General features: G+C 71.8%; 57 protein-coding genes and 2 pseudogenes (1 of these 59 cut by a window edge). 30 read left to right on the forward strand and 29 right to left on the reverse strand.

Annotated elements, in window-relative coordinates; translation table 11 throughout:
• The first annotated feature begins 484 nt into the window (after positions 1-484).
• The 3 genes from AB0412_RS24980 to AB0412_RS24990 all read left to right on the forward strand — a co-directional run bounded on the left by AB0412_RS24980 (position 485) and on the right by AB0412_RS24990 (position 1,444).
• A complete protein-coding gene (locus AB0412_RS24980; protein WP_366404797.1) occupies positions 485-637 on the forward strand; it encodes a hypothetical protein in 153 nt (50 codons plus the stop codon).
• Positions 638-805: 168 nt separating this feature from the next.
• On the forward strand, positions 806-1,228 hold the full coding sequence (locus tag AB0412_RS24985; RefSeq protein WP_366404798.1) for an Hsp20/alpha crystallin family protein: 423 nt from the start codon (positions 806-808) through the stop codon (positions 1,226-1,228).
• A 36-nt stretch (positions 1,229-1,264) separates the two neighbouring features.
• Positions 1,265-1,444, forward strand: coding sequence for a hypothetical protein (locus AB0412_RS24990; RefSeq protein WP_366404799.1), 180 nt, complete (start codon positions 1,265-1,267; stop codon positions 1,442-1,444).
• Between the two features lie 37 nt (positions 1,445-1,481).
• Here AB0412_RS24990 and AB0412_RS24995 read toward each other — a convergent pair whose 3' ends face one another.
• The 9 genes from AB0412_RS24995 to AB0412_RS25035 all read right to left on the reverse strand — a co-directional run bounded on the left by AB0412_RS24995 (position 1,482) and on the right by AB0412_RS25035 (position 12,730).
• Complete coding sequence (locus AB0412_RS24995; RefSeq protein ID WP_366404800.1) at positions 1,482-2,111, reverse strand: maleylpyruvate isomerase family mycothiol-dependent enzyme; 630 nt, start codon at positions 2,109-2,111, stop codon at positions 1,482-1,484.
• A 246-nt stretch (positions 2,112-2,357) separates the two neighbouring features.
• Entirely contained in the window at positions 2,358-3,581 is a 1,224-nt protein-coding gene (locus AB0412_RS25000) for a GAF domain-containing SpoIIE family protein phosphatase (RefSeq protein WP_366404932.1), read from the reverse strand.
• A gap of 357 nt (positions 3,582-3,938) precedes the next feature.
• Positions 3,939-4,247 carry a hypothetical protein gene (locus AB0412_RS25005; protein WP_366404801.1) on the reverse strand — a complete coding sequence of 103 codons (309 nt, stop codon included), beginning with the start codon at positions 4,245-4,247 and terminating at the stop codon, positions 3,939-3,941.
• A gap of 188 nt (positions 4,248-4,435) precedes the next feature.
• The gene (locus AB0412_RS25010) at positions 4,436-6,664 is read right to left on the reverse strand and encodes a prolyl oligopeptidase family serine peptidase (RefSeq protein ID WP_366404802.1); all 2,229 of its coding nucleotides are present in this window, start codon (positions 6,662-6,664) and stop codon (positions 4,436-4,438) included.
• Entirely contained in the window at positions 6,637-8,421 is a 1,785-nt protein-coding gene (locus AB0412_RS25015) for an N-acetylglutaminylglutamine amidotransferase (protein WP_366404803.1), read from the reverse strand. Before AB0412_RS25015 ends, AB0412_RS25010 begins: the two co-directional genes overlap by 28 nt.
• Before the next feature lie 266 nt (positions 8,422-8,687).
• Complete coding sequence (locus tag AB0412_RS25020) at positions 8,688-9,872, reverse strand: glutamate--cysteine ligase (protein ID WP_366404804.1); 1,185 nt, start codon at positions 9,870-9,872, stop codon at positions 8,688-8,690.
• Positions 9,873-10,331: 459 nt separating this feature from the next.
• The gene (locus tag AB0412_RS25025; RefSeq protein WP_366404805.1) at positions 10,332-11,105 is read right to left on the reverse strand and encodes a hypothetical protein; all 774 of its coding nucleotides are present in this window, start codon (positions 11,103-11,105) and stop codon (positions 10,332-10,334) included.
• 146 nt (positions 11,106-11,251) lie between these two features.
• Positions 11,252-11,689 (reverse strand): hypothetical protein, encoded by a 438-nt coding sequence (locus AB0412_RS25030; RefSeq protein ID WP_366404806.1) that lies wholly within the window; start codon positions 11,687-11,689, stop codon positions 11,252-11,254.
• Between the two features lie 96 nt (positions 11,690-11,785).
• Positions 11,786-12,730: a DMT family transporter gene (locus AB0412_RS25035; protein WP_366404807.1), complete on the reverse strand. Its 945-nt coding sequence runs from the start codon at positions 12,728-12,730 to the stop codon at positions 11,786-11,788.
• A gap of 66 nt (positions 12,731-12,796) precedes the next feature.
• Here AB0412_RS25035 and AB0412_RS25040 point away from each other — a divergent pair, with 66 nt between their 5' ends.
• The gene (locus AB0412_RS25040; RefSeq protein ID WP_366404808.1) at positions 12,797-13,399 is read left to right on the forward strand and encodes a helix-turn-helix domain-containing protein; all 603 of its coding nucleotides are present in this window, start codon (positions 12,797-12,799) and stop codon (positions 13,397-13,399) included.
• A gap of 168 nt (positions 13,400-13,567) precedes the next feature.
• Here AB0412_RS25040 and AB0412_RS25045 read toward each other — a convergent pair whose 3' ends face one another.
• From AB0412_RS25045 to AB0412_RS25065, 5 genes are all read right to left on the reverse strand, one after another.
• Positions 13,568-14,677: a hypothetical protein gene (locus tag AB0412_RS25045; RefSeq protein WP_366404809.1), complete on the reverse strand. Its 1,110-nt coding sequence runs from the start codon at positions 14,675-14,677 to the stop codon at positions 13,568-13,570.
• Positions 14,678-14,679: 2 nt separating this feature from the next.
• Entirely contained in the window at positions 14,680-15,729 is a 1,050-nt protein-coding gene (locus AB0412_RS25050) for a hypothetical protein (protein WP_366404810.1), read from the reverse strand.
• Positions 15,730-15,895: 166 nt separating this feature from the next.
• Positions 15,896-16,282 (reverse strand): gas vesicle protein GvpJ, encoded by a 387-nt coding sequence (gvpJ, locus tag AB0412_RS25055; RefSeq protein WP_366404811.1) that lies wholly within the window; start codon positions 16,280-16,282, stop codon positions 15,896-15,898.
• Between the two features lie 76 nt (positions 16,283-16,358).
• Positions 16,359-16,928: a hypothetical protein gene (locus AB0412_RS25060; RefSeq protein WP_366404812.1), complete on the reverse strand. Its 570-nt coding sequence runs from the start codon at positions 16,926-16,928 to the stop codon at positions 16,359-16,361.
• Between the two features lie 9 nt (positions 16,929-16,937).
• On the reverse strand, positions 16,938-17,204 hold the full coding sequence (locus AB0412_RS25065) for a hypothetical protein (protein ID WP_366404813.1): 267 nt from the start codon (positions 17,202-17,204) through the stop codon (positions 16,938-16,940).
• Positions 17,205-17,545: 341 nt separating this feature from the next.
• On the opposite strand from AB0412_RS25065, the gene AB0412_RS25070 reads away from it, so the two are divergent.
• Positions 17,546-18,961, forward strand: coding sequence for an FAD-binding oxidoreductase (locus AB0412_RS25070; protein ID WP_366404814.1), 1,416 nt, complete (start codon positions 17,546-17,548; stop codon positions 18,959-18,961).
• Between the two features lie 72 nt (positions 18,962-19,033).
• Here the strand turns inward: AB0412_RS25070 and AB0412_RS25075 are convergent, their stop codons facing one another.
• The 3 genes from AB0412_RS25075 to AB0412_RS25085 all read right to left on the reverse strand — a co-directional run bounded on the left by AB0412_RS25075 (position 19,034) and on the right by AB0412_RS25085 (position 20,745).
• Entirely contained in the window at positions 19,034-19,999 is a 966-nt protein-coding gene (locus AB0412_RS25075; protein WP_366404815.1) for a YihY/virulence factor BrkB family protein, read from the reverse strand.
• Between the two features lie 40 nt (positions 20,000-20,039).
• Complete coding sequence (locus tag AB0412_RS25080; RefSeq protein ID WP_366404816.1) at positions 20,040-20,288, reverse strand: hypothetical protein; 249 nt, start codon at positions 20,286-20,288, stop codon at positions 20,040-20,042.
• 106 nt (positions 20,289-20,394) lie between these two features.
• Positions 20,395-20,745, reverse strand: a complete 351-nt coding sequence (locus AB0412_RS25085; RefSeq protein WP_366404933.1) for a hypothetical protein — start codon at positions 20,743-20,745, stop codon at positions 20,395-20,397.
• A gap of 149 nt (positions 20,746-20,894) precedes the next feature.
• Here AB0412_RS25085 and AB0412_RS25090 point away from each other — a divergent pair, with 149 nt between their 5' ends.
• From AB0412_RS25090 to AB0412_RS25105, 4 genes are all read left to right on the forward strand, one after another.
• Complete coding sequence (locus AB0412_RS25090; RefSeq protein ID WP_366404817.1) at positions 20,895-21,269, forward strand: hypothetical protein; 375 nt, start codon at positions 20,895-20,897, stop codon at positions 21,267-21,269.
• Positions 21,270-21,358: 89 nt separating this feature from the next.
• The gene (locus AB0412_RS25095) at positions 21,359-21,547 is read left to right on the forward strand and encodes a hypothetical protein (protein ID WP_366404818.1); all 189 of its coding nucleotides are present in this window, start codon (positions 21,359-21,361) and stop codon (positions 21,545-21,547) included.
• A 319-nt stretch (positions 21,548-21,866) separates the two neighbouring features.
• A complete protein-coding gene (ctaD, locus tag AB0412_RS25100) occupies positions 21,867-23,579 on the forward strand; it encodes a cytochrome c oxidase subunit I (protein ID WP_366404819.1) in 1,713 nt (570 codons plus the stop codon).
• A gap of 29 nt (positions 23,580-23,608) precedes the next feature.
• Entirely contained in the window at positions 23,609-23,950 is a 342-nt protein-coding gene (locus AB0412_RS25105; protein ID WP_366404820.1) for a hypothetical protein, read from the forward strand.
• A gap of 177 nt (positions 23,951-24,127) precedes the next feature.
• Here the strand turns inward: AB0412_RS25105 and AB0412_RS25110 are convergent, their stop codons facing one another.
• Both AB0412_RS25110 and AB0412_RS25115 read right to left on the reverse strand, forming a co-directional pair.
• On the reverse strand, positions 24,128-24,661 hold the full coding sequence (locus tag AB0412_RS25110) for a hypothetical protein (RefSeq protein ID WP_366404821.1): 534 nt from the start codon (positions 24,659-24,661) through the stop codon (positions 24,128-24,130).
• 63 nt (positions 24,662-24,724) lie between these two features.
• The gene (locus tag AB0412_RS25115; RefSeq protein WP_366404822.1) at positions 24,725-25,270 is read right to left on the reverse strand and encodes a DUF1360 domain-containing protein; all 546 of its coding nucleotides are present in this window, start codon (positions 25,268-25,270) and stop codon (positions 24,725-24,727) included.
• 449 nt (positions 25,271-25,719) lie between these two features.
• Here AB0412_RS25115 and AB0412_RS25120 point away from each other — a divergent pair, with 449 nt between their 5' ends.
• Entirely contained in the window at positions 25,720-26,415 is a 696-nt protein-coding gene (locus AB0412_RS25120; RefSeq protein ID WP_366404823.1) for a hemerythrin domain-containing protein, read from the forward strand.
• A 59-nt stretch (positions 26,416-26,474) separates the two neighbouring features.
• Positions 26,475-26,759 carry a hypothetical protein gene (locus tag AB0412_RS25125; protein WP_366404824.1) on the forward strand — a complete coding sequence of 95 codons (285 nt, stop codon included), beginning with the start codon at positions 26,475-26,477 and terminating at the stop codon, positions 26,757-26,759.
• A 173-nt stretch (positions 26,760-26,932) separates the two neighbouring features.
• On the opposite strand, the gene AB0412_RS25130 is transcribed toward AB0412_RS25125, so the two are convergent.
• Together AB0412_RS25130 and AB0412_RS25135 are read right to left on the reverse strand one after the other, a co-directional pair.
• Positions 26,933-27,481, reverse strand: coding sequence for a phosphatase PAP2 family protein (locus AB0412_RS25130; protein WP_366404825.1), 549 nt, complete (start codon positions 27,479-27,481; stop codon positions 26,933-26,935).
• A 58-nt stretch (positions 27,482-27,539) separates the two neighbouring features.
• Positions 27,540-27,908 (reverse strand): RidA family protein, encoded by a 369-nt coding sequence (locus AB0412_RS25135; RefSeq protein WP_366404934.1) that lies wholly within the window; start codon positions 27,906-27,908, stop codon positions 27,540-27,542.
• On the opposite strand from AB0412_RS25135, the gene AB0412_RS25140 reads away from it, so the two are divergent.
• The 5 genes from AB0412_RS25140 (at position 27,891) to AB0412_RS25160 (ending at position 32,615) form a co-directional block, all read left to right on the forward strand.
• Positions 27,891-28,541 carry a TetR/AcrR family transcriptional regulator gene (locus tag AB0412_RS25140; protein ID WP_366404826.1) on the forward strand — a complete coding sequence of 217 codons (651 nt, stop codon included), beginning with the start codon at positions 27,891-27,893 and terminating at the stop codon, positions 28,539-28,541. The genes AB0412_RS25135 and AB0412_RS25140 overlap by 18 nt on opposite strands.
• A gap of 260 nt (positions 28,542-28,801) precedes the next feature.
• On the forward strand, positions 28,802-30,019 hold the full coding sequence (locus AB0412_RS25145; protein WP_366404827.1) for a S8 family peptidase: 1,218 nt from the start codon (positions 28,802-28,804) through the stop codon (positions 30,017-30,019).
• Between the two features lie 243 nt (positions 30,020-30,262).
• A complete protein-coding gene (locus AB0412_RS25150) occupies positions 30,263-30,715 on the forward strand; it encodes an SRPBCC family protein (RefSeq protein WP_366404828.1) in 453 nt (150 codons plus the stop codon).
• Positions 30,716-31,456: 741 nt separating this feature from the next.
• Positions 31,457-32,005, forward strand: a complete 549-nt coding sequence (locus tag AB0412_RS25155; RefSeq protein ID WP_366404829.1) for a GNAT family N-acetyltransferase — start codon at positions 31,457-31,459, stop codon at positions 32,003-32,005.
• 202 nt (positions 32,006-32,207) lie between these two features.
• Positions 32,208-32,615 (forward strand): RidA family protein, encoded by a 408-nt coding sequence (locus tag AB0412_RS25160; RefSeq protein ID WP_366404830.1) that lies wholly within the window; start codon positions 32,208-32,210, stop codon positions 32,613-32,615.
• Positions 32,616-32,640: 25 nt separating this feature from the next.
• Here the strand turns inward: AB0412_RS25160 and AB0412_RS25165 are convergent, their stop codons facing one another.
• Positions 32,641-35,892, reverse strand: coding sequence for a carboxyl transferase domain-containing protein (locus AB0412_RS25165; RefSeq protein WP_366404935.1), 3,252 nt, complete (start codon positions 35,890-35,892; stop codon positions 32,641-32,643).
• 152 nt (positions 35,893-36,044) lie between these two features.
• Complete coding sequence (locus AB0412_RS25170; protein ID WP_366404831.1) at positions 36,045-37,601, reverse strand: GMC family oxidoreductase N-terminal domain-containing protein; 1,557 nt, start codon at positions 37,599-37,601, stop codon at positions 36,045-36,047.
• 839 nt (positions 37,602-38,440) lie between these two features.
• Here AB0412_RS25170 and AB0412_RS25175 point away from each other — a divergent pair.
• The 14 genes and pseudogenes from AB0412_RS25175 (at position 38,441) to AB0412_RS25240 (ending at position 50,221) form a co-directional block, all read left to right on the forward strand.
• Positions 38,441-39,826, forward strand: coding sequence for an ATP-binding protein (locus AB0412_RS25175; protein WP_366404832.1), 1,386 nt, complete (start codon positions 38,441-38,443; stop codon positions 39,824-39,826).
• A gap of 2 nt (positions 39,827-39,828) precedes the next feature.
• Positions 39,829-40,251, forward strand: a complete 423-nt coding sequence (locus AB0412_RS25180) for a roadblock/LC7 domain-containing protein (protein WP_366404833.1) — start codon at positions 39,829-39,831, stop codon at positions 40,249-40,251.
• Complete coding sequence (locus AB0412_RS25185; RefSeq protein WP_366404834.1) at positions 40,248-40,601, forward strand: DUF742 domain-containing protein; 354 nt, start codon at positions 40,248-40,250, stop codon at positions 40,599-40,601. The genes AB0412_RS25180 and AB0412_RS25185 overlap by 4 nt, the downstream gene beginning before the upstream one ends.
• A complete protein-coding gene (locus AB0412_RS25190; protein WP_366404835.1) occupies positions 40,579-41,199 on the forward strand; it encodes an ATP/GTP-binding protein in 621 nt (206 codons plus the stop codon). Before AB0412_RS25185 ends, AB0412_RS25190 begins: the two co-directional genes overlap by 23 nt.
• Positions 41,196-42,431: a cytochrome P450 gene (locus AB0412_RS25195; protein WP_366404836.1), complete on the forward strand. Its 1,236-nt coding sequence runs from the start codon at positions 41,196-41,198 to the stop codon at positions 42,429-42,431. Before AB0412_RS25190 ends, AB0412_RS25195 begins: the two co-directional genes overlap by 4 nt.
• Complete coding sequence (locus AB0412_RS25200; RefSeq protein ID WP_366404837.1) at positions 42,428-43,651, forward strand: cytochrome P450; 1,224 nt, start codon at positions 42,428-42,430, stop codon at positions 43,649-43,651. The genes AB0412_RS25195 and AB0412_RS25200 overlap by 4 nt, the downstream gene beginning before the upstream one ends.
• A gap of 149 nt (positions 43,652-43,800) precedes the next feature.
• Positions 43,801-44,298 carry an ATPase gene (locus AB0412_RS25205; RefSeq protein ID WP_366404838.1) on the forward strand — a complete coding sequence of 166 codons (498 nt, stop codon included), beginning with the start codon at positions 43,801-43,803 and terminating at the stop codon, positions 44,296-44,298.
• Entirely contained in the window at positions 44,295-44,630 is a 336-nt protein-coding gene (locus tag AB0412_RS25210; RefSeq protein ID WP_366404839.1) for a metalloregulator ArsR/SmtB family transcription factor, read from the forward strand. Before AB0412_RS25205 ends, AB0412_RS25210 begins: the two co-directional genes overlap by 4 nt.
• 366 nt (positions 44,631-44,996) lie before the next feature.
• Complete coding sequence (locus AB0412_RS25215) at positions 44,997-46,661, forward strand: RecQ family ATP-dependent DNA helicase (protein WP_366404840.1); 1,665 nt, start codon at positions 44,997-44,999, stop codon at positions 46,659-46,661.
• A gap of 420 nt (positions 46,662-47,081) precedes the next feature.
• Positions 47,082-47,531, forward strand: coding sequence for a hypothetical protein (locus AB0412_RS25220; protein ID WP_366404841.1), 450 nt, complete (start codon positions 47,082-47,084; stop codon positions 47,529-47,531).
• A gap of 73 nt (positions 47,532-47,604) precedes the next feature.
• Positions 47,605-48,672, forward strand: a complete 1,068-nt coding sequence (locus AB0412_RS25225) for an acyl-CoA desaturase (protein WP_366404842.1) — start codon at positions 47,605-47,607, stop codon at positions 48,670-48,672.
• Positions 48,673-48,709: 37 nt separating this feature from the next.
• Positions 48,710-49,381, forward strand: a pseudogene (locus AB0412_RS25230) (histidine kinase dimerization/phosphoacceptor domain-containing protein); the annotation flags it as partial.
• Between the two features lie 4 nt (positions 49,382-49,385).
• Positions 49,386-49,610, forward strand: a pseudogene (locus AB0412_RS25235) (LuxR C-terminal-related transcriptional regulator); the annotation flags it as partial.
• A gap of 152 nt (positions 49,611-49,762) precedes the next feature.
• On the forward strand, positions 49,763-50,221 hold the full coding sequence (locus AB0412_RS25240; protein WP_366404843.1) for an SRPBCC family protein: 459 nt from the start codon (positions 49,763-49,765) through the stop codon (positions 50,219-50,221).
• Between the two features lie 161 nt (positions 50,222-50,382).
• Here AB0412_RS25240 and AB0412_RS25245 read toward each other — a convergent pair whose 3' ends face one another.
• The 6 genes from AB0412_RS25245 to AB0412_RS25270 form a co-directional block, all read right to left on the reverse strand.
• Positions 50,383-51,099, reverse strand: a complete 717-nt coding sequence (locus AB0412_RS25245) for a DUF3152 domain-containing protein (protein ID WP_366404844.1) — start codon at positions 51,097-51,099, stop codon at positions 50,383-50,385.
• Positions 51,100-51,394: 295 nt separating this feature from the next.
• Positions 51,395-52,114, reverse strand: coding sequence for a VanZ family protein (locus AB0412_RS25250; RefSeq protein ID WP_366404845.1), 720 nt, complete (start codon positions 52,112-52,114; stop codon positions 51,395-51,397).
• 112 nt (positions 52,115-52,226) lie between these two features.
• A complete protein-coding gene (locus AB0412_RS25255) occupies positions 52,227-53,030 on the reverse strand; it encodes an alpha/beta hydrolase (protein WP_366404846.1) in 804 nt (267 codons plus the stop codon).
• A gap of 81 nt (positions 53,031-53,111) precedes the next feature.
• Positions 53,112-54,521: a PLP-dependent aminotransferase family protein gene (locus tag AB0412_RS25260; RefSeq protein WP_366404847.1), complete on the reverse strand. Its 1,410-nt coding sequence runs from the start codon at positions 54,519-54,521 to the stop codon at positions 53,112-53,114.
• Positions 54,522-54,560: 39 nt separating this feature from the next.
• Complete coding sequence (locus AB0412_RS25265) at positions 54,561-55,256, reverse strand: (2Fe-2S)-binding protein (RefSeq protein WP_366404848.1); 696 nt, start codon at positions 55,254-55,256, stop codon at positions 54,561-54,563.
• Positions 55,257-55,302: 46 nt separating this feature from the next.
• On the reverse strand, positions 55,303-55,738 hold the 3' portion of the coding sequence (locus AB0412_RS25270; protein ID WP_366404849.1) for a TetR family transcriptional regulator. Its footprint extends 119 nt past the window's final position; the window shows 436 of its 555 coding nt (coding positions 120-555); the start codon falls outside the window, past its right edge; it ends in the stop codon at positions 55,303-55,305.

Raw genomic sequence — 55,738 nt, forward strand, 5'->3', positions numbered from 1 at the left:
GTGGGCGCGCCCCACTTCTTCTCGAGGACGACGTTGCGGCCCTTGGGGCCGAGCGTCACCTTGACGGCGTCCGCGAGCTGGTTCATGCCGCGCTCCAGCGCGCGGCGTGCCTCCTCCTCGTAGGCGATGATCTTGGCGGTCACGCTTGCGACTCCTCCGCATCGATCCCTGACACGACGACGGCGGACCAGGGTGACGCCCGCGACGTGTCGCCCGCGCGGCCACGCGCTTCACTCAGGGCCGCACGAGCACGTCACCCGACCCAGCCGTTAGCACTCTCAGCCGGAGAGTGCCAGTTCTTCGTCTAGCACCTCCGCCCGCCCGGAGGCAAGCGGGACGCACGGGACCGGGCCGACACCGGCAGCCGCCTGGAGCACGCGCCCCGCTCTGAGCACCAAGGTGGGTGTGAGCTGCGGCATTGCCAGCGAACGGGGCGAGCCGTCACGCTGGGGCGCATAACGGACGTCGAGGAAAGCAGTTCCCCATGGCCGACCATGTGCACGTGCGCCTCAGCGAGGCGCTGAGCGTCTCCGAAGACGGGGAACTGATCGAGCACTCCCGCTGCCGCTGCGGAGCCACCTTCACCAAGGTGTTCGACGCCAGGAGCGCAGAGCCGGACCAGCCGCCCGGTTCCTGACTCGCCTCCCAGCGTGCTTGCGACACGAGCCTGAGCCAGCTGCTGTCAACTTCCCCTAGCGCATGCTTGTCAATGACGGGGCGTTGGGCTATACGGATAAGCAGTTCTTGAGCATCAGGCCAGCCTCCCCGTGGCCGCCGCCTGTGTCGAGTGAAGGGAGACGTGGAAGTGCTCGCGCGTACCGGTGCTTCGGGCGACCTCGATCGGCTCGTGCATCAGCTGGCGCATACGACCGACTCTGCCGGAACCGTCATCCCGGCAGACGCCTGGCGCGACGACGAAGCTCTCTATCTGCAGTTCGATCTGCCCGGCATGGACCGCTCCAGCATCGAACTGGTCACCCGACAGGACACACTCACGCTGACCGCCGAGCGCCCCTCCCCCGTACCGCCCGGCGCCCGCCCCGTCCTCACCGAACGTCCCACCGGCCGGTTCACCCGCCGCCTGACGCTGTCCGACGCCCTGGACACCGACGCGGCGAAGGCGGCCTACGACAACGGTGTCCTCACGCTGCGCATCCCGCTCGCCGCGCACGCCAAGCCGCGCAAGATACCCCTCTCCGGCGGCGCGACCAAGCAACTGACGGCCTGACTCTCTGCCTCTGCGTCACTTCCAGGGAGGTGCATCGTGAGCGCCCTGCTGTGGCTGCTCATTCCGTTCATCGTCGGCGTGGCAGCGAGTGGGTGGGCGTGGGTCACCGCTCGCCGCACTCCCAGCCCGCCCGACCACGACACGTGGGAGGACCTCGACCGCTACGAGCGGCTGCGGACCGTACTCAGCACCGGCGAGCACTGCAAAGCCACGTGAGCGTCCCCCGAAGACGTGCCCGGGCCCCGCGCTCGCGTCACCGGCTCGGTGTCACGAGCGCGGCGATTCCCGGCCCGTCGAGCTCCTCCAGCGCCACCCGTCGCCCGCAGACGGCCAGCAACAAGGAGAGCGCGGGGCCCGTGACTTCCGGACCGTCCCCGATGGACAGGTCGGCGTCCACTGCCGTGAGCCGGACACGGGCTGTCAGCTCCTTGGCTCCGCCGAAGGACTCGGGCGTACGAGCCTGCAGGCGCAGCGATCGGATGACAGCCTCCGGTGGGTAGGAGCGGGTGAGTCCCAACGGCCTGCGGATGTCCTCACCGTGGACGACCTCCTCGACGAGCCGGCTGTCCAGGGGCGCCGGAGGGGTGGTTCTCCGCGACGCCAACTGCCGCAGCCGCTGCAACGTCTCCTGCGGTGAGGCACCCCGTTCGCGTTCCACACCGCGTGCGTTCTGACGGTCGAAGTCGAACCGGTCCCGGACGAGGCCGACCACGAAACCGAGGCGTGTCGTCCGAGCGGTGTCGACCAGGTGCGCGGCCACGTCATGCACGGTCCACCCCTCCCAGAGCGACGGCTGCCCCCACCGCTCGTCATCGAGGTGCGCGAGGTCGTCGATCAGCGCGGCACGCTCCGCGTGGACCATCGGCCAGACATCGTTGTTCATCGGCTACTCCTTCGCTCAACCACCGCATCAGCCCCCGTAGGACCCCGGGCAGCCCCGGAACTCATCGCCCGGTGAGCGCGAGGCCTGTGGCGTCTGCCCGGCCGCCGGCCACATCACGCCGTGGTCGATGGTCGGTCCGTCGTCGAACGGCACGAAGCGGACTCCGGGGCGGGCGTGGTGACCGCAGAGGGCCCACGAGGTGCTGGAGCTTCCTGGGCGCCGGTCCCTGGGGGTACGCCGAGTCACTCAGCTCCGGGCCGCTGCAGGTGGTGGGCGCACCGCGAGGAGGGCGAGGTCGTCGTGCCCGGCGCCGGGGTGCCGGTCGGCCAGCAGGCGGCACAGCTCGTCGAGCGGCAGGGCGCTGTGGGCGGCGGCGAGGGCGGCGAGCTCGTCCAGGCATGTGTCCAGGGGGCGGCGGGGGTGCTCGACGAGGCCGTCGGTGAACATCAGGACCGTGTCCCCCGCCGCCAGCGCACGGGTGTGGTCGGGGCGGGGCAGCGCCTCGTCCACGCCGAGGGGAATACCGGGCTCGGCCTCCAGATAGAGCGCGTGCCCGTCGGCCGTGACGACCAGGGGCGGCAGGTGGCCGGCAGCCGACCAGAGCAGGCGCCAGCCATCGCCCTGCCGCTCGAGGCGGGCCAGGCAGGCGGTGGTGACCGGGGCCTCTGTGATGGCGTGCAGGGTGTGGTCGAGACGGTGCAGGACCAGGCTGGGCGGGGTGCGGCGGTCGTAGAGCAGGGCCCGCAGCATGTTGCGGATCTGTGCCATGGCGGCCGCCGCGGTCAGGTCGTGTCCGACCACATCACCGATGATGGCCGCGCAGCTGCCGTCCGGCAGCACCAGAGCGTCGTACCAGTCGCCCCCGAGATGGTGGCCGGGGGCGGTGGCGGGCCGGTAGACGGCGGCGGCGCCGAACGGCGCGAGGTCGGGCAGGGTGGGCAGCAGCAGGCGCTGGAAGTGCTCGGCGGAGGAGCGGGTCTGCTCGAAGAGGCGGGCGTTCTCGATCGCGATGCCGGCGGCTCCGGCGAGCGCGGTCACCACGGCCTCGTCGTGGTCGTCGAACCGTTCGCCGTCGCGCCGGTCGCACAGATAGAGGTTGCCGTAGATCCGCCCGCGGACACTGATGGCGACGCCGAGCAGCGTCCGCATCGGGGGGTGGCCGGCCGGGAATCCGACCGAGTCGGGGTGGTGCGGCAGGTCCGCCACCCGCAGGGGCTCGGGGTGGTGGATCAGGTGCCCGAGCAAGCCCCGGCCGTGCGGGAACTCGGAGCCGGCCAGGTCCTCGTACTCCTGCGTGCTCAGGCCGAGGGGGATGAACTCCTCGAGCGCGGATCCGTCGTCGTCGAGCACGCCCAGAGCGCCGTAGCGGGCGTCGACGAGTTCCATCGCCGTGGTGACGATGCGCCGCAGCACGACCGGCAGTTCCAGTTCGCGGCTGACCGCGAGGACCGCGTGGAGCAGGCGTTCCATCCGCCGCTGTGCCCTGGCCGGATCGTCGTCCGCGTCCACCACGACGTGTCACTCCTCGTGTGCTGTGCGGCCGGGCCGCTGCGCGGCACCTCGATCGACGTGCGGTTGCGCGCCCTTGTCACATCCTGACCCTCCCGCCGTACACCCGCACGCCCGACGGCGCCCGCAGGATCCCGGGCCGCTCGGGTGGCCGGTGCCGCCGCACAGCGCGCAGACCGTGCCCCCGGCCTGCTCGCGCATCCGCTCGCCCACGTCCTGGTCCGGGCTTCCACCCCACGACGCACGCCACGCGAGGGTGAGGCCCGCAAGCCCCTCCTGGTGCCCGGCGCCGACGCGCGCCGGAGAGCAGGCGTCCGTTCACGGTCGGGGACGGACGCGGCGCCACTGTGGACGGGCGTCACCACTGCGGCGTCCGGCGACAGAGGCGCAGCGCCGGCACACCACCTGTACCCGGTCTGCCGCGCCGCCGGACTCAGGGAAGATGTCGGGCCAGCTCACGTGCGGAAAGCGGGCGAGTTGCGAGCGGCTGAGGGACAGCCCGCACACGGTTTCGTTCCGCCCCGGCTCCCAGGCGTGGACCTCGCCGGCGGGCAGCCTGCGCCGGCCGTCCTCCTCGTCGGTCCACTGTCCGGAGGCGGCAACGGCGTAGTGCTTGCCGCGTCTCACGTGCTGCCCCACGCCGCAGGGGAACTCTTCTCGCTCACTCGGCACCGTCCTCCAGTCGACAGGGCACGGCCTGGTCGGGCCGCACGGTCGTATCGGCGCCCCTCACAGGGCGCGTTCCACGGGAACGCTGTCTCACACACGTGCGCACCACTCCCGCGGGCAGCCTCGACCCGCACTGTGCCCGCAGGTCACACCAGCAGGTGCCGTTCCATCCAGTCCGCGGCCGCCCGGCGGAACAGGCGCCGGTTGTCCGCGCGCAGGAAGTCGTGACCTTCGTCGCGCAGGGTCAGCAGTTCGGCGTGGACGCCCCGTTCCCGGGCTGCCCGTACGAACTGCCGGGACTCCCCCGGTGGCACGTTGGTGTCGTGTTCACCGTGGACGGCGAGCAGCGGAACGCGCAGCGCCTCGATGCGGCTCATCGGTGACAGCGCGCGCAGCAGCTCCCGGTCGCGCTCCGGGTGACCGTACTTGTGCGCCGCGGACTCCGCGATCCACGGTTCCGTACCGGCGAAGAAGGTCAGGAAGTCCGACATGCCGCAGACGGCGACTCCGGTGCGGAAGAGGTCCGGGTGCCACACGAGGGAGGCGAACGTCAGATAGCCGCCGTACGAGCGGCCCATGACCGCCAGCCGCGTCGGATCGGCCGGGCCCGCGGTGACCGCGTGGGCCGCGCAGTCCGCGACGTCGTCGAACGCGGCGAAGCGGCCCGCGCCCAGGTCGGCGTCGACGAACGACCGGCCGTGCCCCAGCGATCCCCGGACGTCGGGGGCGAAGACGTCCATGCCGCGCCCGGTCAGCTCGTGGTACAGCGGGTTGAAGACCGGGCGTTCCTGTTCCTCAGGTCCGCCGTGCAGGTGGACGACGCACGGTGCCGGTTCGTCGGGGGCGCGCCCGGGCGCCCTGTAGTACCAGCCGCTCAGGGGCAGCCCGTCCCGTGCCGTCAGACGCAGGGGGACGGGGCGTACCGGTGGCGGTCCCGGCGGGACGGCGTCCTCGTCCTTGGCGGACCAGGGCGTGCGCAGCACGGACACGCCTTCGTGGGCCCACCAGACACCCGGGCGGCGTTGCGACCCGGACAGCGCGAGCAGCAGTCGCCCGGCTCCGGCGGCGGCCACGCGGGTGACGACCTCGTGGGGCAGGGGAAGGGGACGTGCCGGGCCGGTGTCGTCGGGGGCGTGCCCGGCCGGGACGGTCTCGACGAGTTCCAGCTCGCTCGCACCCTGCACGTTCCAGGCCAGCGCGGCGGTGCGGCCGTCGTGCGCGAGCGCCAGGAGTTCCAGGTCGCTCCCGTCGCGGGCCGCCGCGACGGACGTCTGCTCCGGCCTTCCGTCGGCGTCCAGGGCGACGGCGAAGAGCGCCGCGTACTCCCGGTCCGCGTTGCTGCGCAGCCACAGGGTCCGCCCGTCCGGGGAGAAACGTCCGATCCACGGGTCGCCGTCGGCGACCGGCAGGGCGCACGTGGTCGCCGAGTCGGCGGTGCGGCGGACGACCGCCTCGCGCCGTCCGCGCGGCCCCCGGCGCAGCAGTGCGAAGCGGCCGTCCCGGCTGAGATCGCACACGCGCAGGGAGGCGGCGTGTGTCTCCGTGGTGAGCAGTGCAGGCGACGCGAGACCGTCGGGATCGATCAGGTAGACCGACAGGCCGCCGGGCCGGGCCGCGGGGGCTGTGGGGGCGGCCGGCGTGCCGTTCGGCGCCGTCCTCGACGTGGCGTCGTACGCGGCCGGGCCGAGGAGGGTCGCACGACCGTCCCGGTACGCCCAGTCGGCCCCGGGGCGGACCCCCGCGAGCAGGCCGTCCGCCGGGCCGTCGTCCGACAGGGTCTGCCCCACCACGCTCGAGGGGGCGACGGCCGGAGCCGAGACGGTGACGGCGACGGCCGAGCCGTCGTGCGCCCAGCACCCCAGATGGGCGGAACTGGCCGGGTCGGCGCCGGCCAGGATGCGGCGGCCGGTGCCGTCGGGCCGTACGCACAGCACCCTCGTGTGTTCGCCCCCGCCCGGCGCGGTGGTGTACGCGATCCAGCGGCCGTCCGGTGACCAGGACACCTCCTTGACGGGGTCCGGTGAGGAGTCGAGCAGGTTCACCTCGTCACTGCCGACGGGTCCGGCCCACAGCTGGGGGACACCGCCCCGGTCGCAGATGAAAGCCGCCTCGGTCCCGTCGGCGTTGGCGGAGGGGTACCAGCAGCCGTGCGCGCGCAGCCGGGTCACGGCGTCCCGCGGACCACCCGCCTCGGGCAGCGCCACCGGCGCCGGCGCGGCGGCGTCGGCAGCGCCCGGCCGGTCCCCTGTCCGGCCGTCCCGGAGCGGCACGGGCCCTGGACCGGGTGTCCCCGGAGCAGAGGGGTCCGGCGCCGGGCCGTCCACCGCCCGCATGCCCCGGTCGCCGGTCACTTGATTCCGTGGGTCTGCAGCCATATCTCCAGCAAAGCTATCTGCCACAGCGCGTTCGCGCCCCGCCTGGTGCGGTGCTCTTCGGGCGCCTCGAGCAGCTCGGCGACGTACGAGTCCTGGAACAGTCCGCGCTGCTTCGCCTCCGGTGCCTCGAGTGCCTCGCGCACCCGCTGCAGCACGGGCCCGGCCATGTGCCGGATGGCCGGTACCGGGAAATAGCCCTTGGGGCGGTCCACCACCTCGCGCGGCAGGAGCTTGCGGCCCACCTCCTTCAGCACGCCCTTGCCGCCGTCGGCCAGCTTGAGCTCCGGCGGGCAGGCCGCCGCCAGCTCCACCAGTTCGTGGTCGAGGAAGGGCACGCGGGCCTCCAGGCCCCACGCCATGGTCATGTTGTCGACCCGCTTGACGGGGTCGTCGACGAGCATGACGTGCGTGTCCAGGCGCAGCGCGGCGTCCAGCGCGGTCTGCGCTCCCGGTGCCGCCATGTGGCCGCGGACGAAGTCACCCGAGACGTCGTCGGGGGGCAGCAGCTCCGGCCGCAGGATGCGGGCGAGATCGGCGTGCGACCGGTCGAAGTACGTCTCGGCGTAGCGCTCCGGCTCGTCCTCGCGGGAGACCTCGGCCAGCTGCGGATACCAGTGGTAGCCGGCGAAGACCTCGTCGGCGCCCTGCCCGCTCTGCACGACCTTCACCTCCTTCGACACCTGCTCGGACAGCAGGTGGAAGGCGACCACGTCGTGGCTGATCATCGGCTCGCTCATCGCGGCGACCGCCCCGTCCAGCGCTGTCGAGACCCGCTCGGAAGGAACCATCATCCGGCGGTGGTCGGTGCCGAACTCCCGGGCCACCAGGTCCGAGTACCGGAACTCGTCGCCCTTCTCACCGCCCTCCGTCTCGAACCCGACGCTGAACGTCTTCAGGTCGCGCTGGCCCTCGTCGGCCAGCAGAGCGACGATCAGGCTGGAGTCGAGTCCGCCGGAGAGCAGCACCCCGACCGGTACGTCGGAGACCATGCGACGGCGCACGGCTGTGCGCAGCGCGTCCAGCACCGCGTCCCGCCATTCGTCCGCACTCATGCCGGCGCATTCCGCCCGGCGTGTGTAGGACGGCTGCCAGTAGCAGTGATCCTCGTGGGTGCCGTCCGGTTCGACGACCCGCACCGTGGCCGGGGGGAGCTTGCGCACGCCGTTGAGGACGGTGCGCGGCGCCGCGACCGTGGCGTGCCAGCTGAGGTACTGGTGCAGGGCGACGGGGTCGAGTGAGGTGTCGGTGTCTCCGGCGGCGAGGAGGGCGGGCAGCGTGGAGGCGAACCGAAGCCGCTGCGGTGTCCGTGCCAGGTACAGCGGCTTGATGCCGAGGCGGTCCCGGGCGAGGACGACCCGGCCGGTCCGGTGCTCGACGATCGCGAAGGCGAACATGCCGCGGAAGTGCTCGACGCAGGAGGTGCCCCACTGCAGGTAGGCGTTGAGCACCACCTCGGTGTCCGACGTCGACTCGAAGCGGTGCCCGAGGCGGCGCAATTCCTCTCGCAGCTCGGGATAGTTGTACACGCAGCCGTTGAAGACGCCGGTGACCTGTCCCCGGGCGTCCGTCATGGGCTGGCCTCCCCGGTCCGAGAGGTCGATGATCTTCAGTCGCCGGTGTCCCAGCGCCACCGCGCCCCGCGTCCAGGTGCCCTGCCCGTCGGGTCCACGGGCGGCGAGCCGGTCCGTCATGCGTCCGACGGCCGCCAGGTCGGGCCGCCGGCCGTCGAAGCGGATCTCCCCGCTCAGGCCGCACATGACGTCCCACCTCCCTTCCGGGTGCCGGTGGCACACTTCGTCGGGACCACCGGCGCCCGCCCTCCGGTCGGGATCGGGGCGGTACTGCACGACATGACACAACCCTTTCTGCACGGGGACAGGACACTGGTTTTCTGCAACGGGGCATGGCGCGCGGTGGGCGGTGTTGCCCGGGAAGGCCGGGCCGCCGACGCGGCGAGCACCTCGAGGGATGCTGTGCGCGGATACTGCGGGACCGGTGGCGGTCTCATGGCACGCACCGTTCGTCAGGGGCCGATGACCTCCGGCGCCCCGGAACCGGCGGAGGAGTGCGGGCCGCGCACGGCGACGGCGGGGGTGAGCCCGCGGCCGAGCGGCGCCGACCGGCGGTGTCCGCGTTCGCCGCGGGTCTCGGCGATCAACATGTCGACACAGCCGAGGAGATCCTCCTCCTGTGCCGTACGCCGGATGCGCCGGGCTGCGCTGCCGTCCGCGAGGACCTCCTCGGTCAGCGCCCGCACGGTCTGCCAGTCCCCGTGGGCCTCCAGGGCGGGCCGCAGTCGGACGAGCAGCTTGCGCAGGACCTGGCGGGCAGGTGCCTCGCGGTGCGACTCGGGGTCCACCAGGGTGCCTTCGAGCCCGGACCGCGCGGCACGCCATGCCGCGCCCCGCAGCCACTCGTGGCGACCCTCGCATCCAGGACCGCGCCTGCGCAGCCGTTCGCGGGCGTCGGTCACCAGGGCGCGGAACAGTCCGGCGATGAGCACGACCGTCTCGGCACGCGGGCACGCATCGCAGATGCGCAGTTCCAGGGTTCGCAGATGGGCGGAGGGACGGACGTCGTAGTAGATCATTCCCGCGTCGCTGATCACCCCGGCCCGGATGAAGTCGTCCACCGCCGCGTCGTACTCGGCCGCGCTGGAGAAACAGCCGGCCGGCCCTGCGGTGGGCCACCGCTGCCACACCATGGAACGCCAGCTCGCGTACCCCGTGTCGGCGCCCTGCCAGACGGGCGAACTGGCGGAGACGGCCAGCAGCACGGGCAGCCAGGGCGAGACCTCGCACATGACGCGTACGGCGGTGTCGCGGTCGGGCACGTCCACATGCACCTGGGCGCCGCAGATGAGCTGCTCGTCCGCGACCTTGCGGTATTCCTCGGCCATGTGGTGGTAGCGGGCGTCGGCCGTGGTGTGCGCCGCGGCCGCGGGAGCCAGTGGAGCCGCCCCCGCGGCGATGACGGCCAGCCCCTGCGAGGAGGCGGCGGCGTCCAACTGCCGCCTCAGTCGGGTCAGGTCGGCGTAGAGGTCGTGCAGGGATGCGTGCACCGCGCTGTTGGTCTCCACGGTGCACTGGTGCAGTTCCGTCGTGAAGGTCCGCCGGGGAAGCCGTCGCAGGATCGCGTCGGCGCGCGGCACGAGCAGCCCGCTCTCCACCTCGAGGACGTGGAACTCCTCCTCCACCCCGATGCGCATGGTCAAAGTCACTCCTAGGGATGCAAACACTGCCCGCAGGGGGGTACGAGACCTGTCCCTGGACGATGGGCAGCTGTGATGAGCTCCGAGTTCCCCGCTCTCCCGGGGATAAGCTCAGCACTGCGCATCTGACACGCTGACCCCACAGATGAGCAGCGACCGCACGGGGTGGGCATCCAGCCGCCACTGTGACTCGCGCGCCGTCCGGGGACGGTGAGCGCGCGACCTCGCGCAGCGAGCGGCACTTCCACACCTACGGTGCCGGCGTCGGCCCCGCACAACGCCGGCCGGGTCCTGAACGGCCCGGCCGCCTCCGCCAGTTCCTCGCTCGGCCCCTGACCTGACGCCCGGCCACTTCGGCGCGGCGACACCCCTGCGAGTGAATCCGCGGTTCGGCACGAGGCCGTTCCCGAGGCAGCGGGAAGTCTCCTCCTCGCCGAAGGCTTCGGCAGCGGTCCGTCAGTATCGGGCAGTCGCGCGACTGCGGACGGCCTGCACGAGGCCCGGATCCACACGGCATCGGAGCTGGTCCAGGCAGGAGGCCGCGAGGGCGACGAGGTGAGGACGGTGCTCCGGCTCCGCATCGGCACGTCGGACGAGTTCGGTCAGCAGCCGCGTGCTGAGTCGTTCGTCCCCGCCGGCCGCGGTCAGCTGGACGGCGTCGGTCCAGTCGTCGCGGTGGGCGTTGACCGTCAACGGGGTCGGATCGCCGTGGGAGATGATCGCCTCCACGCCGAGGTAGGTGCGGAGGCCGACGTGGGCGAAGGCCACCGTGTCCGCGTCGGTGTCCTGCTGCAGCAGTCTGCCGTGGGTGAGAAGTACGGTCAGCGCCTGCTCCGGGTTGCAGGGCTGAGTCTGCGGCAGCGATGGCAGCGTCTTCGCGATGACGTCGAGCACCTCTTGGCGGGCGAGGGCGCTGGTGTCCTGCCACAGCATGCGGTGGGCGACGGCCGGGTACAGGAGGCGTTGCGCAAGGGGCCCCGGGGTCGCTTCGGTCCGGTCGGCCGGGTCCTTCGGGGCGGTGACGGTCATGAGCCTGGTGACCAGTTCGCCGTACAGGTCGCCCCGGCGGAAGGCGAGCGCAGCCGGGTGGTCGAGGAACAGGGAGCACATGGCGTCACACACCGTGTCACTGGTGGCCAGTTGGGCGAGGTGCGGACGCAGCGCGATCTCGTGGAGGAGCCGGGGTTCGTGGACGTCGCGCTCCTCGAGTGCCTTGCGGGGCGTTCCCATGGTGTGAGCGCGATCGAACCATGCGATGACGTGGTGCCGTGCCTGGACGATGACAGGGCTTTCCGCGTCCAACGATCTCCTCCTCGGGTCTCCGCGGGCGGCGCACGGCGCACGTTACCGCGATCGGCCGGCCCGGGGAGGAGCCGTCACCGGTGCTTCCTCTGCAGGCCCTCGGCGATGAGGGAGAGGCCGATGCCCAGGATCCAGACGTCCTTGGCCAGCGAGATTCCTTGCTCGGTGGGGCGCAGGCTCCCTTCCTGCCGCATCCCCGGGGTCCGCAGATAGAGCCCAAGGGTGCCGACGGAGAACGCTGTCACCGCGGTTCCCGCGACCGCGGCGGGGACGACCGGCAGCAGGAGCGTCGCGGCCACGGCGACCTCTCCTGCCGAGAGCAGCCGGACGAACCGCTGAGCATCGACCTTGCCGAGGAACGGGTAGGTGCCGGCGGCGATTTGGTGAAAGCCCTCGGCCGTGGCATCGTCCGCATCGCGTTTGGACAGTCCGGAGTTCAGAAAGAACGCGCCGGCCGTGAGTCTGAGCGGAACTTGCCGTGCTGCGGAACGCCATGCTCGTCCGACTGCCATGCCACGTCTCCTCGTCGCGTCTGCCCCCGCTCACCAGGCTGTCACCCGCTGGACGCATGTCAAACGGAAGTGATCGGACGGCCCACCACGTGCCGGTCACCGGGTGCCGCGGTCGTGCCCGAGGTCCGACGGACAGGCTGCCGCTCGGCCGGCGACAGGTCGTCCGGGCCTGCTGGATGAGGTGGCCCCGCGGTGCACGACGACGACAGCCGCGAGGCCGATGGCCAGGCCGACAGCGGTCTGCGGGCCGAACGGCTCATCGAACATCACGGCTCCCCAGACCGCCGTGACCGGGGCCATGAGGAACATCAGCGTATTGACCTCGGTGACTCCCGAGCGCTGCAGGATGAGCCAGTACAGCCCGTACCCGCCGAAGGTCGGCAAGGCGACAAGCCAGGTGATGGCGGCCCAGAACGAGAGCTCAGTGGGTGGCCTCGCCGCTCCGGCGCTCACCGCAAGTGCGGCGAAGACCACCGCACTTGTCACGCCGTGGATGGTCATCGAGACGACCGGCGCGACCTGCGTGCGGGAGCGGCTTTCGCAGAACGTGGCCGCCACCAGCGAGAACATACCCAAGAAGGGCACGAGATAGGACCACCAGGGCGCTCCGGTGCCGGCCGTGGCATCGGCCATGGTGACGACGGTGACGCCGCTCACTCCCAGGCACAGGCCCAGCCACTGTGTGCGCGATACGTATTGACGCAGCAACGGTCCGGCAAGCGCTCCGGCGACGAGGGGCTGGACGCCGTCGATCAGGGCCGTGGTGCCGCTGGAGACTCCGAGTTGGATCGCGTAGTAGACGGTGAGCAGGTAGCCGCTCTGCGACAGCGCGCCGATCACGGCCTGCCGGGCCAGATCCCGCGCCGACAGGCCCCGCCACGACAGCCGGCGGAGCATGGCGAAGACGATCAGGACGGCGGCGAGCGGCACGAACCGCCACATGAGGATGGTGACCGCAGCCGCGCTGCCCGCGCCGAGCTTGGCTCCGATGAACCCTGAGCTCCAGCAGAGCACGAACGCGAGCGAGAGCAGGAAGTTCATGTCGCACCGTCCACTAAACAGGTCGGTCTACCCTGCCCACTATACAGATCGGTATACTCTTGAGCCATGAGCCCTGCCGGAACCCCACGGAGGATCGCGTTGACTCCAGCCGCACGGCGCGTGCTGGACGCCGCGGGAAGCCTCTTCTACGAGCGCGGCATTCACGCCGTCGGCGTGGACCTGATCGCCGCCGAGGCCGGGGTGACGAAGAAGACCCTCTACGACCGGTTCGGCTCCAAGGAACAGATCGTCGTGGAGTACCTCGCGGATCGCGACGAACGCTGGCGAGGCTTCCTCGCGGAGCACCTCGAGGCTGTGCAACCGACGGCCGAAGCGCGTGTCCTGGCCGTCTTCGACGCCTCACGCGCGTGGGCGGCGACGAACAGTCCCAAGGGGTGCAGCATGGTCAACGCTCACGCCGAGATCAGCGATCCGTCCCACCCGGCCTACCCGATCATCACCGGGCAGAAGCAGTGGATGCTCGCCCTGTTCACCGATCTCGCCCAGGAGATCACCCCTGACCGGGCGGGCGATCTCGGCCGGACGCTCATGCTGCTCCACGAGGGCGCGCTCGTCGCCCACGGGCTGCGCGTTTTCGCGGACCCCATCCGCCACGCCCGCGACCAGGCGCAAGCGATCCTGGCCGCCGCTGGGGAACGGCCGCGCTGACCCACGACGACGCGACTCGCGCCCCGGTCCACCGACCGGACCACGACGTCCGGACGGCTCCCGGAAGCTCCTGGACGGCTTCTGGCCGGCTCCTGCACGGCTTCTGGACGGCTCGGTGAGACCAGACGGCCGCGGGCGCCTGACCCGCCGGCACGCGCGGCCACCACCTCAGCCGACTCGGAGGATCCGCGGCGCGAAGGTTCCCAGGGGTCCGTCGGCGCGGCCCACGGACCACACCGTCGCCGTGCCCGGCACCGGCGCCAGCCGCAGCGTCCAGGACTCCCCCTCCCCGGCCACCGCCGGTTCGCTGTGCCCGGTGAACGACTGCCCGTTCCAGGCGAGGAAATCCGGCCCGGGTACCAACGGCGGGGTGCTGCCCGGCGGGCCCCACTTCTGCGAGCGGGCCACCGAGACCCAGGCCAGGGCGCCGGAATCGTCGGGTGCCAGCGAGCTGACCGAACCGAAGTCGGTGGGCACGGTCACCCTGCTCCACGCCTGCCCGTCCCAGCGGACCAGCAGGGGCGGGATCGGCCGCCCCGGCGGGCCGCCGACGAAACCGGCCGTGCCGCCCGCCCACACCTCCGTCGGCGAGACCGCCAGGACTGTGCCCAGGGCCGACCGGGGGAACCCGTCCACGATCGTCTGCTGCCACGTCTGCCCGTTCCAGTGCGACACGGCCGCACCCGCGTCGGTGGCGCCCGCGGCCCAGACGTCGTCGGCCGCCAGGACGTGCAGCCCGTACACCGATCCCGGCGGCCCCGGCACCTCCCGCCAGCCGTTGCCGTCCCTGCGCAGCAGGATCTGCGCGCCGTCCCGCGAACCGATGAGCCAGGTCTCACCGCCACCGGTGACGACCTTGGTCAGTGCCGCACCGCGCGGCGCGCGGCTCTCGGACCAGGCGATGCCGTCGTAGCGGAGCAGGCGGGCGCCGCCCGCGGAGTCTCGGCCGACGGCCCAGACCGCGGTCGGTGAGGTCGCGGCGACGGACAGCAGCTCCCCCTGCCATCCGATCCCGCGCAGACTCTGGCGCTGCCACGCGGTTCCGTCCCAGCGCAGCACCAGCGGGAAGCCCGGCGCCTCGCGGCCCACGGCGTCGGCACCCACCGCCCAGGCGTGGTCCGGCCCGAACGCCACGGCCTCGTTCAGCCCGGCCTGCGGGCGCACCTGAGCCGGCACCGGGACGTGTTGCCACGACAGGGGCTGCGCTGCGGCCGAGGTCATGACGGACGCGACGGTCATGACGGCGGCGAGGACCGCGACGAGGAGTCGGCGTGCCATGGTCAGCCTCCCAGCCTCTCGCTCATCGGATTCGGTTGCGAACCGTAGATCTCGACGGTCCCGAACGACATCAGTGAGAGTCCGGCCCTCGTCATCTCACGCGGCCTCACGTCGATCGCGTTCGCGCGCTCCGCGCCGTAGGAGAACGTGGTGCGCGTGCCGTCCACGCGGGCGTACTTCGACTGGAACGCGCGGTCGCTGCGCACCGGCAGCCACAGGGCGCCGTCCGGGCCGCGCACCATCCCCTCGGTGTGGGTGTCGCCGAGGGGCGGGTACGTGATCCGCCAGGCGTGCCCCTTCCGGGTCATCAGGTAGGTGCGGGCGACGCCGTCGGTGTACTGGCTGCCGCCGATCGTGATCCGGCCGGAGGGTTCCAGGAGGATCGTGTGCACGTTGCTGTTCGGCGGCAGCGGCACGTCGGCGTCCCGCCACACCGTGCCGTCCCAGCGCAGGACGGTGGTCCCGGTGCTGGTGTCCGCCCAGGCCCAGGCGTCGGTGGCGGTGCGCGCGGTGATCCCCATCAGGAACAGCACACCGTCGGGGGTGGGCTGTGTGGTCCAGCCGGAGCCGTCGTGGTGCAACACCTTCAGCCCGGTGTCGTCCTCACCGACCACCCACGCGGCACCCGGGACCGCGGTGAAGTCCTGGTAGGTCCACAGGGTCCGCGGCAGCGGCACGGCACTCCACTCCCCCGCCGATCGGCGCAGGATCTCCCCCGCTTCCCCGCGCTGGTGGAAGATCCACGCCTCGTCACCGACGAACTGCACCTTGCCGAGCCGGCCTGCCTCACCGGCGCCGGGGAAGCTCGCGTCCCGGCCCCACGCCGTTCCGTCCCACCGGTACAGCATCGGCCGCAGTCCGTCGGCGGCATGCTCGTATCCGGTCGCCCACGCCTCGTCCGGTCCGCGGGCGGCCACGTCGGACACGGTCACCGGCGAGGCCGCGGGCGGCACCGGCAGCGCCGACCAGGTCGGCGTCACAGCCGCGGCCGGCGACACCACCGCGGTGCACGCGATCACGAGGCAGACGATGACCGCACGGAGACCGTTCACGAGACCCCCAGGACGACGCGAAGGTCGCACAAGTTATTGGCGTTCAACCACCGTGAACAGTCGGCATTCGGCCGAACACGAAGGGGGTCACAGGCTCATGGGGCACGTGAAGCGTGCGGCGATCGTCGGAGACGCGCGGCCCGCGGCGACGGCATCCGCCGCTCGCTCACGAACTGCGTTCAGATCCCCGTGTCTGCTTCGCTTCGTCGCGGGCCTGCTGGAAGGCGTCGGAGATCGTCTGCGCGGCTCCGGACAGCACGCCCTTGGTCTTGCCCCGGGCCCCGGACTCGGTGATCCGTTCCGGGAGTTCGGTCAGTCCGGCGGGCTTGCGCGGTCCCGCCTCCAGGTCGAGACGGTTGCACGCCTCGGCGAAGCGCAGATACGTGTCGACGCTGGCCACCACGACCCGCACGTCGATCTTGAGTATCTCGATCCCGACGAGGGACACCCGCACGAAGGCGTCGATCACGAGCCCTCGGTCGAGAATCAGCTCCAGTACGTCGTACAGGCCGCTGGAGCCTCCGCCGCCGCCCTGCCGCGCGACCGCACTCATGTGGATCAGCTCTCCTCATTCCTCGTGATGGCCTCTCAGCGCCCAGGGTCCGAAGTCCAAGGCCGGAGACCTGCCATCAGGTCGAACGCTGCTCGCGCATCGCGTTCGTCACTTCCGTCCTGGGCGAGTTGCCGCTCGTGCTCCGGAGTGCCTCGCGCATGTCGCGCAGGCGCCGTATCTGCCGACCGCCCTGCCAAGTGAGCAGGGGCAGGGCAACCGCGCCGAGCAGGCCGATCACCAACGCCTGCCGTACGTTGCCCAGCATCAGCGGCGCCACGACGAGGAGCGCGTGCATCAAGTACAGGACCACGAGGGCGGGCCTCCGGTGCCGGGTGCGGTGCAGTCGTTGTTCCACCAGGTCCAGCATGGCTTCCCGGTCGGTGGGCGAGGACGGGATCTCTCCTCGGCGCAGGTAACGGTCCAGGGTCACCAGACGGTCGGCCGAGCCACGGGCGGCGCGCTTCTCCCCCGCCCGCAGCACCAGCAGGACGGCCACGGCTCCCACCGACATCACGGCGGCTCGCGTCAGCACCACAAGTGGTGGCTCGCCTGGCGACATCAGCAGCATCACCGCGCAGGCCATGAGGACGGTGAGCAGCACCTGGGCCCACGCGTGTCGTCCGAGGAAGATGTTGATCCGTTCCACGTCTTCCTCCTAGCGGCCGGACCGCAGGTCCCTGCGCCGGATGCCCACCGTCCGGGCGGTCACGGCTGCCGCCAGCAGTGCGCAGGCCACCACGCTGTACGCCCAGCCCGCCGTGCCACGCACCAGGCCCACGATGCTCCACACCGCCCACAGGGCCAGCACCACGCACAGTGCCGGCAAGGCTATGTCGACGACGCGTGCGCGTAACTGTGCGCGCTGGCGCGTGCCCGGCTCAAGATTACCGAGCCCGTCACCCTGCCCGGGACGCACTCCCATGACTGGTCTCCTCCTGGGCGTTTGCCTTGTCCGTTCCTTGAGACATTTCGGTTACCCCAAGTCGGGACCACCAAGCGGTGTACGTCTCGCGAGAGTTGAGGTGGTGCCGACGAACGTCGGCGGTGGCTGAGGGTCGGGGACCTACGCACCCGCCCATCCGTCGGACGCCATCACGATGAAATCCGTGTTTCGCCCTGGCGTTCACCCGCCCGCCGGATGCTTGCGCTCCCGTCACGGTCTTGCCCCAGGCAGGGTTCCGAGCGCCCGCATGCGCGACCGGCGACTCCGCACTAGCGTTGGAGACTGCGGCAGCCAGCAGCGCACCGGGGAAGGTGACGCCCATGCCGGACGAACAAGCGGCCGTTCTGACAGCTGCCGCGGAGCGGGCGATGGCGGATGAGCTTCGCTCCTCGCTGCGCGGCGACGTGATCGACCGGGAGCACCCCGCGTACGACGAGGCCCGGGCCGTGTGGAACGGGCTGATCGACCGCCGCCCCGCACTCGTCGCCCGATGCTCGGGGACGGCGGACGTGGTCGAGGCGGTACGGGTCGCGCGCGAGTACCGTCCCGTCGTCAGCATCCGCGGGGGCGGGCATCAGGTGGCGGGCAGCGCGGTCTGCGACGACGGGCTCGTGATCGACCTGTCGCACATGAAAGGTGTGCACGTGGACCCCTCCGCGCGCACGGCGCGGGCGCAGGCGGGCGTGACCTGGGGCGAACTCGACCGTGAGACCCAGTTGCACGCCCTGGCCACGCCGGGCGGGGAGATCTCGGCCACGGGGATCGCCGGCCTCACTCTGGGCGGGGGCTTCGGCTTCGTGATGCGGACGTTCGGCCTGAGCTGCGACAGCCTCCGATCAGTCACCGTCGTCACCGCGGACGGCGCGGTGCGCACCGCCGGCCGGGAGGAGGAGCCCGAGCTGTTCTGGGCGGCCCGTGGCGGCGGCCGGGGACTCGGAGTCGTCACGTCCTTCGACTTCGGTCTGCACAGCTTCGGGCCCGAGGTGTCCGGCGTACTGGTTCTCCATCCGTTCGACCGCGCCGACGACGTGCTGCGGGCCTGGCGGGACGCGGCGTACGCCGCGCCGGAGACGGTCACGCCGGAACTCCTGCTCTGGAGCGTCCCCGCCGCCCCTGAGATCCCGCCCGAACTGCACCGGTCCGACTGCGTGATGGTCGGCGCCGTGTACGGGGGCCCGCCGGGCGACGCGGCCACGGCCGCGCTGGCACCGCAACGTGATCTCGGCCCACCACTCGTCGACCTGAGTACGACCGTGCCGTACGTCGCACTGCAGAGCGCCAACACCTGGCGGTTCCCGGACGGTGAGCGCTACTTCATGAAGTCGCACTTCATGGACGAGCTGAGCGACGAAGCCATCACGACTCTCGTGGACTGGTACTCCCGGCGGCCGACTCCGGAGAGTCTGATCGTCGTGCGCACCCTGGGTGGCGCCATCGCGCGCGTCGGCCCCGACGACAGTGCGTTCGCGCACCGGTCCGCCCGCTTCAACGTGAGCATCGACGCGGGCTGGCAGGACCCGGCGCTGGACGACACCGCGATCGAGTGGGCGCGGTCGGCCTGGGACGCGATGAAGCCGTTCTCCAGCGGTGGGTCGTACGTCAACTTCGCCGGGCTCGGCGAGGACGCGAACGAGCTGAGGGGCGCGGTCTTCGGCTCGCACGAGGAGCGACTCGAGCACATCCGAGCCGCGTACGACCCGGAGGGCCTCTTCGCCCCGGCCGCACGCAGGCCGTGATGCGTCGCGCTCTTCGGTGGCAGGTCGGGCCGAAGGCACGTCAGCCGGCAGCGGGTTCGCCCCTGTCAGCGCTCACCCACCTGGTCCGGGGTCCGGCCGGACCGCCGAGGTGATGCCGGCGCGGGCTGCTTCCAGCTGGGCCGCGAAGGCGATGCCCAGGAAGAGCGCCACGGCGGTGAGGTTGGCCCACAGCAGCAGGGCGATGAACGCGGTGAGCGGCCCGTACACGGCGCCGAAGGCACCGCTTCCCTCGACGTACCACGCGAGCAGCCATGTGGCCGCCACCCACAGCACGAGGTGCACCGCCGAGCCGAAGGCGAGCCAGGTGTAACCCGGTTGGACACGGCGCGGGGACCAGCGGAAGATCACGGCGGAGGCCACCCAGGCCAACGCGAGCCCCACGGGGACGTCGAGTGCGCCCCACCAGTGCGACCCGCTGTCGTCCCCACCGGCGGTGCGCGCCACCGCGTCCCCCACGGCCTCGCCGGCGACCAGGACGACGAAGCCCAGAACCAGCGGCAGGCCCGCGGCGATCGCGAGAGCGAGCGCCCGCGCGTACTTGAGCGGGAAGGGGCGATCGCGCTCGATGCCGTAGATGCGGTTGGCGCCGCGCTCGATCTGGGCCATGGCCGAGGCGAGGTTCAGCAGCGCGAAGCCCAGACCGAGCCACAGGGCGAGCGTGCTCCACACGTCGCCGTGAGCGGTGCGCCGCGTTCCTTCGAAGGCGTCCTCGACGATCTCGGCACTGGCACCCGGGACGATCCGGCCGAGGGTGAGTTCGATGATCCGGCCGATGCCCTCCGTGTGCACCGAGGTGGCCAGGCCGACGAGCGCCACGGTGCAGGGCACGAGTCCGAGCACCACCTGGAAGGCGAGGGCCCGCGCGTTGCTGAAGCCGTCCGCGTAACGAAACCGTGCGAAGGAGTCGGTCAGCAGTCTCAGGCCCCCGTAGTGGCGCAGGGCGGTGAACGCCTCGTCTCCGGAGAGTTCCTCCCCGATCATGTCCCGGGTCTGCGGCACGTGGACGGCGGTACCCATGGTGTGAACGCTCCTTGTCGACCCCGGGGGGACGGCCAGGTCACCGCCACCGGCGTTCCGGACGCGGAGTCACCGTACCGTCGGACGGATCCGTCGCGCGGTAGGTGCCCGCTTCCCAGAGGCACCAGGTCGACCACAGCAGCAGTACGAGAAAGACCGCGAGCAGGCCGAGAAGAATCAGCGTCTGCCGCGCCGACCCACCGCCCTGGAGCATCGACAGCAACAGACAGAACGTCCAGGCGCCGACCCCGCCCGCGTACAGCGCCCTGAGCTGCCGCAGCTGACCCATCGAACTCATCCTCACCTACCGAGCCGTCCCGCTGACCGTCGCCCTCCCGGTACCCCCGCCGCTCGATTTCATCGCGGGCCGGAATACCTGACGATGCGTCAGAGACTCAAGCGGCCGCGGCGTATGCCGTCGTGACGGCGGTGTCCGTGCGCGCGTGAATGACGAGGCGGATGCCGCTGGTGTCGGCGTTCGCCTCGAGCAGGCGACGTGCCAGGGCGCTGTGGGTGGCCACGCTCATCACGATGCCCAGGCTGCTGCACACCTGGTGCGCTCTCAGGACGACGCTGAGTGCGGCACCGGTCGCGGCCTGGTCCTCCAGGATGATCACTACGGGAGCCGGGTTGAAGGCATGCACCAGATCACTGATCTCCGTGAGGAGTGCGGCGCGACCGTCGACGCCCGGATCGTGGTGGATCGACAAGACGAGCACGCCCTGTTCCAGTGCGTGTGAGAGCAACATCGGCTTCACCCTCCCCGCTGTGACCGTTTGTTTCACGCTTGAACCACCGGGTGCCCCACAAGCAGTCGGTCACGCAGCCGGACCTTCCACGCCCCGGAATGGCGTCTACCGGTCGGGGTACTCGGCCGGCTCCAGGAGGAAGCACCTTGGGCAGGACGAGTTTTCCGGAGCGTGCGGACCCGGTCGCGGTCGCGCACGGCGTCTTCAACGTCGTGGGCGGACTGTGGCCTCTGCTGCATCTGCGCAGCTTCGAGTGGGTCTTCGGGCCGAAGACCGATGTCTGGCTCCAGCGGACGACGGGCGGGCTGCTGGTCTGTGCCGGTATGGCGCAACTCGCGGCGGCCACGGAGCCGCAGGGCCGTCGTCATGCCCGCCGTATCGGGCTGGGAACCTCGCTGACCTTGCTGGCCGTCGATCTGGTCTACGTGCCGAAGGGACGGATCCGGCCGACGTATCTCCTGGACGCCGCCATGCAGACGGGATGGATCTCGGCCTGGATGCGTTCCACCGCCCCGCGATGAGCACCGGAAGCGCCGCCGAGATCGGCCGTCGACATGCCGGGTACGACGCTCCACGAAAGACACCGGACGAACGACAGGGAAGGCCGGCCATGAGTGAACAGACCCCGTCGCAGGCGGAGGGCGAACGACAGCAGGAGACCACCGCGGACGACGCGGCCAGGACGGCCGAACGTCACGAGATGCCTCGGACGACTCCGTCGCAGTCGGAGGGCGAGGACACGGGCGACGAGGACACGGAGGAGAGCGAGGCGCGGGAGAGCGGCTGGTCCGGGCCGTGAGCGCTGTCCCGGCGCCGGCGTGACAGCCCCGCCGCCGCAGGCGGGCCGCCCCCGTGCCGCGCACGACCGCGCCGGCCGAGCCCTACCCGAATCGCCGGCCGTACTGGCCCCCCATGCCCCCCGGACGCGCACGCCACCCGGACGGGTGGCGTGCGCGTCCATTAGGACCAGTGACAGCGCACAACGAGCGCGGCTGCGCCGTCGGCAGGATTAGGTTGCGCTGGACCGGCTCCGCACTGCCGCGACAGCCCGTCAGGTCAGGGGCACCCTCGTCCGCCCCTTTCCGCCGTCCATGCGCTGCTGCCGACAGAGGAAACCGATGGCGACCCATACCGAGCCCGTGGCCCCGGTTCCGGCGGCCGAGCGCCGCGGCCGCGGTCAGGTGATCGTTGCCTGGCTGAGCACCACCGATCACAAGAAGATCGGCCACCTCTACCTGATCACCTCGTTCATGTTCTTCCTGATCGGGGGAATCCTGGCCATGGCCATCCGGGCGGAGCTGGCCCGGCCTGGAACGCAGCTGCTGTCGAACGAGCAGTACAACCAGGCGTTCACCATGCACGGCACGGTCATGCTGCTGTTGTTCGCCACCCCGACGTTCGCCGGCTTCGCCAACGCGATCATGCCGCTGCAGATCGGCTCCCCCGACGTGGCCTTCCCGCGGCTGAACATGTTCTCGTACTGGCTGTTCCTGTTCGGCGGGCTCATCGTGGTCAGCAGTCTGATGGTTCCCGAGGGCGCGGCCGACTTCGGCTGGACCGCGTACACGCCACTCAGCGGCGGCGAGCGCACCACCCAGGTCGGCGGTGATCTGTGGATCATGGGGCTGGCGCTGTCCGGGTTCGGCACGATCCTCGGCGCGGTCAACTTCATCACGACGATCATCTGCATGCGGGCTCCCGGCATGACCATGTTCCGGATGCCGATCTTCACGTGGAACGTGCTGCTCACCTCGGTACTGGTTCTGCTGGCCTTCCCCGTGCTCGCCGCCGCGCTGCTCGCCCTGGAGGCGGACCGCAAGTTCGGCGCACACATCTTCGACCCGGAGAACGGCGGGGCGCTCCTGTGGCAGCACCTGTTCTGGTTCTTCGGCCATCCCGAGGTCTACATCCTCGCCCTGCCCTTCTTCGGCGTGATCACCGAGATCCTCCCCGTCTTCTGCCGCAAACCGATCTTCGGCTACATGGGGCTGGTCGGCGCCACCATCGCCATCACCGGCCTGTCCGCGACCGTGTGGGCCCACCACATGTTCGCCACGCAGGCCGTACTGCTGCCGTTCTTCTCCTTCATGAGCTTCCTCATCGCCGTCCCCACCGGTGTGAAGTTCTTCAACTGGGCCGGAACGATGTGGAAGGGCTCGCTCTCGTTCGAGCCGCCCATGCTGTGGGCGGTCGGCTTCCTCGTCACGTTCCTCTTCGGCGGTCTGACCGGCGTGCTGCTCGCCTCACCGCCTCTGGACTTCCACGTCACCGACAGCTACTTCGTCGTCGCGCACTTCCATTACGTGCTGTTCGGCACGATCGTCTTCGCGATGTTCGGCGGCTTCAGCTTCTGGTGGCCGAAGATGACCGGCACCATGCTCGACTTCCGCCTGGAGAAGATCCACTTCTGGATCCTGTTCGTCGGGTTCCACACCACGTTCCTGGTGCAGCACTGGCTCGGCGCCGAGGGCATGCCCCGCCGGTACGCGGACTACCTGGCCGCCGACGGCTTCACCGCGCTCAACACCGCTTCCACCATCGGCGCCTTCCTGCTCGGCCTGTCCACCCTGCCCTTCCTCTACAACGTGTGGCGGACCGCTCAGCGCGGCAAGCGGATCGAGGTGGACGACCCCTGGGGCTACGGCCGCTCTCTGGAGTGGGCGACGTCCTGCCCGCCGCCCCGGCACAATTTCGTGACGCTGCCGCGCATCCGCTCCGAGTCCCCCGCCTTCGACATGCACCACCCGCACCTGGCGGAGCTCGACGAGGCGGAGAACGCCGGCAAGCGCGACGCCGTGGTCTCCGACAGCCACAAGGGCGAACCGCGGTGAAGCCCGGCGGACAGGAGACCCCGCCCGGCGTGCGCGGGAGTGCGCTCGCCGACACCGTCGAGGGTTACCTCCTCGCCCGCACGCATCTCGACCAGGCGCACCGCGAGGCCGAGAGCCTCTGCTCCCGGCTGCCCTGGCTGACCACCGCTCAGGCCGAGGAAGTCACACGTCACTACATCCGTCAGCGCATCGACCTGACCCGCCGGATGCTGGTGAGCACCACCGAGCGGGCCGACCAGCTGCGGAAGGAGTACGAGGCGCGTTACGCCGCCCTGCGGCGCGACCTGCTCCGGCGTCACGCCGCCTGTGCCTGTGCCGTGGTCGCCGCCGCCGGGGCCGTGAGCACCGTGGCGTGTCTGCTTGCCCGCTAGGGGCTGTCGTTCGGAGGCCAGACCCCGCGTCTGCGGCGTGATCCAAACGACAGGCCCTAGGGGTGTCCGCAAAGTCGCGTCGTCCGCCCGCAGGGCAGGCGGGACTTTGCGGACAGCCCCTAGCTCCTCCGGGCGGCGCAGGATCGATCAGGCCGGCCGTCTCCGGGGCCGGCGGGTTCATCGGCCGTAGGCGTCCTCGCGGCGAAGCGGAGCCACATCGGCGTGACGGCCGGTGCGCAGTGCGGCATGGCGTTGTCCCGGGCCTGGGCCACCGCGCGCGGCCAGGGCATCGGCGACGACGCCCGTGGTGAAGGCGTAGACGGCCTTGTGCAGCACGTCCACGACGAGTTCCCGGCGTGGCCAGGTGGAGGGCGGGGCGCCGACGCCGGTCGCGTTCTCCAGGATCTGATCGTTGGTGAGACGCACGACGGCGAACTGGGCCGACGCGAGCGGTCCCCGCAGTCCTGCCTGGGCCATGACCGAGCGCAGCACGCCGAGGACGGCCGCCTGACCGTGGTGCATGGCCCAGTTCACCGGGAGCGGCTGCGTGCCGGGACGTTCGGGCAGCCCGGTCAGGCGCTGAAGGACCCGGGCGGGCACGTGGGAGTCGGGCCGGCCGGTGACGGCCTGCTCCACCTTCTCGCCGAGGGTCATCACGACGCTTCCGGCCGTACCGGCGACCAGGCCCTGCCACAGTGCTCGTCCGATCATGCCCGGCGAGTACCCGTCACGACCGCCGTCACCCCCGCGGTCACGACGACCGACGTGGCGGGTTCACTCACCGCCGGTCTTCTCCACCAGTGCCGTGTACGTCAATTGCAGTGCGTCCGCGCCGGCGAGTGCGGCGAGCGCGCCCATGGCGGTGTTCGTGGCGCGCGGCCAGAGCAGCCGGCCGGCGGTCAGGGTGGACGCCACCCACACGCCGGTGCAGAAGGGGCAGGTCACCAGTTCGCCGACGGTCTCCTTGCCGCCTTCGGTCTGTGCCTCCTCCTGAAGTTCGGCCGGGCCCTGCGGACCGACGTACCGCGTGAAGGGGGCCCGGAGCGGGCTGGTCACCGACGCCTTGCTCAACAGTCGGCTGAGACGGAAGGTGGCCACCGATGTCAGCGCCACGTCCCAGGGTGTGGGCCGGTCGGGCAGCGGGCGACCGCTCAGCCGTACCGCCGTCGCCCAGGCCACCGTGTACAGCCCGAACCCCGCCATGGCCGTCAGATAACCGCCCAGCGGCCGCTCGTGATCTGCCGCCGCATAGTGCCGCTGTGTATTCCGGAGAAACCCGTGCAGCCGGCGTGCGACGCTGCTGTCAGCCACTGTGCCCATGAGCCGTCCCCGCTCCTGTCCGGCCGGTGCACCGGCCTGTCCCGTCGTCCCCGGTCGTGTCCCACCGCATGCCGCCGTGACCGACGGCCGTCAGGCCCGGCGGGAGGGGCCGCATCGCCGTGTCCGGCGAAAGGGACCGGATCCCTGTGCGGAGAGCGTCGGTCACCGCCTCCACCCGTGGTTCTCGTTCCACGCGGTCGAGCAGCCGCGGAGTCCGGTTCTGCCGCATCCGGCGGCGAGGCGGCGTCGCAGTCATGGGCCGCCGGGTCCCCACCAGGGCCGACGACAAACGACTCCCGGCTCGGGTGGCGTCCGGGCGTGTCCCGGCATCGCGACGGCCCCGGGGGGTACCTGGCCCTTGCCCGTGAAGCACGGCCGTACAGCAGGGCGGCTTGCCGGCCGGCGTGAGCGCGGCGGCCGGCACGCCAGCGGGCGGAGAGGAGCGACCCGTGCGCCCGAGCATCGAGGAACAGACGGTCGACCGACTGGGCGGCCCGGGGAGTGTGCTGGCCCGGCAACGACGTGATCATGCCGAGATGGACAGGCTGATGGACCGCTGTCAGGCCCTGGCCGACGGTGAGGACCGCGAACGGGTCCTCAAGGAGACCGTGCAACTGGTCTTCAGCCATGCCTTCGCCGAGGAGACCGTGCTGTGGCCGGCCGTGCGGCGCTCGGTCGAGGGCGGGCACGAATTGACCTCCCGGGTCGAGGAGGAACACCAGCAGATCAACGATCTTGTCGCCGAGATCGAACGCATGGGTCCGGGTTCTCCTGTGCGTGAGGAGAAGGTGCGGCGGGTCTTCGCATTGATACGGCAGGACATCCGCGACGAGGAGGACCTGGTCCTGCCCCGGCTGCAGGATTCCCTGCCCGCCGCTCAGCTGCGCCGGCTCGGCGCGGCATGGGACACGGTACGACGGAGCGCACCCACGCATCCCCACCCCGTCATCCCGCGCCGCCCGCCCGGCAACGCGGTCCTGGGCGTGCCGCTCGGTCTCTACGACCGGATACGGGACGCCTTCGGACCGAGCACGTCCAAGGCTGCTGCCAGGAAGGTCCTCACCGGGCTCACCGGGATCCTCACGCTGGTCGCGGCCGTCGGGATGCGCCGCAAACGGCGTCGAACACGTCGGGGGCGGCGCTGAACGCCGTCGGCGGGGGCCGGCAGTCGGCATCGGCACGCATGTCCTGATCGGGAGGAACCATGTCCGTGTGGTCGAGGCTCCGCGAACGCCTGGGGGGTCGTACGGCCGCCCCCTCCTCGGAAGTCCGCTCGGGTCGTTCGCAGGACACGGGCGGTAAGCCGGACGACGAGGCGCCGGACCGGCACAGCACGACGGGGACGACACCCAACGATGTCTTCGTGGGCCGTGCCTCGGGCGACGACCCCGGCTACCTGGAGACAGGCGCGGACGAGCGTGCCGAACCGGAACCCGGACCGGACGGCGAGCCCCCCGCGCCGGGGGAGGACACCGGCCGGCATCCGTGACCGCCGATCCGCCGCCGCCCCTCTGTACGCAAGTCCATGGACAAGGACAGCTAGGACGTGCCCGCGGGCACGTACTGGTGACGCTGCCCCGCAGCGCCGCAGGAGGTGCCGGTGCGTGCGCATGCGTGCATGCTGACGCACCGGCCGTCTCTGAGGGCAGTTCGATCCACGTCCTAGAGCCAGTGGCGCAGGAACAGGTGCGGGGCGCGGCGGGTGAGCCAGGCGCTGGCCAGGCCGATGGCGGCTCCTGCGGCGACGTCGCTGGGGTATTGAGCGCCGCTCTGCACGCGTTCGACGGCCACCGTGGCGGCCGGCGCCGTGCACAGGACGCCGGCCAGCGGCCACGCCGGGGCGACGGCGGCCGTGAAGGCGACCGCGGCGGCGGTGTGACCGGAAGGGAAGGAGGAGGAATCGGGACGGTCGTCGACCTCGTCGTGCGGAAACCACTGTTCCGGGGGCCGGGGGCGGTCGGCCAGCTGCTTGCACACGCCGTTGGAGAGCAACTGCGCCACCGCTGCCGCGGCCAGGCCCGCGGCGGCGGCCTTGCGGCCGCGGCGGCCACCGAGCCAGGCCATCGCCGCCGCCGCGCCGCACCACAGTTTGGTCCCCTCCGCTGCCTCCTCCACCACGGACAGCGTCCGGCGAAGGCCGGGTGGGCAGCTTGCGGCGAGCCGCTTGGCCAGACTCCGGTCCTTCTCACGGATTTCCGTCGGCAGCTTCATGGCCTGCGGGTATCCCACCGAGCACCGGCCATGCTCCGCCGTGATGCGGCTGCTCGATCTACGGCTGTTCGATGACCGCGGTGGCTTCGACCTCGACCAGGAGGTCCGGCTCCCCCAGCGCCGCGACACCCAGAAGCGTGATCGGCTTGACCGGATCGATGCCGAGCTTAGCCGCGGCCCGTCCCACGCCCTCGCCGAGCAGGGGCATCTTCTCGGGACTCCAGTCGACGACGTAGACGGTCAGCTTCGCCACGTCGTCGAAGGATCCGCCGACCCCGGCCAGAGCGGTGGCGACATTGAGATAGCACTGCTCGACCTGAGCGGCGAAGTCCCCGTCGCCCACCGGCCGGCCGTCGGCGTCGCGGGCGACCTGCCCCGAAAGCCTAGCGATGCTATGTAATGCGGTGCCATGGCGAGGACGAAAGATCCAGCGGTCCGCTCCCTGCTGCTCGAACGGGCCGCACACATGCTGCGGACACGGCAACCCGTCACCCTGCGCACCCTGGTCGCCGGAACCGGCGTGTCGACGATGGCCGTCTACACCTACTTCGGCGGCATGGACGGACTGTGGAAGGCGCTGCGGCAGGAAGGCTTCACACGCCTGGCCGCCCGGCTCGCGGCCGTCAGGACGACCGCGGACCCGGTACGCGACCTCGCCGCCCTCGGGGCCTCCTACCTGGCCAACGCCCTGGAGAATCCCGATCTCTACCGCGTGATGTTCGACGCGGGCTTCGACCTCGAGGACTCCGGCGCGGCGGACCAGACCCTCGACCGACTCGTCCGTGCCGTCGACCGGGCCAAGGCGAGCGGCCGTTTCCGTGACGACGTCGACCCGCTGGAGCTGGCGACACAGAGCTGGGCCATCGGACACGGACTCGCCTCGCTCGTCGCCACCGGCCCCCTGCCGCGCGAGGCACTCGGGCACGGCGTGCCCATGCTGACCGCACTGTTCACCAGCGCCGGAGACGAATCCGGCCCTTGCCGCCCGTCGGTCGAGCGCGGCTGGCGGTGGGTACTCACGGCCGCGTCCGGTTCTCACGACCGGCGAGAGCGGCCCTAGCGAGCCCGTCCGGCCTCCTGCCGCACGGGGTCCTCGCAGCACTGCCCGCCGCAAGGCAGGCGCGGCCTTGTGTGTCGTGCTCATGGCGAATTTGTTGACAGATGCTCAACTCCCTTGTCCCGCAGAGGAGTTCTGAGTGAGGCTTGCTCGCAGTCCGGAGCGGAACGCAACGCTCCAGCTGGGGTGCGCGATCCCGTGCGCCCTCCCCCACAGACGCGTGCCCCACCCAGGCGCGCCGCCAAGAGGAGGATTCCCTCGTAATGGCACGACTGCGTAGCAAGAGAATCAAGAGGATACGGTTCGCCGCGATCGCCGGTGTCGCCACGGCCGCCCTGGCCGGCGGGCTCACCTCTGTCCCCGCCCAGGCCGCCCCCGCCGAGGGCACGGTCCTCGCCTCGGGATCCCCCACCGTGGTCAAGGACAGCTACATCGTGACCCTGAAGAAGGGCGCCGGGTTCAAGGCGTCCTCGGCCACGGGCAAGAACCTGGTCGAGGGGTACGGCGGCAGCGTGAAGAAGACGTTCGGCAGCGCGCTGAACGGCTACACCGCCACCCTCTCCGCCACCGAGGCCAAGCGCCTGGCCGCGGACCCCGCGGTCGCCTCCGTCGAGCAGAACCAGCGGGTACGCCTCACCGACACCACGCAGTCCAACGCGCCGTGGGGCCTGGACCGCATCGACCAGACCTCGCTCCCCCTGTCCGGCACCTACACCTACCCGGACAGCGCGGGCAGCGGTGTCACGGCGTATGTCATCGACACCGGCGTCCGCATCACGCACCAGCAGATCAGCGGCCGGGCCGCCTACGGCTACGACGCCGTGGACGGCGACACCACCGCCTCCGACGGCAACGGCCACGGCACCCATGTGGCCACCACCATCGCCGGATCCACCTACGGGGTGGCCAAGAAGGCGAAGATCGTCGCGGTGCGGGTGCTGGACAACAACGGTTCCGGGACCACCGCCGGGGTCATCGCCGGCATCGACTGGGTCACCAAGAACCACTCCGGTCCCTCGGTGGCCAACCTGTCCCTCGGCGGCGGCGCCTCCAGCACCCTGGACACGGCCGTACGCAACTCCATCGCCAGCGGCGTGACCTACGCGGTCGCCGCGGGCAACAGCAACGCCAACGCCTCCTCGTTCTCCCCGGCCCGGGTCACCGAGGCCATCACGGTGGGCGCCACGACCAGCACGGACGCCAGGGCGAGCTACTCCAACTACGGCTCGGTGCTGGACATCTTCGCCCCCGGCTCCTCCATCACGGCCGGGTGGCACACCAGCGACAGCGCGACCAACACCATCTCCGGCACCTCGATGGCGACCCCGCATGTCGCCGGAGCGGCGGCCGTCTACCTCGCGGCTCACACCTCCGCCACCCCGGCGCAGGTCGCCACGGCTCTGGTGAACGGCGCGACCACCGGCAAGGTGACCGGCCCCGGCTCCGGTTCGCCCAACCGGCTGCTCAAGCTCGTCCCGTAAGCACTCTCCTTCGTCGGTGCCCCGCGTGGTGGCACGACGCCGGCGATGGTCGGCAGCAGGGGGGAGACGAGGAAGGCCTAGGTGCCGAACAGGAACAGGAGCAGGAAGACCCCGGTCACGGTGCATCACCGGCACCCACAGGCTGCGTGCATACACCGACCAACCAGTGGCACTCGGGAGGTGATCGCTCTCGGGCCGGCAGTCAGCCGGTCCGTATCCGTTCAGCACCGAGGGAGTTGTGACGTGTCGCAGGTGGAAGAGTCCGTCAAGGTCGAGGTTCCGGTGCGCGCCGCCTACAACCAGTGGACCCAGTTCGAGGACTTTCCCCAGTTCATGGAAGGGGTCGAGCACATCGAGCAGCGCACCGACACCCTCACCCACTGGAAGACGAAAATCGGTGGCGTGGAGCGCGAGTTCGACGCCGAGATCACCGAGCAGATCCCCGACGAGCGGGTCGCCTGGACGACGGTCGGCGGTGAGGTGAAGCAGGCCGGTGTCGTCACCTTCCACTACATCGACGACAGGACCACCAAGGTCATGCTCCAGCTCGAGTACGACCCGGAGGGCCTGAGCGAGACCGTCGGCGACAAGCTCGGTTTCGTCAAGCGTCAGGTCGCCGGAGATCTGGGGCGGTTCAAGCGGTTCATCGAGTCTCGCGGTGGCGCGGAGACCGGCGCCTGGCGCGGCACGGTGTGACCGCTGCGTGAGGAGGTGTCACCGGAACACCTCGGTCCATGTGAGACGACGGCTGGAAAGCGTCCGGGGACGCAGGCACCGTTCACCGTTGCCCGGAGCCGTTGTGCGTGCGTTGGGTTGCCAGGACGGCGTCGATGCCCGAGGCCGAGCGCCTGGCGGCGGCGCATCGGTGGTTCGCAGCCGTCGAGGTGGCGTCGGGGCGAGCGGAGGGGTTCACGGCGGCCCTGGGCGTCGTGGATCTCGGCTGTGTGCGGCTGTTGTCGTCGGAGGCCGCGTTCCTGCGGGGCACCGGCAGGAGCAACACGCACTCGACAGGCCGGGCTCCGGGGCGTCGGCTCGCTCCACTGACGCAGAAGGCCGGGTGTACGCGGATGCGGCGGAACGGCCGTGAAGTGCGGGTCCGGGCGGGCGAGATGGCGTTGATCGCCCTCGACCGGGGCCTTCTCCATGGAGCAGCGGGAGCGGTCCCGCGTGCTGCTGCGCGTGCCGGAGCGGGCGCTGGGCCACTCGAGTTCGGGGGTACGGCTGGTCACCGGGCGTGCGGTGTCGGGCCACGGATGGTCTGTACGAGGCCGCGTACGCCGTGCCCGGGGCCGGCCAGTGGGTGTTCGAGCGGGCCCGGTTGCGCCTGTCGCACGGCGTGTGGCTGCGCCGGCACAGCGGGCGGGGGCGCGCGAGGCCTGACGGCCTCCTTCCTTCCCCTTCGGATCACCCTCACGGGCGTGCGGTAGGTTGCCCGCCATGACCGGACTCGGAACCGTCGCCTGGCCACCTGCCCCGATCAGGACCGAACGCCTCGTGCTCCGCGAGTCCGAGGCCGCAGACCGTGCGGCGTTCATCGAGCTGTTCGCATCGCCGGAGGTGCGCACCTACCTCGGTGGCCCTCGCCCCCGTGACGAGCTCGAAAGCGCTGTGCCTCAATTGCCCGGGCGGCGGCCCGGCCTCTTCGTGATCGATCTCGACGGGGCGATGATCGGCACGGTCACGCTCGATCGGCGCGACGCGGAGCGCCCGGGGCACATCCGTCCCGACGCCGGTGAGGCCGAGCTCGGCTACATGCTCCTGCCGGAGGCGTGGGGACGCGGCTACGCCACCGAAGCGTGCGCGGCGGCGCTCGGATGGTTCGCCGACGCGTTCCCCGGCGAGCCGGTGCTGCTCTGCACCCAGACCGCCAACGACCGCTCGATGCGCCTCGCCGCGAAGCTGGGATTCACGGAGGTGGAACGATTCGAGGAGTGGGGCGCCGCACAGTGGCTCGGCGTGTGGTCCCCGCCCACACCGTCCGCTTGAGCGCGGCCGGCTTCCCACAGGTCGGCAGGAGCAGGTTGATCCGCTGCGTCGGCGCCCCTGTGAACTGCTGGGTCACCATGAGGTTCCCCAGTCACGGAAAAGTGCGTTCTTCCATGTCAGCGCATGGTTTCTTACGGTTCCCTTGTAACCACAAGAGCGGGCGCCTGTTCCGGAGCTCCCTCATGCCATGGAGGCGACAGCCATGCCCATCACCCTGGTGAACCCCAGCCGGCTCCCCGAGATCGATGCCTACCGTCAGGTGTCGGTCGCGACCGGCTCGAAGCTGGTCTTCGTCGCGGGCCAGGTCGCCTGGGACGCCGACGGTGTCACGGTCGGCGAGGGCGACCTCGCCGCTCAGGTCGAGCAGTGCTACCTCAACGTCGCCACCGCCCTGGCCGAGGTCGGTGCCTCATTCGACGACGTGGCGAAGCTGAACGTCCATGTCGTCGACTGGACCCCTGACAAGATGCCCCTCCTCATGGAAGGGATCACCCGGGCGGCCACGAAGCTGGGAGTCACCCCGACGCCCCCGGCCACCCTGCTGGGCGTCGCGGCGCTGGATGTGCCCGAGCATCTGGTCGAGATCGAGGCCACCGCCGTCATCGACTGACCAGGCCCTGTTCACACACCGGCGTTCACCAGGTGTCGACACAAGGGCGTGAGCCGCGATGACCGGCGACCGGGTCGTGCAGCAGGGTGCTGATCCAGCTGCGCGACTCGGCGGGGTCGATCACGTCGTCGATCTCGAAGACCGAGGCGACGTTGAGAGCCTTGCCGTGCTCGTAGGCCGCCGCGACCCGCCGGGCGAATTCCCGCTCCCGCTCCACGGGGTCCGCGATCGCCTCCAGGTCCCTGCGGTAGCCCAGCCGAACCGCGCCTTCGAGGCCCATCGGCCCGAACTCGCCCGTCGGCCAGGCGACCGTGAACCGGGGGATGCGGAATCCGCCGCCGGCCATCGCCTGCGCGCCCAGCCCGTAGCCCTTGCGCAGCACGATCGTGCCGAAGGGGACGGTCAGCGCCGCGGCGTGCACGAACATGCGGCTGACATGCCGGACCGAGGCGGTCTTCTCCGCGTCGGGGCCGACCATGAACCCGGGTGTGTCGCACAGGGAGAGCACCGGCAGCCCGAACGCGTCGCACAGTTGCAGGAAGCGGCTCGCCTTGTCGGCGGCGTCGGAGTCGACGGCCCCGCCCAGATGACGCGGGTCGTTGGCGAGGATGCCCAAGGGGCGCCCTTCCACGCGGGCGAGGGCGGTGACGACGCTCCGTCCGAAGCGCCGTCGCAGCTCCAGAACGGAGCCGGTGTCGGCGAGGGTGTCGATGACCGTGCGCACGTCGTAGGCCCGTCGCCTGTTCTCGGGGACGAGGTGGCGCAGCCGCCGCTGGTCGGGGCAGTCCCAGTCGGGCACCGGCCCCTGGAAGTACGACAGGTACGTGCGCGCCAGCCGGACGGCGTCGGCGTCGTCGGCGGCCTCGACGTCGATGACACCATTGGCCGTCTGCACCTCGAACGGTCCGATGTCCTCCGGGGCGAACCGGCCGAGACCACCGCCCTCGATCATGGCGGGGCCGCCCATGCCGATGTTCGCCTCCGGTGTGGCGATGATGACGTCGCAGCAGCCGAGCAGTGCCGCGTTGCCGGCGAAGCAGCGGCCCGAGGCGATTCCGACCAGGGGCACTTTCCCGCTCAGCCCGGCGAACAGCGCGAACGCCCCGCAGTCCAGGCCGGAGACGACCGTGCCGTCCACATCGCCCGGCCGGCCGCCGCCTCCCTCGGCGAACAGCACGACAGGCAGTCCGGCGTCCTCGGCCAGTTCGAAGAGCCGGTCCTTCTTGCGGTGCCCCATGAGGCCCTGGGTGCCCGCCATCACGCTGTAGTCGTACGACATGGCCACCACCCGTGCTGCTGCGGGCCCGAACCGCTCGGCACCCACGGTGCCCACGCCTGCGACGAGGCCGTCGGCGGGGGTCCGGCGGATCAGGTCGTCCACGGGGCGGCGGCTTCTCTGCGCGGCGATGGCCAGGCCGCCGTACTCCACGAAACTGCCGGGGTCGCACAGGTCGGCGATGTTCTCACGGGCGGTGCGCCGTCCCTCGGCGTGGCGGCGTGCCACCATCTGCGGACGGCTCGAGTCCGTGCCGAAGCCCTTGCGCACCCGCACCTCCTCCAGATCGGGCCGTGACGCGGCCAGATCGACCTGCTCGTCCGGCCGGTCGCCGCCGATCGACGAGCCGGTCCCCTCGATCACGACCAGGGGCTGCCCGGGCTCGGCGACGTCGCCCGGCCGCGCCCGGACGGCGACGACGATGCCGTCACAGGGGGCCTGGAGCGGGTGCTCCATCTTCATGGACTCCAGGACCACCAGCGCGCTTCCGGCCCTCACGGCCTGCCCCTCGACGGCGGCGACGTCGACGACGGTGGCCGCCATGGGGGCGGTGACGGTGACCGTGCCGGGTTCGTCGTCGGCGGCCGGCGGTTCCTCCGCCGGCGAGGGTTCGTCCTCGGGCGGGAGCAGGCCGGGCAGCAGCTCGTCGAGCAGCGCGGTGTGCAGCCGTCCGGCGATGACCTCGGGCGCCTCCAACAGCCGCGCGAGCAGGCGCTTGTTGGTCCCGACTCCCTCGATCCTCAACTCGGCCAGGGCGCGCCGGGCGCGGGCCAGCGCGTCCGGCAGGGTTCCGGAGCCGTCGTGGACGGTCAGCTTGGCCAGCAGCGAGTCGAAGCGGGGGCTGACGCGAGAGCCGGGGAACGCGGCCGTGTCCACGCGCACGCCCGGCCCGGTCGGCGGCCAGAAGACCTCCAGCGTGCCGGCGGAGGGGAGCACCGTCCCGTCGGAGCGGACCGTCTCGGCGTTCACGCGGACCTGGACGGCGCAGCCGCGCAGGACGGGCGGCCGGTCCGCCCCGATGCGGGCGAGTGATTCCCCGGAGGCGACCCGCAGTTGGGCCTTGACCAGGTCGGTTCCGCTGACCTCCTCGGTGACGGTGTGCTCGACCTGGATGCGCGGGTTGACCTCGAGGAAGTAGTAGCCCTCCGTTCCCTCACGGGTGTCGACCAGGAACTCGACGGTGCCCAGGCCCGCGTAGCGGACTTCCCGGGCCAGCCGCAGGGCGGCGTCGTGCAGCCCGGCGCGCACCGGCTCGGCGAGTCCCGGTGCCGGTGCGATCTCCACCACCTTCTGCCGGTGCCGCTGGAGGCTGCAGTCACGGTCGCCGTAGGCGACGACGGCCCCCGAGCCGTCGCCCAGCACCTGCACCTCGACATGGCGCGGCCCGGGGAGCAGCTGCTCGACGTACACGGCGCCGTCGCCGAAGGCGTGCGCCGCCTCCGAGCCGCAGCGCCGCAGCGCCTCCTCCAGCTCGTCCGGATCGTGTACGGCGCGCATGCCGCGGCCGCCACCTCCGGCCACCGCCTTGACCATCACCGCGGCGCCCTCGCCGAGCCCGGCCATGAACGCGCGGGCTTCCTCCACGGAGGTGTCCCCGTCGGTCGCCGGAAGCACCGGGAGGCCGAGGCCGGCGGCGAGCTTGCGGGCCGCGGTCTTGTCGCCGAGCGTCTCGAGCACCTCCCAGCGCGGCCCGACCCAGGTCAGGCCCGCGTCGGTGCACCGGCGCGCGAACCCGGCGTGCTCGGCCAGCAGTCCGTAGCCCGGGTGGACCGCGTCGCAGCCCGCGCGGACGGCTGCAGCCACCACGGCCGCCGCGTCGAGGAACGCCGCCGGTCCCTCGCCGTCGAGCACCACGACCTCGTCCGCCAGGCGGGCGTGCAGCGCGTCCGGCTCGTCGCGGGAGCGCAGGGCCACCGTCAGCAGGTCCAGCTCTCGCGCCGCCCGGATCACCCGGACCGCGATCTCCCCCCGGTTGGCGACCAGCAGTTTGGCCAGCCCCATCGTCACCCGCCCTCCCCGTCACACTCGGCCGCGGCCGGGGATGCGGCCGAGAAGCCCCTCGAGCTCGGCATACCTACCGGTCGGAATGCACGCCCTCACGGTAGAGGGAGCACCCGGCAGGAACAAGGGTCCGGGAAGGCCTGCTGCCGCCGTCAGGCCGGTGGCCGGAAACCGCGGATCATGTCTGCCGCCTTTTCCGCGATCATGATCGTGGGGGCGTTGGTGTTGCCCCGCACCACGGTGGGCATCACCGAGGCGTCCACCACCCGCAGCCCGCTCACCCCGTGCACGCGGAGCCGGGCGTCCACCACAGGGCCCATGGAGCAGGTGCCCGCCGGGTGGTAGAGGGTCTGCAACTCGCGCTGGGCGAAGTCGAGCAGGCCGGCGTCGTCCGTGGAGCGCGGTACGCGGAAGTCGGCGCGGCGGTGCTTGGCCAGGCCGGGCTGCTCGGCGATGTCGAGCAGCACCCGCAGGGCCCGGACCACCGTGGCGCGATCCTCCTCGGTGGTCAGGTAGTTGTGCAGGATGTGCGGCTTGGCGCTGGGGAGCGCCGAGCGCAGGGAGACCTTGCCCCGGCTCGTGGGGGCGATCAGGGCCGCGCCGAACATGAAGCCGTGGTCGGTCACGGGGCTGATGCCCTCTTCGTGGAACATGACCGGTGTGGCGTGCACCTGGACGTCGGGGGCGTCCAGGTCCTCACGGGTGCGGTGGAACCCGCCCGCCTCGCCGATGTTCGAGGTGAGCGGACCACGGCCCTCGGTCTCCAGCAGGCGGAGGTTGTCGGGCGTCTCGGCGGTGAACAGCGACTCGGTGTCGGTGAGGTAGCACAGGCCGACATGCGGATGGTCCTGGAGGTTCTCGCCGACGGGGAGGTCGACGCGGGGGGTGATGCCGTGGGCGGCCAGCTCGGCGGCCGGGCCGATGCCCGAGAGCATGAGCAGCTGCGGCGAGTTGTACGCACCGGCCGACAGCACGACCTCCCGTTCGGCGCGCAGGCTCAGCAGTTCGCCGTCCCGGTCCACCTCGACGCCGGTCGCGCGGTCGCCGTCGAGCAGCACGCGGGTGCAGTGGGCGCCGGTCAGCACCTCGAGGTTCGGCCTGGACAGGGCCGGCCGCAGATACGCGTCGGCGGTGCTGCACCGCAGACCGCCGCGCTGCGTGAGGTGGTAGTAGCCGACGCCGTCCTGTTCCGGGCCGTTGAAATCGCCGGTGAAGGGATGGCCGGCTTCCTGTGCCGCCGTCACGTAGGCGTCCATCAGCGGATGCCGGGAGCGGCCCTCGCCGACCGTGAGCGGCCCGCCCGTGCCGTGCCAGGGCGACGAGGAGCCGGTGAAGTCCTCGGAGCGCAGGAAGTACGGCAGGACGTCCTGCCAGCTCCATCCGTCGGCGCCGACGGCCGCCCACCCGTCGTAGTCGCGGCGATTGCCGCGCATGTAGATCATCGCGTTCATCGAGGAGCACCCGCCGAGCATCCGGCCGCGCGGCAGATAGCGACGGCGGCCGTCCAGTCCCGGTTCGCACGCGCTGAGGTAACTCCAGTCGTACTTCGTCTGGAAGAGCTTGCTGAACGCCGCCGGAACGCGGATCTCCAGGGCGTCGTCGACGGGGCCCGCCTCGACGAGCAGCACGCGTGTGCTCTCGTCCTCGGTGAGCCGGCCGGCCAGTACGCAACCGGCCGATCCGGCGCCCACGATGATGTAGTCGTACACGTGTCCCCCTCGACCGCCCCGGCTCCTCGAACCCCTCCAGCCAAGCGGTAACAGCGCGGCAATCACACCGTGCTCTCGGCCATTTGTCGCTGCCGGGCGTCAGCCACCGCACGACGGCCCGTCCCGAGCCACCCAACTCTCCGGCGGCTCATACCAGGACACGGCGCCGAACGCGAACTCCTTGTCGGCCAAAGTGAGTTGGTCATCAAGTGCGTATCTTTCCCCCCAAATCCCCAGCGAATCGAATTCGTCGTCACCGCGCTGCCACAAGGCGTGAGCAGGAGCGGTATGGTCCCTGCCGAACGCCACCAGCGGACCCAGGAGTTCCAGGGCAGCGATGGCACGATCCCGTGCTGCCTTGAGCCCGCCCGTCGTCGTCCCCTGCCATGCACGCCCTCGTCCGGTACCAGGAGATCCATGTCGCGCGCCCTCACCGTTGTCCGCATCGATGAGTCCTCGGCCCGTGCGCGCCTGACGGGGACACGATCCCGGGCGGTGCCGCGCGAGGGCGTCGAGGGCCGCCGCTGCGCCCCTTCGCCGCCGTCCGGGAGACGCCCGCTCGTTCCGGCTCGCTGAGGTTGCCGGCCGTGACCGGGCGCGGCGGGGGCGTGCCGAGGGACACCGGTGCGTGGCGGGGACGTCGGCTCGGCGGCCCCCACCGCCGGTCCGCCTCCGCCGCGGGCGTCCACCGCCTTGGCCGGCCCCGGATCGGGCCGGTCGCCGCGCCACGCCGCGCCCGTCCGGCCTGCCGCCTCCGCCGCATCCCGCTGTCCCTGGCTCCAGCCCCGGCCCACCCACGATCCCCGCACACCGACGGCTTCCCCATCCGTGAGGACCTGATGATCGAACTGATAGTGACCGCCGCCACGTTGCCGACGTTGGCCGGCGTCGGTTCCGCATGGCACTTCCGGCGCAAACGCGATCATGCCGAGCGCGAGGCCGAGCTTCTCCGCCGGCACGCCGACCGGCTCACCCAGCAACTCCTCGCGGCCGAGCAGTGCGTGGGTCAGGTGGCGGCCACCGTGGTTCCGGCGGCCGTGAGCGGGGGGCAGGACGGCGGCGGTCGCGGGGGCGAGCTCGTCGTACCGCCGAACCTCGACGGCACTCAGCTCGCCGAGCGACTGCGCGCCCTCCCCGGCGCGGTGGCGGCCGCGGTCGAACAGGTCCGCGCTCAGGAGCGTTCGGCTGCCGCCCAGGTCGCCGAGCAGGTCCGCCAGGAGGCCGAGCGGCAGGTCGCGCAGGTGCGGCACGAGTCCGTGGGCGTGGCGCGGGCCGCCGTGCGCGGCTTCGCCAACAATGTGGTGGCCCGGGCGGCGAGGCTCGGCCGGACCGTCAGCCAGGGTGTGCGGCGGCACGTCTCGGACGAGGCGTACGCGACGCTCGTGGAGATCGACCACCTCGCGCAGCAGATGCTCCTCACCGCGTCGGGGTACGCCGTACTCGCCGGGGACAAGCTCTCGCGGCGCTGGCCCGCCACGACGCTCACCGACATCGTGCAGGCCGCGATGGGCCGGATCGAGGGGTACGAGCGGGTCAAGCACCCCGAGATGGGATCCGTCGCGGTCGAGGGCCGCGCGGTGGAGGCGGTCGTGCACGCCCTCGCCGTGCTGCTGGACAACGCGCTGCGCTACTCGCCGCCGTCCGCGAGTGTCCATGTCTCCCTCGAACAGGGCCACCACGCCTGTTTCCTGATCGTCGACGACGCAGGGCTGCGCATGGACGACGAGCGCCTGCTGTGGGCCAGCGACGTGATGTCCGGCAAGCAGCGCGACGACATCACCCGCCTGGGCGCCCACCCCCAGACCGGGCTGCGCGTGGCGTCCGTGCTGGCGGAGGACTACGGCTTCCGCGTCGAGCTCACCGCGCCGAACATCTACCAGGGCACGCGGGCCATGCTCGTCCTGCCGAAGAACCTGCTCACCACGCCGACGCCGACCCCGGCACCGGCCCCGGCCGAGACCGCCGCCCCCACCCCCGTGCCGTCGGCCCGCGACGCGGAGCCCGAGCCCCCCGCCGCCCAGGCGACCACGACCGCCAGCGGCCTGACCGTGCGCAAGCGCTCCGCGGCCCCCGCGGTGTCGCGGCGCGCGGCCGAGCCCGCCGCTGCCGAGCCCGGCCGTCCCTCGATCGCCGCGGCCTGGGCCGAAGGGACCCGCCGCGGCCGTCAGGACGAGACCTCCCCGACCTCCGCCGGACACGACGCTGCACACGAAGAAGGAAACTGACCGTGCGAGACACACACTCCAACAGCCTGGGCTGGCTGCTCGACCAGGAACTCGGCACCGTCGAAGGCGTCCGGTACGCCGTACTGATGAGCAGCGACGGGCTGCTGAAGGCCCGGACCGAGACGATCAGCCAGGACGACGGGGAGAAGTTCGCCGCCCTGACGGCGGCACTGCGGGCCGCGGGCAAGGCGTGGGACGAGTTCACCGGCGGCCAGGGCATGCGCCAGCTGCTGATCGAGTCGGCCGGCTGCATCGGCCTGACGACCACCGCCGCGAAGAACACCATGCTGTCGGTGTGCACCACCGGGCCCGACGCCGACGTGGGGCTGATCTCCCATCACATGGTGCGGCTGGCCACCCGGGTGGGGCACGAGATGGCCACCGCCGACCGTCTGCCGGCCGCGGAAGGCGGCTCGCCGGCATGACGGGGCCGCGGCGTGACCCCGACATGGTCAGGCCCTACGTCCGCACCGGCGGGCAGGTCCGCGCCCGTGACGATGTGCGCCTGGAGAGCGTGGTCATCGCCGCGACCGGCCCCACCGACACCCTCGGCCCGGACGCCCGCCGGGTGATGCGCCTGTTCGCCGGGGCGGGCGGCGGCCTGGCCGTCGCCGACATCGCCGCCGCGCTGGAGCTGCCGCCCTCGACGGTGCGCATCCTCGTCTCCTCGCTGATGGACTCCGGCCATCTGTCCAGTCCGGTCCCCGCGACCGGCCACCAGCCCGACTCCGACCTGCTGCAGGAGGTGCTCCGTGGACTACGCTCCATGGTCTGATACGCCCGTCACGTACCTCCCGTCCACGGTGACGCGGTCGGCCAAGATCGTGGTCGCGGGGGGTTTCGGCGTCGGCAAGACGACCCTCATCGGCAGCGTCTCGGAAGTGAAGCCGCTGCGGATGGAGGAACCCATCACGCAGGCCAGCGTCGGGGTTGACGATCTGCGCGGCACTCCGCACAAGACCACGACCACCGTGGCGATGGACTTCGGCCGCATCCACATGGCCGGCGGCAGGATCGCGCTGTATCTGTTCGGGCTGCCGGGGCAGTCGCGTTTCCAGCCCCTGTGGGAGGACCTGGCCGAGGGCGCACTGGGCTGTCTGGTGCTGGCCGACACGCGCGACCTCGACGCCTCCCACGACGCTCTCGGCCTGCTGGAGAGCGGGGGTGTGCCGTATGCCGTGGCCATCAACGCCTTCCCCGACGCGCCGAGTTACCCCGAGTCCGAGCTGCGCGAGGCTCTCGCCCTCGACCCCGCCACTCCACTGACGGTCTGCGACGCCCGCGACCGCACATCGTCCCTGCATGCCCTGATCACGCTCACCGAGTACCTCTCCGAGCGTCGCTCAGCCGACCCCCTGGAGTCCCGCCGATGACGATGCCTTCCGCTGAGCCCACACCGACGAGCCCACCGGAGCGGATCGCCCTGTACTCCCCCGAGTTCGCCGCCGATCCGCACGCCGTGTACCGGCGCATGCGCCGCACCCACGGCCCGCTCGTCCCCGTGGACCTGGCTCCCGGTGTGCCCGCGACCCTGGTGATCGGCTACTACCAGGCCCGCCGCATCCTCAACGACCCGCTGCACTTCCCGGCCGACCCGCGCGCCTGGGAGAAGCTGATCCCGAAGTCCTGTCCGGTGCGGCCGATGATGGAGTGGCGTCCCAACGCGCTGCGTTCGGGCGGCGCGGAACACGCCCGCTACCGCGCGGCGAACACCACCGCCATCGACGCGGTCGACCAGCACGAGCTGCGCTCCCTCGTCGAGAAGGTCGCCTCCGGCGCCATCGGTGACTTCCGGGCGGCGGGCGAGGCCGATCTGCTCACGCAGTACTCGTTCCCCATCGCCTTCCGCGTCCTGAGCGCGCTGCTGGGCTGCCCTGACGAGATCGGCGTGCGCATCGCGGACGGCATGGCGAAGATCTTCGAGACCACGGACGCCGAACGCGGCAACCAGATCCTCGGACAGGCCGTTCTCGACCTGGTGACCCTGCGCCGGCAGCACCCCGGCGACGACATCACCTCCCGGCTGATCGCCCACCCCGCGCACCTCACCGACGAGGAGATGGGCCATCAGCTCGTCACGCTCTACGGCGCGGGCATCGAGCCGCTGACCAACCTGATCAGCAACACCATCCTGAAGATCCTCACCGACGAGGAGTTCTCCGCGGACCTGCACGCCGGGCTGTCCACGGTGCGCGACGCCCTCGACACCGTGCTGTACACCGACCCGCCCATGGCGAACTACTGCATCTCGTACCCGCCGTATCCGATCGACGTGGACGGGGTGCTCCTGCCGGCCGACCAGCCGGTCGTGATCTCCATGGCGGCCGCCAACAACGACCCGGCCCTCACCGAGGGCGTGCCCGAGGGCCGCCTCACGGGCAACCGCGCCCACCTCGCCTGGAGCGCCGGCCCGCACACCTGTCCCGCGCGCTCACACGCCTATCTCATCGCCGAGACCGCGGTCACCTACCTCCTCGACGCGTTGCCCGAGACGGATCTCGCCCGTCCCCTCACCGAACTCACCTGGCGCCCGGGGCCGTTCCACCGGGCGCTGGAATCCCTGCCCGTCGTCTTTCCCGCCGCACGCCAAGGAGCCCAGCCATGACCCAGCAGCCTCCGCTCGTCCTCGACCCCACCGGTGCCGACCACCACGCCGAGCACCGCGCCCTGCGCGCCCGCGGCCCGGCCACCCGGGTGGACATACTCGGTGTGGAAGCCTGGTCGGTCACCGACCCCGTCCTGCTCAAACAGCTGCTCACCAGCCCCGACGTCTCCAAGGACGCCCGCGCGCACTGGCCCGCCTTCGAGCAGGCGGTCAGCTCCTGGCCGCTCGCGCTGTGGGTCGCGGTGGAGAACATGTTCACCGCGTACGGCCCCGACCACCGCAGGCTGCGCCGGCTGGTGGCACCGGCCTTCAGCTCCCGCCGTATCGCCGCCATGAAGCCGGCCGTCGAGGACATGGTGACGCGGCTCGTGGACCGGCTCGCCTCGCTCCCCGCGCAGGAGCCGGTCGATCTGCGCCAGGAACTCGCCTACCCGCTGCCCATCGGCGTGATCAGTCACCTCATGGGTGTGCCGGAGAGCCGGCGGGACGACTTCCGTGCCGTGGTGGACGGCGTCTTCGACACCACGCTGAGTCCGGCGGAGGCACAGGCCAACACCGCCCGGCTGTACGGGCAGTTGGACGAGCTCATCGCCGCCAAGCGCGACGCCCCGGGGGACGACATGACGTCCCTGCTGATCGCGACGCGGGACGACGAGAGTGACGGTGCCCGCCTCAGTCCCCCCGAGTTGCGCGACACGCTGCTGCTGATGATCAGCGCCGGTTACGAGACGACCGTCAACGTCATCGACCAGGCCGTGTACACGATGCTGACCCGCCCCGACCAGCTGGAGCTGGTCCGCAAGGGGGCGGTCACCTGGGACGACGTCGTCGAGGAGACACTGCGTCACGAACCGGCCGTGAAGCACCTGCCGCTCCGCTACGCCGTCAGGGACATCCCCCTGCCCGACGGGCAGACCATCGCCCGCGGTGAGGCGATCCTCGCCTCCTACGCCGCCGCCAACCGTCACCCCGACTGGCACAGCGACGCCGACACGTTCGACGCGGCCCGCACGGCCAAGGACCATCTGGCCTTCGGCCACGGCGTCCACTTCTGCCTCGGCGCACCGCTCGCCCGCCTCGAGGTCGCCCTCGTGCTCGAGCGCCTCTTCGACCGCTTCCCCGACCTCCACCTCGCCGTACCGGCCGGCGAACTCCGGCCCGTGGGCTCGCTGATCAGCAACGGGCACCAGCGACTCCCGGTCCGCCTCCACGCCCGCTGAGCAACGGCGATCGCGCGAGCACGGGCGCTCCGTGGGCGTGCTCGCGCGATCGCCGGTCGACCCGGACGCGTACATCGCAACCTATCGGTTGCAGGTCGCGCCAGGATGTGCAATCGTTTAGTTGCACACCAATGGCGAGGGAGGAACCCATGAATGACGCCACCTACACCGAGGCGGAGCTGACAGAGCTCGACCGGATCGCTCGGCAGATCGACATCGACGCACCGGCCGAGCGGGTATGGGAGCTGATCGCACGGCCCGGCTGGTACATCAACGAGGGCACGGTCGAGGCCGAGCCCGACCTGCGCCACGAGGGCGACGTGGCCGTGGTGCGCCATGCGTCACTGGGCGAGTTCCGGTTCCGGACGGTGAAGCTGGACAAGCCGCGCTACGCGGCGTTCCGCTGGATCGGCACCCCGTTCCGGGACGACACGACGCCCTCGACCCTCGTCGAGTTCTGGATCGACGAGCGGGACGGCGGCGGCGTGACCCTGCGCGTGGTGGAGAGCGGGTTCTCCAGCCTCTCCGACGACCCGGCGACGTGGCTGAAGGAGCGCGAGGGCAACGACAAGGGCTGGCTGACCGAACTGGCGGCTGCGAAGGCCTTCGTCGAGAAGAGCGCGCCGGCCCCGACGAGGCGTCCGTGACCGCCCCCGCCCTTCCCGACGTGTGCGCCGCGCTCGGCGACGCGACGCGCTGGGAGATCCTCACCCGGCTCGGCGAGGGCCCCATGTCGGCGTCCGCGCTCGCCAGGGTCCTGCCGGTGAGCCGGCAGGCGATCGGCAAGCACCTGGAGGTGCTGCGGGAGGTCGGGCTGGTCGAGTCCGAGCAGCGCGGGCGCGAGGTCGTCCACGTCGCCGTCGGCGCTCGGCTCGGCGCACTGGCCGGCGAACTCGACCGCATCGGCCGCTCCTGGGAGACGCGTCTGCTGCGGATCAAGGAACTGGCGGAACGCCCCGAGCCGGACACGGCCGGCTGACGGACTGCGCCCGCCGGCGGGGGGACGGGGCCGCGCCGTCTCCTCGTCGGCGTGGCCCCGTCCGCCCGCCGGCGCACGACACGGGCGGGCAGCGGCCGCGCAGGGCTGGGTGGCCAGAGGTGGCGTGGGTGCCGGGCAGCCGGCTGCCGGCTTCGTGCGGCCGCGGCGGGACTCCGCGCGTGCCTACACTGCCGCGGCTCTGCACGTCGCGGCCGGTCAGGGGGCACGCGGCGCGGATGCGCAGGGCCGCAGGGCAACCGGGCGGCGGCCTCGTCCGGCTGCCGCGCCGCCCTGCGCGTCGCGGCCGGTCGCAGGGGTACCCGGTGCGGACGGGCAGGGGGGGCGGGCCGTGGAAGGGGCGTTGCGATGGGCGCGCAGGATCGGATCGCCGAGCTGCGCCGCGTCGCCCGGGAACGGTTCGGCTGGAGCGATCTGGCCGCCGAGCAGACGGAGGCGATGGAGGCGCTGCTCGACGGCCGCGACGTGCTGGTCGTCATGCCCACCGGATCCGGCAAGTCGGCGATCTACCAGGTACCGACCGTGATGCTCGGTGGCCCCACCGTCGTGGTGTCGCCGCTACTCGCCCTGCAGCGCGACCAGGTCACCGGACTGCGGGAGAGCGCCGCACCTGACGCCGTGGCCGTGAACTCGGCCCAGCCGCAGTCGGCCACCGACCGGGGCTGGCGGGAGATCCGGGACGGCGACGCCGAGTACGTGTTCCTGTCCCCCGAGCAGCTCACCAAGGACAGTGTCGTCGAACAGCTGCGTGCCCTCGCGCCCGCGCTGTTCGTCGTCGACGAGGCCCACTGCGTCTCCGCCTGGGGACACGACTTCCGCCCCGACTACCTGAACCTGGGCGAGGCCGCCGAACGGCTCGGCCGCCCGCCGGTACTCGCTCTCACGGCGACGGCCGCGGCCCCGGTCAGGGCCGACATCGTCGAGCACCTGCACATGCGCGAGCCCCATGCCGTGACGACCGGGACCGACCGGCCCACCATCCATCTGGCGGTGCGCACCTTCACCGACGACCCCGCCAAACGCGAGGCCGTCGCACGCTGGACGGCCGCCGCACCCGCCCCGGGCATCCTCTACACCGCCACCCGCAAGGACGCCGAGAGGTACGCGGAGCGGCTGCGGCAGGACGGCGTGGACGCCGAGGCGTACCACGCGGGCATGAAGGCGGCCGACCGCCGCCGGATCCACGACGGCTTCATGGCGGGCGCTCCCGCCGTGGTCGTGGCCACCTCCGCGTTCGGCATGGGCATCGACAAGGCGGACGTACGGTTCGTCGCGCACGCGTCCGTCCCGGAGTCCCTGGACTCCTACTACCAGGAGATCGGGCGTGCCGGCCGGGACGGGGAACCGGCCCGCGCGGTGCTGTTCTACCGCCCCGAGGACCTGGGACTGCAGAAGTTCCTCACGTCCCGGGCCCTGGACACCGACGCCCTGCGCCGGATCATGACCACGCTGCTCGGCCAGGACGTCCCGCTGAGCCGCGCCCGGACGGCGCAGCTGTGCGGCCTGTCGCGCCGGAAGGCCGGCGATCTGCTGAATCTGCTGGAGGAGGCCGGCGCGGTGACCATCGAGGGCAGGCGCCGCGCGGTCCGGGCGCTCCCCGGCCGTACGGCGGACGAGGCCGCCGAAGGCGCGGAGCAGGTGTTCGAGCGGCGGCGGCGCATCGACCGGTCGCGCATCGAGATGATGCGCGGTTACGCGGAGACGCCGGCGTGCCGCCGCCAGTACCTGCTGGGCTACTTCGGCGAGCAGCTGGACGTACCGTGCGGGCGGTGCGACGTGTGTGACCGCGAGGACGATCATCCGGGCATCCGGGACGAGCGCCGGGATGCCGCTCCCCCGCCCGGGCCCGACGTGCGCTACGAGCCGAACGACCGGGTGCGGCACGCCGAGTGGGGTGCGGGCACGGTCATGCGCACGGAGGAGGACCGCCTCGTCGTGCTGTTCGAGCAGGTCGGCTACAAGACGCTGTCCCTGACAGCCGTAGCGGAGGGCGACCTGCTGACCGGCGCCTGACCGGACGGCGACATCCGGAAGCGGCCCTGCCCCGGTGGCGCGGAAATCCACGCGGCCGCGTGCGGGGGCGCATTCTCGTACTGGGGCGTGCGCGAGGCGCTGGCCGCCGTCCCCCGTGCCGGGCGCGTGCGGGTCCTGTGCGGGGCGGAGCCGCTGCGGCAGATCGGCGGCCCTGACCGGTCCGGGGCGTGGTGGTCCGGTGCTGCTCGACGTCGGTTGCGAGGAGCCGGCCGAGGTCGCCCGACCGGTCCGGGACGCCACCACCCGGCAGCCGGCCGGTCAGGGCCATGACGTCGGCTCCTGGCCCACCCCCTACCGGGGTAGCACTCTCCACATGGCTCCGCAGGGTGACGTCCCGCCCTGAACCGTCTTCCTACCTTCCTCTCCGTCACGACGGACGAGACAGAGGGAGACGGACGGATGCGCCGCTTCAGGAAGACCCTGATCACCGCCGTACTGGCCGCGCTGCTGGTCGGCAGTACGGCGGGCTGGGCCCCTTCGGGCGGTGACGGCCTGCCGAGCGGTCCGCTCCCCGGCACCGCCGCCTGGCTGGCGGACGAGTCCCTGGGCAGGGAGCTGCCGGATCCCGCCACGGCCACCCCGTCCGAAGTGCCGGCGTTCTTCGCCGCCCTGACCGACGCTCAGCAGCGGCGACTCGTCGAGGACCATCCGACCGTGGTGGGCAACCTCGACGGTGTGAGCGACTCTCCGCACCGCTGTGTCACCGCGGTCCGGGTTGCCGCCGGAAGCCCTGCCGCACGGACGCCCCACCGCTCGGCCACCTGCGGATATCCCCACCCCCGGCGTGCGGGATGCCCCCCGGTCGGCCGGGTGATGGCTCCATGGCCCGCAGGCCCGGTCGATCCGTAGGTTCATGTGCGGCAGGGCGGACGAGCCACGCGCCGCATCACCATCCCATCCACCGACGCATCGGAGTACATCCATGTCCTTGGTCACTGAAACCGCCCTGCCGCACCCCGGGAATCCGGCCCCGAGGCAATCCGCACCGGACACGGGCAGCGAGTTCACGCCTCTGCTGCGCGACGTCAAGGGACAGGGGCTGCTCGATCGGCGCACCGGCTGGTACGCGCGCACCATCGTGACCAACGCACTCGCCCTGGCCGCCGTGGTCACCGGTATGGCGCTCATCGGCGGTTCGTGGTGGGTGCTCGTTCTCGCCCCCGTCCTCGCCGTCCTGTGCGCCCGTACGGCCTTCATCGGCCACGACGCGGGCCATGCCCAGATCAGCGGCAGCCGCGTCACGAGCCGCCGCATCGGGCTGATCCACGGCAACCTGCTGCTCGGCATGAGCTACGCGTGGTGGAACGACAAGCACAACCGCCACCACGCCAACCCCAACCACGTCGACAAGGACCCTGACGTCGCCGCCGACGTCCTGGTCTTCACCAGCGAGCAGGCCGCCACCCGCGCCGGCTTCCGGGGCTGGCTCACCCGCCACCAGGCATGGCTGTTCTTCCCCCTCACCCTCCTCGAAGGGCTCGCGCTGAAGCTCTACGGGTTCAAGGACCTGCGCCGCCAGAGCGGCCGCGAGCGCCTGGTGGAGGGCACGCTCCTTCTCGCCCACGTCGCCGGCTACGTCACCCTGCTCGCGACGACCATGCCACTCGCGCAGGCACTGGCCTTCGCCGCGCTCCATCAGGCCCTGTTCGGGCTGCACCTGGGCATGGCCTTCGCGCCCAACCACAAGGGCATGGAGATGCCCGACGCGGACGGCGAGAAGTGGGGGCACCTGCGACGCCAGGTCCTCACGTCCCGCAACATCAGGGGCGGCGTCCTCACCGACTGGTTCCTCGGCGGCCTCAACTACCAGGTCGAGCACCACCTGTTCCCCAGCATGCCCCGACCCCACCTGAGGCTCGCCCAGTCCATGGTGAAGGCCCACTGCCGCGACCTCGGCATCCCCTACACCGAGACCGGCCTGATCGACTCCTACCGCCAGGCCCTGCGGTACATGCACGAAGTGGGAGAACCCCTGCGTGCCGACATCTGACGGCCTGTTCGGCACGAGCGCGGGCGGTGCGGACCACATGACCCCGGTGGAGGGGGAACGCCGGCGCGCACGGCTCGCGAGGGTGCCGCGCCGGTGGGTCCGCCTGCTGCCGTGGGCCGCCGCGTTCGTGCTGTGCGTCGCCCTGCTGCCCACCACCATCCAGGTCCTCAGTGCCGGGTACGGCCTGAACGGCGGCATCGCGAGCGCCCTCGCCCTCGCGCAGACGGTACCGCTGCTGCTCGCCGTCGTCCGCCCGCTGCAGGCCTGGTACGTGATCTTCGCCGCGGACGTGGCCGGGGCGCTCGCCCTGCTCACCGTCGGCCTCGAGACGCGGCACGCGTGGCCGTTCCCGCCCATGGAGATCGTCGGGTACGTCGGCCTGTGCCTCGCCCTCGGGCTGCGCGAGCCGCGCCGGACGCTGCTGCTGGTGTGGCTGGCGACGGCGGGCGCCGACGTCGCCCTCGGGTTCGTCGCGCCCCACGGCACCAGCGGCGGCAGCGCCCTGCTCACCATCCTCAGCGGCGTGGCCCCCAGCGAGGCCGAGCGGGAGCGGCGGACGCTGCTGGAGGAACGCGCCCGCATCGCACGCGAACTGCACGACGTGGTGGCGCACCACATGTCCGTCATCACCGTGCAGGCGGACACCGCGGCGTACCGCCTCGACGGGCTGCCACCGAACGCGCGGAGGGAGTTCACGTCGATCGCGGCGAGGGGGCAAGCCCTCGCTGCGGCTGAGGGCCCTGACCGAGCGCGAGACCGAGGTCCTCACCCTGGTGGCCCGCGGACGGTCCAATGCGGAGATCGCGCGGACGCTGGTGCTGGCCGAGCAGACGGTGAAGACGCACGTGAGCCGCGTCCTCACCAAGCTCGACCTGCGCGACCGCGCGCAGGCGGTGGTCCTCGCCTACGAATCGGGGCTGGTGGCCCCCGGCGAGTAGGCCGCCCGCCTGCGCCCCGTCGGGTGGCGCTCACGGAGCGTGACCGGCCCGGCGCACGGCCGTGACCGGAACCATCACGCAGTCCGACCACATCGCTCCGGTAAGTGGCGGCCCTTCCGGGTACTCGCCGCTGCGACGAGAGGAGGTCCCCTATGAGTACCGTCAAGGAAACCGTGGAAGTCGAGGTCCCGGTCCACACCGCCTACAACCAGTGGACCCAGTTCGAGGAGTTTCCGCAGTTCATGGAGGGCGTCGAGAAGATCACGCAGATCGACGACCGTCACAACCACTGGACCACCAAGATCGGCGGCGTACGGCGGGAGTTCGACACCGAGATCGTCGACCAGCTCCCTGACGAGCGGATCACCTGGCGCACCATCAGCGGCGACGTCCACCAGAAGGGCTCGGTCCGCTTCCAGCGCGTGGACGACACGCACACCCGGGTGGAACTCGTGATGGACGTCGAGCCGAGCGGAGTCGCGGAGAAGGCCGCGGACATGATGGGGACGATCGACCGGCGCGTCAAGGGCGACATGCGACGCTTCAAGGACTTCATCGAGCACCAAGGGGGCGAGTCCGGAGGCTGGCGCGGTCGCATCACGCCCGGCTGAGGGCGACCGCTGCGACACCGCGGTGGGGCCGTGTCGTCGCGACACGCGCCTCGCCGCGGTGCGTCGCGCCCGGCGGGGCAACGGGTGACATCCGCCGTCACTGTCACCGTCACCAGAGGAGGTGGTGCGTCCTACCGCTCGGACACCGCCGCGCTCGGCGCTCAGGGCACTTCGGGGCCGTCGTGGAAGGTGCCGTCCGGGGCGTAGGGCCAGGCGTTGGACACGCAGCCGTCCAGCCCCTTGATCTGCTGCATCATCACCGGGGCGGGTTCACCGGGCCCGGGGCACCGGCGGTGGTCGTAGCCGAGCCAGTGGCCGACCTCGTGGTTGATGATCAGTGCCCGGTACTCCTCGGGCGGTCCGTCGAACTCGGGTGAACCGAGCTGCCAGCGCTTGAGGTTGACCGCGACCGTCCCGCCGACCCGGCAGTTCAGCTCACCGCCGGTGTCGAGGCCGCCGGTCGCGCAGATGGCGTCGGCGGTGTCAGGGGTGGCGATGCGGATCACCAGCGTGGCGCTGCTGTCGGCGACCCGGCGGAAGGCTACGCCGCCGCGCGACCACCCCTGGTCATGGTTCAGGATCGCGGCGATCTGCGCGGCGGCCTCGTCGGGGTCGACACCGGTGCCGTCCTCGACCTCCACCCGGTACGGTCGGCCCGCGTCGGTGTTGTCCGCCCCGGCGGTGGCCACCGTGAAGGTGCCAGGACCGGACTCCGGCACGGATGTCGGGTCGGCGGCCGACCTGCGCGTCGGGCTCGCGGTGGGGCTCGGCGCGTGGGACGCGTCGGTGACGACAGCCGGTTCGCGGTTCGGGCCGATGCCGTCGGGCAGCCCGGGTATGCCGGGCAGCCGGTGGACGGAGGCCAGGAGGACCGACACGGCACCCAGGGCCAGAAGCGTGAGGGTGGCCGTCGTCCGGCGGCGCCGGGCAACCCGGCGTGTGCGTGCCCTGGAGCGGGAGACGTGAGGCGGGCCGGCACCGCGCATGTCTGTTCCGCTGCTCACCTGGAGACCGCCCATTGCCTTGTGTCGCACATGAGTTCCTGCCTGATTTCGTCAAAAGGTCGGCGTCATGCGACCTGGACGGCACGCCGGGGCGAGTGCGGTGCCGGCGCGGTCCCCGATGCGGCGTGAAGTGGGAGGCGGGCCGGGGCCTGCCGGATCCGCGGGCGGGTCAGCCCGCCGGTACCGGGGTCGTTCGGGGTTCGTCCGTCGGCGCGGCGGCGGGGGCGCGCCACCAGCGGCGGCACGCCAGTGCGGCCAGGGCGGCGCCCGAGGCGTTGAGCACGACATCGTCCACGGAGGACACCCGGTCGAGGCGCAGCACGTACTGGAGGGTCTCGACCAGGACCGAGCAGCCCGCCCCGAGCGCCAGGATCCGCGGCAGCGACGCCAGCGCGGGGAACCGCATCGGGGCGAAGCAGCCCAGCGCCGCGAACACCAGCAGGTTGCCGAGGATGCCGAGCGCCCCCATCGTGAGCAGGTCCACCACCGGGACCAGGCTGAGGCGGCCGGGGACCTCACCGGCCCGCGCGCCCGGCATCAGGATCAGCCAGACCCACGGCACCGTGCCGTGGACCATGCCGACCTCGGCCAGCGACTTGCGCCGCGCCCGGGACGGATCGGTGCCTGCGGCTCTCCGGCCGCGGGTCAGGAGCCACACCACCAGCGCGGACAACGGCAGCGCGGCCACCATGGTGAGCATCACGCCGTTGAAGGTGAAGAGCCAGGCGTGCCACCCGCCGTGCAGGACCAACGGCACGGACCTCACGAACAGGCGCAGCACGAACACGGCGACCCCCGTACCGAGAATCCCCAGGCCGACGAGCGCGATCCCCTGGACGATCCGCCGCGCACGACGGGCCTGGGCTGACTGTGAGGTGTTCTGGTCCATGCCTCTACTGAACGCGGAGGGCTGTTGCGGCGGCGTATGCGGTTCTCGATACACGCGCGATACACGCGGTCACGCGGTCACGCGGTCACGCGATCAGGTTCAGGCGATCGTTTCAGACGGGCCGGGCGGCCGACGCGTCGCACCGGTGCAGGAAGTCCGCCAGGGCGGTGTTGAACTCGTCGGGGCGTTCCAGGTTGGGCATGTGGGCCGCGCCGTCGATGACGACGAGGGTGGAGTCGGGGAGCAGGTCGTGCATGGTTCGGGCGTCCCGGACGGGGGTGTACTCGTCCTCGGCCCCGACGACGACCAGAGCGGGGACGGCGAGACGGGTCAACACGGGCCGGTAGTCGGGGCGTTCGGCGCGACCCCGCAGCGCCGCCGCGGCACCCTGCGGGTCGGTGGCGGTCATCATGCGGTGGACGTGTGCCGCGACGGACTGCGGAGCGTGGGGTGCGACCATCTTGTGCAGGACCTCGTCGGCGTAGCCTCGCATGCCCTCGCGCAGCAGCCGGTCCGCCATGTCGTTGCGGGCGGTGCGCCCTTCGGGTGTCTCCGGTGCGGCGAAGGTGTCGGCGAGCAGCACGCCGCGGACGCGCTCGGGGTACCGGGCGCAGTACTCCATGACGATCTGGCCGCCCATCGACAGGCCCCCGAGGACGCACTGGCCCACGTGCAGGGTGTCGAGCAGTTCTTCGATGTCCTGCGCGAACGCGGACATGGAGGTGACGCCGTGGGCGGCCGGTGAGGCGCCGTAGCCTCGGAGGTCCGGCGTGATCACCCGGCGTCCGGGCGAGAAGGCGGACAGCTGCGGCGCCCACATCGTGTGGTCGAAGGGATGGCCGTGGACGAGGACGAGGGGCAGCGCGGACGACCCGCCGGCCTCTCCCTCGTCCCGGTGCGCGAGAAGCGGTGGCATGCCATCGACCCTAGGAGCGCGGCAGTTGTCGGTGCAATCAGAACTTCGCCCTCGGTGCAATGTGGCAGGGGGCAAGGGCAGTCAGCGCGACGCGTCGACGGTGTGTGCCGGGTCCCCGTGTGCCACTGTCGCGAGCGTTGCGAGGGCCGCCGTCAGCGTCTCGATCGGTGCGGAGGCCAGACCGAGCCTGACGCAGTCAGCCGCACCGGACGCGGCGTGCCCGGCGGGTCCGGACGCGGTGGGGCCGGGTGCCCCGGCCGGGGCCGTCCCGGCGGCCGGCACCGCGAAGGACGGTCCGGGCGTGACCGCGATGCCGTGGGCGGCCGCGGCCGCGGTGAACGTGTCCGCCCTCCACGGCTGCGGCAGGCTCCACCAGGCGTAGTACGCCCGCGGATCGGCCTGGACGGCGAACCCCCGCAGGTGCTGCGCGACCAGCCGTTGCCTGCGGGCCGCGTCGGTGCGCTTGGCGCGCACCAGCCGGGTGACCGTGCCGTCCGTCATCCAGCGTCGGGCCACCTCGACGGCGAAGCTCCCCGCGGTCCAGCCGCCGGACCGCAGGGCGGCGCCCACCTGCTCGGTCCGCCCCTCGGGAACCACGAGGAAGCCGACGGTGAGACCGGGCGCGACCCGTTTCGACAGCCCGTCGACCACGTACGTGTGGTCGGGGGCGTGTGCCGCGAACGGCTCGCCCTCGTCGGAGAGGAAGGACCACACGCGGTCCTCGATGACCGGCACGTCCAACTCGCGTATACAGGCCGCCAGTTGGCTGCGGCGGGCGTCCGGCATGGTCGCCGACGTCGGGTTGTGCAGCGTCGGTTGCACGTACAGCGCCGACAGCGACGCCCTGCGGTGGGCCGCGGTCACGGCCTCGGGGAGGACGCCGTCCGCGTCCCCGGCGAGCGGGACCAGCGAGACGCCGAGCCGTGCCGCGATCTCCTTGACCAGCGGATAGGTGAGCGTGTCGATGCCCACGCGGCCACCGGGCCGGACCAGCGCCGCCAGGGCTCCCGCGATGGCCTGGCGGGCGTTGCCGGCGAACAGGATCCCGCCGGGAGCGGGGCGCCATCCGGCCGTCGTCAGCAGTGCGGCCGCCGCCTCACGCGCGGCCGGTGTGCCCGTGGCCGGTGCGGTCCGGGTCGCGTCGGCGAGGACGTCGGGGCGCAGCAGCGGCGTCAGGGCGGGTGCGATGAGTTCGGCCTGCCCCTGTGCTGTCGGGTAGTTGAGTTCCAGGTTGACCAGCGCGGTGCTGGACGGCTCGGCGAGCGCGCGGCCGGAGGGCACCGGCGCGGCGCGCACGAAGGTGCCGCGGCCGACCTCGCCGACCACCAGTCCGCGCCGGACGAGCTCGGCGTAGACGCGGCCGGCCGTGGACGGGGCGATCCCCCGCCGGCGGGCGAAGGCCCGCTGCGGGGGCAGCCGTCGGCCGGGCGCGAGCCGCCCGCTGAGGATGTCGGCGGCGATCCGGTCGGCGATCCGCTGATAGTCGTGCACGGCACCAGTAAACCCCCGGCCCGCACGCGACCGTCCGGGTCATCGGGCCAGGCAGCAGTCTCCGCATGTGGTGCCCGTCGAAGTGCGGTAGAGGAGGCAGCAGCTGCGGCGGCGGAAGCTCAGGTCGGGTCCGGTGAAGTGGCCGGTGCCGGCCAGGCGTCCGGTGGCCAGGAGGGCGGTGGTGAGTTCGGTGAGCGGGCCGCGCAGGTCCGGCCGCGCCGTCAGGAGCACCTGGGCCGTCCCGGCCAGGGCGGAGGCGGCGTTTCCGTCCAGGAGCCGGGGGGAGATCTTGATGCGGAGTCCGGCCGCCAGCGGAGCCAGGTGCTGCTCGACCACCAGCTCGTACAGCGCGTCGGTGAGGTGCGGGATCCGGTCGGCGTACCAGCCGGTGGGAGCGGGCAGCCGCAGCGCGGCGGTGTCGTCGGCGCGGTGCAGGTCGGCCAGGTCGGGGACGATGCCGTGGAGGAGGGTGCCGGCGAGCACCGGGGACCACAGGCGTGCGGCGTGGCCGAGTTGGACGACGGAGACGCCGATGCGCGTCTCTCGGGTGCCGTACCGGTCGGCGACTGCCTCCGCGAGGTCGGTGAGGCCGCCGGCGTAGGTGTCGGTGACCGGATGCCAGCCGTGGTCCGGTCCGCCGACGGTCAGGGCGAAGAACCCTCCGAGGGGCGCCACGTCCTCCAGCGCGGCGGCGACGGCCCCCTCGGGGGCACGGGCGGTCACCGGTGCGGTCATGTCTGCGCGGCCTTTCGCGCTCGGGAGGGCTGTCGCCTGCTCGGCTTCACGCCATGGGTGTCAGGACCTGCTGGATGAGCGTGCCGTAGCGGGCCACCAGGGCCGAGCGGTCGGTTCGGAGGAGGGTTTCGTCCCGGGCCACCCACAACGCGTACAGCAGGCCCGCGGCGAGGGCGGCGGCCGTCCGGGCGCGGAGGTCGGCGTCGGGTCCGGACAGGCGTCTGCGTAACGGCTCGATCAGGACGTTCTCGTGGGTGGCGCGCAGGCGTTGGCTGATCTGCGGCTCGCCGCTGCCGCGCACCAGCGCGAGAAAGATGCCGCGGGCGGCCCCGTCGAGGTCGACGAGGAGTTCGACGAGACGTTCCCCCAGCCGCTCCAGCGGGACGTCGAGCAGCGGTTCGTCGTCGATCGTGAGGTGCATCGTCTCCAGGAACAGCAGTTCCTTGCTCCTGAAGTGACGGATCACCAGGGCGGGGTCGCTG

The organism is Streptomyces sp. NPDC052012 (assembly GCF_040689265.1).
GTDB lineage: Bacteria > Actinomycetota > Actinomycetes > Streptomycetales > Streptomycetaceae > Streptomyces.

Coding starts and splice junctions, on each gene's coding strand:
- AB0412_RS24980 (WP_366404797.1), top strand. CDS start 485: ATGGCCGACCATGTGCACGTGCGCCTCAGCGAGGCGCTGAGCGTCTCC.
- AB0412_RS24995 (WP_366404800.1), bottom strand. CDS start 2,111: ATGAACAACGATGTCTGGCCGATGGTCCACGCGGAGCGTGCCGCGCTG.
- AB0412_RS25000 (WP_366404932.1), bottom strand. CDS start 3,581: ATGGAACGCCTGCTCCACGCGGTCCTCGCGGTCAGCCGCGAACTGGAA.
- AB0412_RS25010 (WP_366404802.1), bottom strand. CDS start 6,664: ATGGCTGCAGACCCACGGAATCAAGTGACCGGCGACCGGGGCATGCGG.
- AB0412_RS25015 (WP_366404803.1), bottom strand. CDS start 8,421: ATGTGCGGCCTGAGCGGGGAGATCCGCTTCGACGGCCGGCGGCCCGAC.
- AB0412_RS25020 (WP_366404804.1), bottom strand. CDS start 9,872: ATGCGCATCGGGGTGGAGGAGGAGTTCCACGTCCTCGAGGTGGAGAGC.
- AB0412_RS25025 (WP_366404805.1), bottom strand. CDS start 11,105: ATGGGAACGCCCCGCAAGGCACTCGAGGAGCGCGACGTCCACGAACCC.
- AB0412_RS25030 (WP_366404806.1), bottom strand. CDS start 11,689: ATGGCAGTCGGACGAGCATGGCGTTCCGCAGCACGGCAAGTTCCGCTC.
- AB0412_RS25035 (WP_366404807.1), bottom strand. CDS start 12,730: ATGAACTTCCTGCTCTCGCTCGCGTTCGTGCTCTGCTGGAGCTCAGGG.
- AB0412_RS25040 (WP_366404808.1), top strand. CDS start 12,797: ATGAGCCCTGCCGGAACCCCACGGAGGATCGCGTTGACTCCAGCCGCA.
- AB0412_RS25045 (WP_366404809.1), bottom strand. CDS start 14,677: ATGGCACGCCGACTCCTCGTCGCGGTCCTCGCCGCCGTCATGACCGTC.
- gvpJ (WP_366404811.1), bottom strand. CDS start 16,282: ATGAGTGCGGTCGCGCGGCAGGGCGGCGGCGGAGGCTCCAGCGGCCTG.
- AB0412_RS25065 (WP_366404813.1), bottom strand. CDS start 17,204: ATGGGAGTGCGTCCCGGGCAGGGTGACGGGCTCGGTAATCTTGAGCCG.
- AB0412_RS25070 (WP_366404814.1), top strand. CDS start 17,546: ATGCCGGACGAACAAGCGGCCGTTCTGACAGCTGCCGCGGAGCGGGCG.
- AB0412_RS25075 (WP_366404815.1), bottom strand. CDS start 19,999: ATGGGTACCGCCGTCCACGTGCCGCAGACCCGGGACATGATCGGGGAG.
- AB0412_RS25080 (WP_366404816.1), bottom strand. CDS start 20,288: ATGGGTCAGCTGCGGCAGCTCAGGGCGCTGTACGCGGGCGGGGTCGGC.
- AB0412_RS25095 (WP_366404818.1), top strand. CDS start 21,359: ATGAGTGAACAGACCCCGTCGCAGGCGGAGGGCGAACGACAGCAGGAG.
- ctaD (WP_366404819.1), top strand. CDS start 21,867: ATGGCGACCCATACCGAGCCCGTGGCCCCGGTTCCGGCGGCCGAGCGC.
- AB0412_RS25110 (WP_366404821.1), bottom strand. CDS start 24,661: ATGATCGGACGAGCACTGTGGCAGGGCCTGGTCGCCGGTACGGCCGGA.
- AB0412_RS25115 (WP_366404822.1), bottom strand. CDS start 25,270: ATGGGCACAGTGGCTGACAGCAGCGTCGCACGCCGGCTGCACGGGTTT.
- AB0412_RS25125 (WP_366404824.1), top strand. CDS start 26,475: ATGTCCGTGTGGTCGAGGCTCCGCGAACGCCTGGGGGGTCGTACGGCC.
- AB0412_RS25130 (WP_366404825.1), bottom strand. CDS start 27,481: ATGAAGCTGCCGACGGAAATCCGTGAGAAGGACCGGAGTCTGGCCAAG.
- AB0412_RS25140 (WP_366404826.1), top strand. CDS start 27,891: ATGGCGAGGACGAAAGATCCAGCGGTCCGCTCCCTGCTGCTCGAACGG.
- AB0412_RS25145 (WP_366404827.1), top strand. CDS start 28,802: ATGGCACGACTGCGTAGCAAGAGAATCAAGAGGATACGGTTCGCCGCG.
- AB0412_RS25155 (WP_366404829.1), top strand. CDS start 31,457: ATGACCGGACTCGGAACCGTCGCCTGGCCACCTGCCCCGATCAGGACC.
- AB0412_RS25160 (WP_366404830.1), top strand. CDS start 32,208: ATGCCCATCACCCTGGTGAACCCCAGCCGGCTCCCCGAGATCGATGCC.
- AB0412_RS25165 (WP_366404935.1), bottom strand. CDS start 35,892: ATGGGGCTGGCCAAACTGCTGGTCGCCAACCGGGGGGAGATCGCGGTC.
- AB0412_RS25175 (WP_366404832.1), top strand. CDS start 38,441: ATGATCGAACTGATAGTGACCGCCGCCACGTTGCCGACGTTGGCCGGC.
- AB0412_RS25185 (WP_366404834.1), top strand. CDS start 40,248: ATGACGGGGCCGCGGCGTGACCCCGACATGGTCAGGCCCTACGTCCGC.
- AB0412_RS25195 (WP_366404836.1), top strand. CDS start 41,196: ATGACGATGCCTTCCGCTGAGCCCACACCGACGAGCCCACCGGAGCGG.
- AB0412_RS25200 (WP_366404837.1), top strand. CDS start 42,428: ATGACCCAGCAGCCTCCGCTCGTCCTCGACCCCACCGGTGCCGACCAC.
- AB0412_RS25205 (WP_366404838.1), top strand. CDS start 43,801: ATGAATGACGCCACCTACACCGAGGCGGAGCTGACAGAGCTCGACCGG.
- AB0412_RS25215 (WP_366404840.1), top strand. CDS start 44,997: ATGGGCGCGCAGGATCGGATCGCCGAGCTGCGCCGCGTCGCCCGGGAA.
- AB0412_RS25220 (WP_366404841.1), top strand. CDS start 47,082: ATGCGCCGCTTCAGGAAGACCCTGATCACCGCCGTACTGGCCGCGCTG.
- AB0412_RS25225 (WP_366404842.1), top strand. CDS start 47,605: ATGTCCTTGGTCACTGAAACCGCCCTGCCGCACCCCGGGAATCCGGCC.
- AB0412_RS25240 (WP_366404843.1), top strand. CDS start 49,763: ATGAGTACCGTCAAGGAAACCGTGGAAGTCGAGGTCCCGGTCCACACC.
- AB0412_RS25250 (WP_366404845.1), bottom strand. CDS start 52,114: ATGGACCAGAACACCTCACAGTCAGCCCAGGCCCGTCGTGCGCGGCGG.
- AB0412_RS25255 (WP_366404846.1), bottom strand. CDS start 53,030: ATGCCACCGCTTCTCGCGCACCGGGACGAGGGAGAGGCCGGCGGGTCG.
- AB0412_RS25265 (WP_366404848.1), bottom strand. CDS start 55,256: ATGACCGCACCGGTGACCGCCCGTGCCCCCGAGGGGGCCGTCGCCGCC.